Here is a 57,545-nt window from a genome sequence, read left to right as displayed (position 1 = left end):
GAGCGTGTCCGGGAGGGACGACCGGTGCGGGGGCGCCGGCCAGGGCCGCCCCGGCCAGCGTCGCCACGACGGCCCCGACCATGATCCGCAGCCGCGCCCGCCGCCAGGTGCGGGTACGGGCCCGGGCCCGCCCCCCGGGAGGAGGCGCGGACGGCGGGCGGGTCGCGGGCGGAGTCGCCGGCGGGGTCGGGGTCGGCCTCGGGGTCGGGGTCGGCCTCGGGGTCGGTGAGGCTGCGGGTGCGGGCGCGGATGCGAGCGCGGGTGTGGGTGCGGATGCGAGCGCGGGTGTGGGTGCGGATGCGGGCGCAGGCGCGGGAGTGGGCGCGGGCGCAGGCTCGGATGCGGACGCGGACGCGGGCGTGGACGCGGGCGTGGGCTCCGGGCGTGGTGCGTGTGTGCTCATGGCGCGAGTGAAGAACCGCCCGCCCCGCGCGGCCACCGCTGAGGCCGTCGCCTCAGCCGTCCGTGCCCAGGATCAACCCGGACGTGGGAACCCCCGTCCCCGCCGTGACCAAGGTCCGCTCCGCCCCGGGTATCTGGTTCACGGAGGTCCCGCGCAGCTGTCGTACCCCCTCCGCTATGCCGTTCATGCCGTGCAGATAGGCCTCGCCGAGCTGTCCCCCGTGGGTGTTCAGCGGGAGTGCGTCCGCCGCGACGAAGTCGGCCGCCTCCCCCGGACCGCAGAAGCCGAACTCCTCCAACTGCATGAGCACGAACGGGGTGAAGTGGTCGTAGAGGATGCCCACGTCGATCTCGCTCGGTGCGAGGCCGGAGGTCCGCCAGAGCTGCCGGGCCACCACCCCCATCTCCGGAAGTCCCGTCAGCTCGTCCCGGTAGAAGCTGGTCATCGCCTCCTGCTTCCGGCCGGCGCCCTGCGCCGCCGCCAGGATCACGGCCGGCGGACGCCGCAGGTCGCGGGCGCGCTCGACGGAGGTGACGACGATCGCCTGGCCGCCGTCGGTCTCCTGGCAGCAGTCGAGGAGCCGGAGCGGTTCGACGATCCAGCGCGAGGCGGCGTGGTCGGCGAGGGTGATCGGCTTCCCGTGGAAGTACGCGGCGGGGTTGCGGGCGGCGTGGCGCCGGTCGGTGACGGCGACATGGCCGAAGGCGTCGGGGGTCAGCCCGTAGGTGTGCAGATACCGCTGGGCGATCATCGCGACCCAGGAGGCCGGGGTGAGCAGCCCGAAGGGCAGCTGCCAGCCGAGCGCCACTCCCTCGGCGGAGGGCTCGCGCTGCTGGACTCCGGAGCCGAAGCGCCGCCCCGAGCGCTCGTTGAACGCCCGGTAGCAGACGACGACCTCCGCGACCCCGGTGGCGACGGCGAGCGCGGCCTGCTGCACGGTGGCGCAGGCTGCCCCGCCGCCGTAGTGCACGCGGGAGAAGAAGGACAGCTCGCCGATGCCGGACGCCTGGGCGACGGTGATCTCGGGGTTGGTGTCCATGGTGAAGGTGACCATGCCGTCGACGTCGGCGGGGGCGAGCCCGGCGTCGTCGAGGGCCGCGCGCACCGCCTCGACGGCGAGCGACAGCTCGCTGCGGCCCGAGTCCTTGGAGAACTCCGTGGCCCCGATGCCCACCACGGCCGCCCGGCCGCCGAGGCCGTCCCGGGTGCGGAGGCTCATCGCGGCACCTCCACGGTGACCGACCCCGTGACGTGGTGCCCGAGCCCGTTCGCACCGACGACCCGGACGTGGGCGGTGTCCCCGTCGACCTCGGTGACGGTGCCGGTCAGCACCATGGTGTCGCCGGGGTGGTTGGGGGCGCCGAGCCGGATGGCGACCCTGCGGAGGACGGCGCGGGGACCGAAGTGGTCGGTGATGTACCGGCCGACGAGACCGTTGGTCGTGAGGATGTTCATGAAGATGTCCGGGGAGCCCTTCTCCCTGGCCAGTTCGGCGTCGTGGTGCACGTCCTGGTAGTCGCGGGAGGCGACGGCCCCGGCGACGATCAGGGTGCGGGTGATCGGGATCGTCAGCGGCGGCAGCTCGTCCCCGGGCTTGACGAAGGTCTCCGTGCCGGGCTTCATGACAGGTCTCCTTCAGCGAGAAGGTCGCCGAGTTCGGCGAGGAGTTCGGTACCGCAGCCGAGATGGGCGTCGAGCTGTCTGCCCCACAGGAAGTGCCGGTGCACGGGGTGGTCGAGGTCCGCGCCCATGCCGCCGTGCAGATGCTGACCGGCGTGCACGACCCGCTTCCCCGCCTCGGAGGCCCACCAGGCGGCGGTCAGGGCCGCCCCGCGGGTGTCCAGGTCCTCGTCGTGGCGCCAGGCGGCCTCGTAGGCGGTGACCCGGATGGTCTCGGTGTCCATATGGGCGTCGGCGGCCCGCAGTTGCACGGCCTGGTGGGTGGAGAGCGGGCGGCCGAACTGCTCCCGTACGGAGGTGTACTCCACGGCCCTGGCGAGCGACCCGGCGCAGACCCCGGCCTGCAACCCGGCGAAGCCGACCCGGGCGGCGGCGAGCACGTCGGCGTAGGCGGCGCTCTCCCCGAGCCGCTCCCCGGCGGCCCCGTCGAGGACGAGCCGGCCGGCGGACCAGGGTGCGGTGAGCTCGACGGGATCGACGCGGGCCGCGTCCTCGGTGCGGACCAGCCAGAGGGCGCGGTCCTCGTCGGGGACGAGGACATGGGTGGCGTCCCTGAGCCACGGCACCCAGTCCACGGCCCCGCTGAGCCGCCCCTCCCGCGAGATGATCGCGCCGGAGGCCGGGAAGGCCCCCGTCACCACCGTCGTACCGTCGCGGAGGCCGGGCAGCAGCCGGGCGCGCTGCTCGTCCGTACCGTGCCGGGCGACGGCGAGGATCCCGTACACACAGGTCGCGGCGAACGGCACCTGGGCCGTCACACGTCCCTGCTCCTCCAGGAGGAGGACCAGGCCGAGCAGGCCGGTCTCCTCGACGGAGCCGGGCAGCCCGGCGGCGCAGAGGGCCTTCCAGAGCTCGGCGTCGCTGCCGGTGCCGGCCGCCCTGAGCCGCTCGTGGGTGGCGAGGTCGGCGAAGATCCGGGCGGCCAGCTCGCGGGCCGCCTCCTGCTCCTCGGTGGGGGTGAAGTCCATGTCAGTCCTCCCCTCCCGCGCGGAAGACGGGAAGCTCCAGCTCCTCGTCGACGCGCAGGAACTCCAGCCGCACCGGCATCCCGATCCGCACCTTGTCGTACGGCACCCCCACCACGTTGCTGATCATCCGTACGCCCTCGGCGAGTTCGACGAGACCGACCGCGTACGGCGGGTCGAAGGCCGGGAAGGACGGGTGGTGCATCACCACGTACGAGTAGACCGTCCCGGCGCCGCTCGCCTCGACCGTGTCCCACTCCGGCGAGCCGCAGTCGGCGCACCCCGGCAGCCAGGGGAGACGGAGGGCGGCGCAGCCGCCGCAGCGCTGGATGAGCAGCCGGTGCGCGGCCACGCCCTCCCAGAACCCGGCGTTGTCCCGGTTGACCACGGGCCGGGGCCGCCGGGCCTTCGGCTGCCTTCCCTCCGGTTGCTTTCCCTCGGCCTGCCTTCCCTCCGGCTGCCTTCCCTCGGCCTGCTTTCCCTCCAGCTGGCTTCCCTCCGGCTGCCTTCCCTCGGCCTGCCTTCCCTCCGACTGGCTTCCCTCCGGCTGCTTCGCCTCGGTCCCGGCGGGAGGCTCCGGCCTCCGCGGTCGCGCGGCGGGCGCGTACTTGAGGATGCGGAAGCGGTGGGTGCCGGCCAGCTGACCGCCGGCGCGGACGTCGGTCCGGGTGGTGACGAAGTGCCCCGACCCGAGCTTGGTGGTCTTGAGGGCCGACACGGACTCGATGACGGTGTCGAAGGTGATCTCGTCGCCGGGCCGCAGCGGTCGCAGGTACTCCTGCTCGCAGTCGGTCGCGACCACCGACGTGTATCCGGCCCCGTCGAGGAGGGCGAACAGCTCCTCGTGGGCGGAGGAGCGGTCCGTGTGCCCCGAGAGACCGCCCATCGTCCAGGCCTGGAGCATCGTGGGCGGAGCGACGGCGTCGGGCCCCCGGTAGGCGGGATGGCCGTCCCCCATGGCCTCGCACCAGTGCCGGATCATGGGCAGGTTGACCGGATCCTTGCCGGCGCCGGCCGTCGCGGCGGACCGCCCCGCGAACCCCGTGAGCCGCTCGTACAGCCCGTCCGGCGACGGGTCCGGCCCGTCCTGGCTTCGTGTGCGGGTCATCGTCGGCCCCTCCCCTTCATGCCGAGCCGCATCCTCGCGACGATCTCGCGCTGCACCTCGCTCACCCCTCCCCCGAAGGTGTTGATCTGCGCGGCCCGGTTCATGCGCTCCAGCTCACCGCCGTCGAACTCCCCCGGCGATCCCGCTCGCACCGTCCCCGACCCACCCGCGATCTCCTGACATATTCGATACACCTCCACCGCCGATTCGGTTCCCACGAACTTCACGCCGCTCGCGTCCCCGGGGGCCAGCCGGCCGGCCCCCACATCTCCCACCAAACGCCAGTTCAGCAGGCGTGTCGCGGCCAGTCGGGCATGGGCTTCGGCAGCTCGGATCCGAACCCACGGCTCGTCAATGCGACGCCTACCCGTCACCGGATCGGGGGTACGGGCCCGGTCGAGCACGGCGGCGAAGAAGTCCTCGGCCTGCATGCCGATCGCGGCGAGCGCGACCCGCTCGTGGTTGAGCTGGTTGGTGATGAGCCCCCAGCCCCCGTGCTCGGGCCCGACGAGGTTCCCGGCGGGGACCCGTATCCCGTCGTAGTACGTGGCCGTGGTCGTCAGCCCGCCCACGGTCGCGATCGGGGTCCAGGAGAAGCCGGGGGAGTCGGTGGGGACGAGGACGATCGAGATGCCCTTGTGCGGGGGCGCGTCGGGATCGGTGCGGCAGGCGAGCCAGATCCAGTCGGCGTTCTGGGCGTTGGAGGTGAAGATCTTCTGGCCGTCGATCAGCCAGGACTCGCCGTCGCGGACCGCGCGCGTCCGGAGGGAGGCGAGGTCCGTGCCGGCCTCGGGCTCGCTGTACCCGATGGCGAAGACGGTCTCGCCGCGCAGGATCCGGGGCAGGAAGAAGGCCTTCTGTTCCTCGGTCCCGTAGGTCATGAGGGTGGGGCCGACGGTGTTGAGCGTGACCATCGACACGGGGGCGCCCGCGCGGTACGCCTCGTCGAAGAAGACGAACTGCTCGTCGGGACCGCGGCCCCGACCGCCGTACTCCTCGGGCCAGCCGAGACCGAGGAGCCCGTCGGCGCCGATCCGGCGGAGCAGCCGGCGCTGGGCGGCGATGTCGGTGGCGGGGGGCGGACCTTCGGGCATCAGGTCCCGGAAGTACGCGCGGAGTTCGGCGCGCAGCCGTAGCTGCCGCTCGGTCGGGGCGAGGTGCACGGCGACGGCCTCCCGTGGGACGACTGAGGTCTCTGACTGTCCGTCAGATTCAGGACCTCTGTCAAGGTCGACGACCGACCGCGCGGGCCCGTGGACACACGCAGACGGCCCGCACGCCGGTACCGAAGTACCGCCGCACAGGCCGTCGTTCACACCGCGGTCACGCCCCCCGTCGGGCCGGCTGCCGTGCCGAGCCGGTCACCACCACGGGTGGAAGTTGACCACCGCGTTGTTCTGGGCGATGTGAGTGAAGGCGGAGCCGTTCACGCTGGCCGTGTTGTTCTGATTGGAGGCACCGGAACCGGTCGCCACCTGCTGCGTCGTGGTCGAGTTGCCGAAGTTGTCCCCACCCACGCCGCTGCCGATGATCGTGGCGACGCTCGTGTTCGATCCGTCGTCCGCGAACCCACCGTTGTCGGCCTGGGCCACCCCGGTGAAGAGCGCGGCGGCGAGGGGCAGGGCGGCGGCGGCGGCGAGGATGCGGGCGGTACGGATGCTTGCCATGTCTGTTCCTCCGGGAACTGAAATCTGGTGCTGTGCACGGAACTGCTCTGAAGTGCTCTGAAGTACGGCCAGGTCCAAGGCAGTTGGCCGACCGCCCCGGTCGTTTGTGCTCGACGTCGCGAATCCAGAGTTGCCCACCGAATCCCCGGCGAACCATCCCGGAGCGCCCGATTCCCCCGCAAGCGTGAGGACAAGCAGATAAACCCGGCGGTCTCGATCAAAGGCCCAGCTCAACCAGGGGAAAGGCATTCAGGACACCGGCAGCCCGTGCACCACAAGGGAGGAAGCGTTCCGGCAGATTTTCCGCCAATCTCCCCTCCGGAAGATCACGACGGCGCGTCCCCTGCACACAGAAACCGAACGGACGGACGGACGGAGAAAGTTCGACCTAAGGAACACTCGACCCAAGGAACGCTCGGCCTACCGAACGCTCGACCGAGGAACGCTCGACCTGAGGAACGCTCGGTCTGAGGAACGCTCGGCCTAAGGAACGTCCCGCTCCCCCACGGCCGCCTCGAAGGCCGCATAGGCCGGGGCGTCGAAGAGGACGAAGCGGACTTCCTCCACGTCGGTGGGGGCGGCTCGCACCGTCCGCACGGCGATCCTGGCGCCGTCGTCGATCGGCCAGCCGTAGATCCCGGTGGAGATGGCGGGGAACGCCACCGTACGGTCACCCAACTCGTCCGCGATCCGCAGGGATTCGCGGTAGCAGGAGGCCAGCAGCTCCGAACGGTCCTCGTCGCGCGACCAGACCGGTCCGACCGTGTGGATCACGTGCCGGGCCGGCAACCGCCCCGCCGTGGTCGCCACGGCCTGCCCGGTGGCCAGCCCCTTGCCGTAGTGCGAGCGGCGCAGGTCCTGGCAGGCGGCGAGGATCTCGGGGCCGCCCTTGCGGTGAATGGCGCCGTCGACCCCGCCGCCGCCCAGCAGCGAGGAGTTCGCGGCATTCACGATCGCGTCGGCGGCCTCGGCGGTGATGTCCCCCTGCACGAGCACGATCCGCACCACGACAACACTCCTTCGTCCGGTCCTCCACCCTCCGATGCCCCATGAAACCCGAGGAACCCACCCCGCCACATCCCGAAAAGGGCGCCCCGGATGCGAATCCGGGGCGCCCTGACGGTCGCTTCGCGCCTCGCGCTACTGCTGCGGCGGGGGCTGGGGCGGAGAGTCCGGCTGCTGACCCGTGCCTCCCAGTTGCTCCTTGAGCTTCTCCTGGGCGGTGTCGACCTGACTGCTGTACTTGCTCTGCGTCTTCCCGTCGACGTAGTCGCCGGCCTTGTCCACGCCCTTGGAGGCCTGATCCTCGTGGCCCTTCAGCATTCCCTTGAGCTTGTCGAACACAGACATCCTGGCCCTCCTAGCCACTGTTCCAGCCCCTCCAGCATCACGGCACCACCCGGGTCCCGCATCCGCAGAGGCACCCGGAAGGGCCCACATGCACGCCGGAAGGCCCCGGCCCACGGAGATCCCCCCGCCCCCACACACGACGAAGGGGCGCCCCGGCATCCGGAGCACCCCTTCCGACCAGCGCGTTCGCCGATCCACTGCGGTGGGTGTGGGATTTGAACCCACGGTGACATCGCTGCCACGACGGTTTTCAAGACCGTTCCCTTAGGCCGCTCGGGCAACCCACCCCGCGCCGGCGGTGTGTCCACGTGCGGCGCGGGGGACAGCCTAGCCGGTCAGCTGTCGCCGGTGCGTTCGCCGAGGGTGACCGTGGCCGTGGAGGTCTTGCCGTCGCGCTCGTAGGTGATCTTGACCTGGTCGCCCGGCTTGTGGGTCCAGATCTCACTGATCAGGGAGGGGCCGCTGTCGATCTGGTGGTCGCCGAAGCCCGTGATCACGTCACCGGCCTTCAGGCCCGCCTTCGCCGCCGGGCCGTTGGGGGTCACCGAGGGGGTGCCGCCCGAGCCCTGGGAGGCGATCGTCGCGCCCTCGCCCTGCTCCTGCATGTTCACCGTCGCGCCGATCACCGGGTACACCGGCTTGCCCGTCCTGATCAGCTGCTGGGCCACGTTCTTCGCCTGGTTCACGGGGATCGCGAAGCCCAGGCCGATCGAGCCCGCCTGGGACTGGCCGAAGCCGCTACCGGTGGACTGGATGGCCGAGTTGATGCCGATGACCGCGCCGCTCGCGTCGAGCAGCGGACCGCCCGAGTTGCCCGGGTTGATCGACGCGTCCGTCTGCAGCGCGCTCATGTACGAGTTGCTGCCGCCTGAACCGTCGCCCGACGCGACCGGTCGGTTCTTGGCGCTGATGATCCCCGTCGTCACCGTGTTCGACAGACCGAAGGGCGCGCCGATCGCGATCGTCGAGTCGCCGACCGCCACCTTGTCGGAGTCGCCGAGCGGCAGCGGCTTCAGCCCCTTCGGCGCGTTCGTGAGCTTCAGTACGGCCACGTCGTAGCCCTCGGCCCGGCCGACGACCTCCGCGTCGTACGACTTGCCGTCCGGGAACGTCACGGAGAGCGTGCCGCCCTCCGCCGCCGACGCCACCACGTGGTTGTTGGTGACGATGTGGCCCTCCTGGTCGTACACGAAGCCCGTGCCCGTGCCGCCCTCGCCCTGCGAACCGCCCGACTTCGCCTGGATGGTGACCACGCTCGGCAGCGCCTTCGCGGCGACCGCCGCGACCGTCCCGGGCTCGCGCTTGAAGGAGGCCGGGGCCTCGCCCGAGGAGACCGTCGTGGAGCTGACGCCCTCGTCGCCGCGTTGGGCGGCCCAGTAGCCGATGCCACCGCCGATGCCGCCGGCGACGAGCGCCGCCACCAGGACCGCCGCCACCAGGCCGCCGGCCCGCCCCCGCGGCGCCGCAGGGGCGGGGGGCGCGGGCGGGAGCGGGGCACCCCAGGCCGGCACGGTCGGCGGGGGCGGCGGCCAGCCGGCTCCTGCGGCGACCGGGGTGGGGGTGGTCGCGGTCGGTTCCGGCGCGGGGGCGGGTGCCGGGGTCGAGGCCGGGGCCGGGGTCGCTTCCGGAGCCGGGGTCTGCGCGACCGTCGGGGCGTCCGACCGGGCGTCCGACCGGGCGTCCGTCGGCGCGGGAGCCGGCGTCGACGCCGAGGAAGTCGTCGGAGGCGCCGGAGTCGTCGGAGGCGCCGGAGTCGTCGGAGTCGTCGGAGGGGTGGACGGAGTGGACGGGGCAGCCGGGTGGTCCGCCGGTACCGCCGTGCCCTCGTTCTCGGTGCTCACAGCTCGCTCTCCTCGTTGACTGCGCGGGGTGGGGTGGTGGTACCTACTGGTCGCCTACGGGGTCCAGGGTTCTGCACCAGCTTTTCCCACAGGACGTCAGGCCGCTGTAAGGCGGAGCTGTGCGTTCACCCCCCTACCTTTATATACGGACAGAACGGACACCCTTCCGGTGTGCCCGCTCCGCCCTGCCAATGGCACCATGACGCCGTGACTCACGCACGGCAGCACCCGAACCGCGTCCCCCTCCAGGTCGTCGCCCACCGTGGAGCCTCCGAGGACGCACCGGAACACACTCTGGCCGCCTATGTGAAGGCCATCGAGGACGGCGCCGACGCCCTGGAGTGCGACGTCAGGCTCACCGCCGACGGCCATCTCGTCTGCGTCCACGACCGCCGCGTCGACCGCACCTCGAACGGCCGCGGCGCCGTCTCCGCCCTGGAACTCGCCGATCTCACCGCCCTCGACTTCGGCACCTGGAAGGGCCGCGACGACTCCGGTGAGAGCCCCGACTGGGGCGACCCCGGGTACACCTCCGTCCTCACCCTGGAGCGGCTCTTGGAGCTGGTCTCCGACGCCGGGCGCAGGGTCGAGCTGGCCATCGAGACCAAGCACCCCACCCGCTGGGCGGGCCAGGTCGAGGAGCGGCTGCTCCAGCTCCTCAAGCGTTTCGGCCTGGACGCGCCCGCGTCCGCCGCCGAATCCCCCGTACGCGTCATGAGCTTCTCGGCCCGCTCCCTGCAGCGGATCGCCGCCGCGTCGCCGACCCTCCCCACCGTCTCCCTCGCCCAGTTCGTCTCGCCCCGGCTGCGCGACGGACGGCTCCCCGCGGGCGCGCGCATCGCCGGGCCGTCGATCCGGATCGTCCGCCACCACCCGGCCGTGATCCTGCGGCTCCAGAAGGCCGGGCACCAGGTCCATGTCTGGACCGTGGACGAGGCCGAGGACGTCGAGCTCTGCGAGCGCCTCGGCGTGGACGCGATCATCACCAACCGCCCCAAGCAGGTGCTCGCCCAGCTGCGCCGCGACTGAGCGCTTCCGGCGACGCGTTTCTCGCGTTTCCCCCTTTCTCGCCTCCCCAGCCTCCCCTCCAGCACCCTCTTTCCCTTGCGCCACAAGGCTTCACAGGGCTTACAGGGTGTGCACCGGCGCGTTTCACGCGTACGCGATCGTCACGAGTGCCTCATCGCACACGGACTGGCCGGTTTCCGGTCCAGGCCATTGGGGCATCCACACGGTGGCGTGGGGCAAAGGAGGTCTCGGGGGTGGCGTTGGTGGTGGCACAGGAGGTGCCCACGTCGTCGAGCATGGCCGTACCCCATGGCCCTGCGGGCGTGGGTGAGGCGAGACACCGGATGCGGGACGAGCTGTACCGCAGCGGGGTGTCCGAATCGGTCGTCGACGACGCGGTGCTGATCCTTTCCGAGTTGCTCAGCAACGCCTGCCGGTACGGCAGGCCGCTGGGGCACGCGGATCGGGGCGACGGGGATGTACGGGCGGCCTGGAGGGTGGACCCGGCGGGCGGCCTCAGAGTCGAGGTCACGGACGGAGGCGGCCCGACGCGGCCCGTTCCGGCGACGCCGTCGGTCACCGCACGGGGCGGCCGCGGGCTGAACATCATCAGCGCGCTGGCCCAGGACTGGGGTGTACGGGACAGCGCGACCGGCGAGGTCACGGTCTGGGTGGTGGTGACCGAGGGACACCGCCGCGAGGACTTCGCGTCCCGCGTCGGCGGCGGCTCCCGCTTCGAGATCCTGGACGCGTACGACGACCTGGATTGACGTCGTACGACGACTGGATCGACGCCGCACGAGGATTACGACCGCGGCCGCGGATCCCGACGCCGCACGAGGTTCCCGACCGCGCACGGGGATCCCGGCGGCGCACGGGGATCCCGGCGGCGCACCGCGATCGGCGGCCGCGTCTCACACGGCGATCCCGCCCCCGCACGGCGCATCGTGGCCGCGTCTCACACGGCGACCCCGACCCCGCACGGCGCATCGTGGCCGCGCCCCCACCCAGGGGCAGCGGCCCGCCTGAAGGGCGTCGGTGCGCGGTACGGCTAGGCTCGCGCCCGGAACAAGCACCGCACCGCCGCGATCGGGAGAAAGCCACACCATGGCCAAGAAGCGCCCCCAGACGAAGGCCGGCAAGACCGGTCAGGCACAGGTCACGAACGGGGAGATCCCGGTCGTCGGGGCGCGCGAGCCGTGCCCGTGCGGTTCGGGCCGCCGCTACAAGGCGTGTCACGGCCGGGCCGCCGCGCACGCCGTGACCGAGCTCGTCCAGCGCCCCTTCGAGGGCCTGGCCGGCGAGTGCGACTGGGTCGCGCTGCGCGAGCTGGTGCCCGCCGCCACCGTGCCGCTCACCCTCAAGGGCGGGCTCCCGGAGGGCGTGCCCTCCGTGACGCTCGCGACCGTGCTGCCGATGGCGTGGCCGGCGCTCCGCCGCGACGACGGCTCCGTCCTGCTCGCCCTGCAGAACGACTCCACCTCCGGCGACCTCGCCCGCGACCTCGCCGACACCCTCCAGCGCGCCCTGGAGACCGAGCCGGGCACCCCGGTCCCGCCGCGCCGCGTCCCGGCCGAGGGCCCGCGTCTGCAGGATCTGCTGGACGCGGACGCCACGTTCGCCCCGGAGGTCCACTCGGGCTTCGAGTTCTGGATCCCGCAGTCCGCGGACGGCGCCGACCCGGAGGTCGCCGCCTCCCTGGAGCGGGCCAACGCGGCCGCGATCCCGACCGTGAAGCTGGCGAGCGTCGACTCGGCGTACTGGTGCGAGACCCCGGACAAGAACCACCTGCGCTGGGTCATGCCGTACCCGGAGGAGAAGCTGCTCGACGCGCTCGCCCGCCTCCAGGCCGCCGGCGGTACCTCCATCGGCGCGGACACCCGCCTCGTCGGTTCGTTCCGCGCGCACGGACTGATGGTGCCGGTCTGGGACCTGCCGACCTCGATGACCGCAGAGGAGTGCGAGAAGCCGGCCGCCGAGTTCGCCGAGCGGCTGACCGAGGCGCTCGCCTCGGACGCTCCGCTCACCGCGGAGGAGCGGCGCGCGCGTGGCGGCCTCACGAACCGTCAGGTAACTCTCAGCTGATACCCCGCGTGGTATCGGTGACTGACAGACCGACCAGTCGGTGACTTCTGCCACAACCCGGTCTGCGGACGGGTAAATCCCTGTCCGAATAACCGAGATCGAATTTGCGAACAGCAGATCTCTTGTTACCGTTCTGGAAGCCCGGTCGCTGGTGCATCCCCCGTCGCCAGCGATCGGGCCTTTCCATGTCCGCCTCCGGCAGGTCCGGGGCGTCGACGCTCAACTTCCTTCGCTGTCCGCCGTGTTGCTGCCCGCCCGCAGCAGCAGCGGGGTGTTGTCCCCCTCGCCGGTGCCCGCGAATTCCGCTACCGCCGTATAGGCCGTGGCCACCCCGCGGCCCCGCTCCCTGGGTGTTTCACAGGTTCCCGGTTCGTCCTGCGCGGCGACCGGGCAGCGGACCTGTACGGTCCGCCCGCCGGGTGCCATGAGGGTCAGAAACGCGTCGAGATTCTGGCCGGTCGCGTTCCGGTAGTACGTACGGCCCCAGGTGTCGGGACCCTCCGCCAGGACGCAGGTCTGCGCCTCGACCCCCTCGGGAGAGGCGAGTTCCGGCCCACAGTTCGTGACCCGCTCCGGGGACGCCTGAGCGGCGGGGTCGTTACGGGGAGTGACGGGGGCGCCGGGAGAGACGCGGGTGGCCGGGTCGGCCTCAGAGGCAGCCGGGTCGGCCTCAGAGGCGGCCGGGTCGGCGGCGGGCTCTGTACGGGGGCCGAGGCCGAGCCCCTTCAGCAGCTCCCCGGGCTTCGCGTCGGCGGCATCGGCCGCCCCCGCCGGCCGTGCGGACCCACCCGCGACGGGCTCGCCCGTCGGCCCCGCCATCGCGACCAGCGGCAGCAGTACGGCGACCGTGACGGCGGCGCCCAGTCCGACCACGCGGAGGTTCACCGGACCCATGCGCCCCACCTGCTCCTGCTCGGCTGGAGATCTTGAACGGTGGGGTGAACATAGCGGCGGCCGACGGGCGCGCGGTCGGCCGCGCGCCCGTTTCCCGTACAAGTCGGGCCAGGCCACACCCGTTCGGGTGAAGGACGTCCCGCCGCGCCGGTGCCGCCGCTGGTGCCAGTGCGGCCACCGGTGGTGGTGCGGCCACGGCCCCCGGTGCCAGTGCCAGTGCGGCCACCGGTGCCGGTTGCCGCCTTCTCAGTACGTCAGTCGGCTCCCGCCGCCCGGTGTGGTCGTGCTCGCCTCCACCAGGGCGTCGACCACCGCCTCCACGTCCGGCAGCCAAGGCCGGGCCGAGCCCGCGAGCGGGGACCGCTCCCAGCGGACCTGTCCGGTCCCGGCGACCGAGGGCGGCAGGAGGAGATAGCCGCCCTCTCCATGGAAGCGCAGCGAGCTGGGGACGCTGTCCTTCGCGTACAGCAGCTCGCCGAGCCGTTCGAGGCTGTACGGAGCCACGAGGATCGACCATCGCGTCGGGGTCGCGACCACCGGGCCGAGCCGCATGCCCGTGGCGTCGAGCGCGGCGAGCGCCCGCGCTCCCGCGACCGCGGGGAGGCTGACCGCGCAGGGCGCGCCGCCGCCCGTGGCGAGCACCACCGGGGCGTCCGGGCGCCGGGTCCACCACCAGCGGATCATCCGCTCGTCGGTGGTGGCCGCGAGCAGTCCGGGGTCGTAGGGGTGTGCGCCGGGGACCACGCACTCGGGGTCGGGGCAGGAGCACGCGGCTCCCGCGGACGTGCGGGTCGTCGCTCTCAGGCCCGCTCCCGGCAGGACGGGCCAGTCCCATTCGACGGCGAAGGTGACCGCCGCGTCGAGCCGGGCGGTCCTCGCCTTGCGCCGGAACCGGAGCCTGCGTCGCCTTCCGAGGATCTCGCGCATGAGCGCTCGTTCCTTTCCGTTGAACGCCGAATCCACATCACACTATGTGCAGGACACTTCACCGTGCGTATCAGCGCGTACCGGGTCGGCGGGATGGCGGCCCCTGTCGGAGCGGGGCCGGCCGTGCCGGAACCAGGTGGAACCACGTGGAAACCAGATGGAGCGGGTGAGTACCAGGTGGAGCCAGGTCAGAACGAGGTGGAGCCAGGTCAGCACCAGAGGCGGGTCAGAACACGTTCCCCGCCATTCGGTGACGGGCTGCGGCCTGCGGCATGTAAGACGCCGGGGTTCCGCGTCGCGTTCCGGGGCAGCTCCAACTGCCCCTGCCTGTCACCGATTACGTACCCAGCACGCTCGGAATGACGCGCTTTCAAACGACGCCAGTCGACCGCAAAAGGTGCACACCGAGGACAATTTTCGGCCAACTTCGCCAGGACTTCAACCCTCTCGCGCGACCTCACGGACACCACAAGTCCCGTGGGGACAATGCTGGACATCGTTCCTCTTGTGCGTGTACATGTGGATGCATCGAGCGGCTCAGAATGACATGGGGGTTTGCGATGCTATGGCGTCAAACGCACCGGTCGGAAAGCCGACTGACATGAGCGCCCCACGCATGCCGAAAGTGGCCGGAATCGATTCCACGGTTCCCGGGCCCCCGCACACTACGGCGCCCCTCCCCGGGGTCCCCGCGGCGGCAGCACCCTCCGATCCGGTCTCCCCACCGGGAGCGCTGATCCAGGACCGGCTCGCCACCTGGGTCTCCGACCTCACCACCCTCCACGAACTCACCGAGCGCCTCATCAGGACCGCCTCCCTCGACGAGGCCCTTCGCGAGGTCCTCGGCGCCGGCGCCGCCCTCGTCGGGGCCCGCCGCGGAATGGCCGTCCTCGAACCGGCCGACGGGCTCGGCCCGGCCTCCACCATCGGCCTCGGTCTCGCCCACTCGGACCTCGGCACGATCGAGACCGTCCCGCGCGGCACCAGCAGCTACGGCCGCCTCCTCGACGGCCTCCCCGATCCGGTCCACCCCGAGCGGGTCCCCGATCCGATCGCCATCCGCGACGTCCGCACCGAGGAAGGCCTCGACCCGCGCCACCGCGAGGTCGCCGCCCGCCTCGGCTACGCCGCCAGCTACGCCCTCCCCCTCGCCACCGAGGAGGCCGGCCGGCTCGGCGCCGCCGTCTGGCTCTACGACGAGCCCGCGGAGCCCACCGACCGTCAGCGCCACCTCATCGGGCTCTACGGCCGCTTCGCCACCGAGCACCTCGCCCGCCTCCTCCAGGTCGAACGCGCCCGCGTGCAGGTCGCCACCATCGCCGAGGAGCTGCTCCCCAGCCGTCTCCCCCGCGTCCCCGGCGTCCAGCTCGCCGCCCGCCACCGCACCGGCCCCCGGGGCGGCGGCGACTGGTACGACGCGCTGCCGCTGCCCGAGGGCGCCCTCGGCCTCGCCGTCGGCTCGGTCTCCGGCACCGGACCGAGCGCGCTCGCGGCCATGGGACGGCTGCGCGCCTCCCTGCGCGCGTACGCGGTGATGGAGGGCGAGGACCCCGTCGCCGTCCTCTCCGACCTGGAGCTCCTGCTCCGGCTGACCGAACCGGCCCGCTCGGCGACCGCGCTCTTCGCGTACGCCGAGCCGGCGCGGCGCCGGATCGTCCTCGCCGGGGCGGGGCACGCGCCGCCGCTGGTCATCGGGGAGCGGCGCACCGAGTTCGTCGAGACCTCGCTCTCGGCCCCGCTCGGGATGCTGTCCTGCTGGGAGGCGCCGAGCGTGGAGCTGTCCCCGGAGCCCGGAGAAACGGTGCTTCTCTACACCGACGGGCTGCTTCGCCGTACCGGCGACGCGATGGACCGGGCGTTCGCGCGGCTCCACGCGGCGGCGTCCAGCGTGCCGAAGGCGGACCGGGGCGACCCGGGCGCCGTCGCCGACCACGTCCTGCGGACCATGCTGCCCGAGGGTCTCGACACCGCCGTGGACGGGGAGGACGTGGTCCTGCTCGCCGCCCGCTTCGACTGAACGGCGCCGGGCGGCCGCCCGCGTGGGTCGTGGGTGCACATAAGCGGAGCGTGACATTCCGGTAATGGGTCTTCCGGCCCTGGGCCCCCTTCCGTACGACCGTACGATGGTGGGGGTTCAGTGTCGTACCAAGAGGAGGCAGACCCGTGGCCGAGGAGCTCACGCCGGAGACCCCGGAAGAGACTGAGGAACAGGCGATCAAGCAGCGGAAGAACGGCCTGTACCCGGGCGTCTCCGACGAGCTGGCCGAGAACATGAAGTCCGGCTGGGCCGACACCGAGCTGCGCGGCCTGGAGCCGGTCGCCCAGGCCGGCAAGACCGCCGAGCGCCGCGCGGCGCTCTCCGCCCGCTTCCCGGGCGAGCGCCTGGTGATCCCGGCCGGCAAGCTGAAGACCCGGTCGAACGACACCGAGTACGCCTTCCGCGCCTCCACCGAGTACGCGTACCTCACCGGCGACCAGACGCAGGACGGCGTCCTCGTCCTGGAGCCGGTGAAGAGCGGTCACGAGGCGACGATCTACCTGCTGCCGCGCTCCGACCGCGAGAACGGCGAGTTCTGGCTCGACGGCCAGGGCGAGCTGTGGGTCGGCCGCCGCCACTCCCTCACCGAGGCCGAGCAGCTCCTCGGCGTCCCCGCGAAGGACGTCCGCGAGCTGGCCGAGGCGCTGCGCGAGGCCACCGGCCCCGTCCGCAACGTCCGCGGCCACGACGCCGGCATCGAGGCCGCGCTGACCGACAAGGTCACCGCCGAGCGCGACGAGGAACTCCGCGTCTACCTCTCCGAGGCCCGCCTCATCAAGGACTCCTTCGAGATCGCCGAGCTGGAGAAGGCCTGCGCCTCCACCGCCCGCGGCTTCGAGGACGTCGTCAAGGTCCTCGACAAGGCCGAGGCCACCAGCGAGCGCTACATCGAGGGAACCTTCTTCCTCCGTGCCCGCGTCGAGGGCAACGACATCGGCTACGGCTCCATCTGCGCCGCCGGCCCGCACGCCACCACCCTGCACTGGGTGCGCAACGACGGCGACGTCCGCTCCGGCGACCTGCTGCTGCTCGACGCCGGCGTGGAGACCACCGAGCTCTACACCGCGGACATCACCCGCACCCTGCCGATCAACGGCCGGTACACCGAGCTCCAGCGCAAGATCTACGACGCCGTGTACGAGGCGCAGGAGGCCGGCATCGCCGCGGTGAAGCCCGGCGCCGCCTACCGTGACTTCCACGACGCCGCCCAGCGCGTCCTCGCCGAGAAGCTCGTCGAGTGGGGCCTCGTCGAGGGCCCGGTCGAGCGCGTCCTGGAGCTCGGCCTCCAGCGCCGCTGGACCCTGCACGGCACCGGTCACATGCTCGGCATGGACGTCCACGACTGCGCCGCCGCGCGCACCGAGGCCTACGTCGACACGACCCTCGCGCCGGGCATGTGCCTGACCGTCGAGCCGGGTCTGTACTTCCAGGCCGACGACCTGACCGTGCCGGAGGAGTACCGCGGCATCGGCGTCCGGATCGAGGACGACATCCTCGTCACCGAGGACGGCAACCGGAACCTCTCGGACGCGCTGCCGCGCCACGCCGACGAGGTCGAGGCGTGGATGGCCGCGCTGAAGGGCTGACCTCCGCGTACGTTGGAACCGAAGGGCCCTCGCCGACCGACCGGCGGGGGCCCTTCCCCGTGCTCACGCCATGAGCAGGGAAGGGCTGTCCTTCCACTTCAGGATCTTGTCGAAGCTGACCACCGCGCCACCCCGGCCCGACCGGTTGCCGAACTGCACATGGTCCGCGAGCTCCTCGATGAGGCGCAGCCCCCGGCCGTGCTCGGCGTCCGACGGCGCGGCGGGCAGCTCGGCGCCGGGGAAACCGGGGCCCGAGTCCGCCACCTCGATACGGCAGGTCTCGCCGTCCAGGTACGCCGTCACCCGATAGGCCCTGCCGGCCGCACCCGACTCGTCGGAGCCGTCGCCGCCGTGCTCGACCGCGTTCGCGCACGCCTCGGTCAGCGCGACCGACAGCTCGTACGACACGTCGGGATCGACACCCGCCGTCTCCATCGTGCCCAGCAGAAGCCTTCGCGCGAGGGGCACGCTCGCGGCTTCGCGCCGCAGATGGAGTGACCACCAGATGCTCATGCTCCAGCCTCCCGGCAGCGGCTCGACATACCGATACCTATTGCCGGACAGAAGCCTTCGTAAGCGCACGGACGCGTCAAGAGCGCTCGATCGGCGGATGCACCGGGCTCGCGCGCCGGTGTATGTCACCTCGAAGACCCCCAAGAGCCCCAAGAACGACCTTCTGGACCTGCCTCATACCGGTGGGGCCCGTGGTGCGATGATGGGCCCGCCATGAATGCCCCCGCGCTCGCTCCACGGCTGCTGAGGGCCGCGGTGTTCACCGCGGTCTGCGTCGTGCTGTCCGCGCTCGGGCACGCCATCGCCGCCTGTGCGGGCATCGCCCTGTGGACGCTGCTCGCCGGATTCCTCGGCGTCTTCGGCATCACCGTCCTCTTCACCGGGCGGGAACGCTCGCTCGGCTTCGTCGTCGGCGCCCTCGCCGGCGGACAGCTCGGGCTGCACGCCCTCTTCGGCCTCGGTCAGCGCCAGCTCGGCCTGAGCTCCCAGGCCGACGACGCCCTCGTACGGATGGCGGCACGGCTCGTCTGCGGCGCGGGGACCTCGTCCCTCACCTCCGCCGACGCCTCCAGGGTCATCCGCGACGCCGGGCTCGACCCCGCCACCGCGCAGTCCGGTGCCCACGCCCACCTCGGACACACGGCCGCCGCGGCGACCGCGCCCGCCGGTGAGCTGCTGCCCGGCCTGCCCATGCTCCTCGGCCATCTGCTGGCCGCGGTGGCCACGGGCTGGCTGCTGCGCCGCGGCGACCGGGCCCTCGGCCGTCTCGTCGAACTCTCCGAGCAGGGGGCGACGGAGCTCGCCGAGTGCGCCCTCGTCCGCTCGCTGCGAGCAGCCCTCCGGCTCGTACGGGCGCTGCTCAACGGCCTCGCGGCGGTACCCGGCACGGGGCCGCGGCGGACGGTCCGTACGGCCTTCGACTCCTCGCCTCCGCCGGTGGCCGAGGCACTCCTGCACACGGTGATCAGGCGCGGCCCGCCGGCCGCCGACTGCGTTCTCGCAGCCTGACACGGACCGCTCACAGGGAGCGGGGCCGTGCTCGTCCGCACGCCGGTCCGGGGTCAGTCCCCCGGCGCGCCGGACTCCCTCGCCTTCCTCCGAGCTGGAGTGTCTTCTGCCATGACCGTTTCCCGTGTCTCCTCCCGTGTCTCCGCCACCCGGGTCGCCCTCGCCGGTGGCATCGCCCTCTCCTCCGTCGTGCTGCTGTCCGGCACGGCGTTCGCGCACGTGAGCGTGCAGCCGCAGGGCGAGGCCGCCAAGGGCGGCTACGCGACCGTCAACATCAAGGTCCCGAACGAGCGCGACAACGCCTCCACCGTGAAGCTCGAGGTCAACTTCCCGCTCGACCACCCGCTGGCCTCCGTCATGCCGCAGCCCATCCCCGGCTGGAAGGCCGAGGTGACCAAGAGCAAGCTCAGCAAGCCGCTGACGCTGCACGGCAAGACGATCAACGAGGCCGTCTCCAAGGTGACGTGGACCGCCGACGGTTCGAAGATCGGACCCGGCCAGTTCCAGCAGTTCCCGCTCTCCCTCGGCCAGCTGCCCGAGGACGCCGACCAGCTGGTCCTCAAGGCGATCCAGACGTACGACAACAAGGAGGTCGTGCGCTGGATCGAGGAGCAGAAGGAAGGCGCGGAGGAGCCGCAGAACCCCGCCCCCGTCCTGAAGCTCTCCGCCGCCTCCGCCGACCACCACGGCGGCGCCGCCGCCCCGTCCGCCTCGGCCTCCACCGCGACGGACGAGAAGGCCGGGCACGACGAGAAGGCCGGCCACGACGGCAAGGCCGACGCGAAGAAGGAGACGGCCGCCGCCGACTCCTCCGACACCACGGCCCGGATCCTCGGCGTCATCGGCATCCTCGTCGGCATCGCCGGCGTCGCGTTCGGTGTCCTCGCCGGCCGCCGCCGCTCGGCCTGACGGCCGCACTCCTCCAGAGAATCCGGAAAGAAGCGGAAAGAACCAGCATGTCCGCAGAGAAGACACCCTCTCCGAAGCCCGCTGACGGCCCCGGCCGTCCCGGGCGCCGCACCCCGCTGATCGTCGCCGCGGTCGCGATCGTCGCCGCCATCGGCATCACCGCGGCCGTCGGCCTCGGCGGCAACGACGACAAGCCCTCGGCCAACGGCTCGGTCGCCGTGGTCTCCGGCGGCGACGACTCCACCAAGGCCGCGACCGTCCTCGACCGGCCGTTCACCAAGCCCGGGCTCGTCCTCACCGACACCAAGGGCCAGAAGTACGACCTGCGGGAGCGGACCAAGGGCAAGCCGACGCTCATCTACTTCGGCTACACGCACTGCCCCGACGTCTGCCCCATGACGATGAGCAACATCGCCATCGCCAAGAAGCAGCTCCCCAAGGCCGACCAGGACAAGCTCCAGGTCGTCTTCGTCACCACCGACCCCGAGCGGGACACCCCGGCCGAGCTCGCCAAGTGGCTGCCCGCCGCGGGCGACTCCTCCTTCACCGGTCTCACCGGCTCGTTCTCCACCATCCAGGCGGGGGCGCGGCAGATCGGCATCGGCATCGACCCGCCGAAGAAGGAGAACGGCAAGGTCGTCTCCATGCACGGAGCACAGGTGATCGCCTTCTCGCCGACGACCGACCAGGGCTACGTCCTGTACGGCGAGGACACGAGCGTCGACGACTACGCCAAGGATCTGCCGAAGCTCATCAAGGGGGAGAACCCGTGAACCGCCGCACCACCACCCTGTCCGCCTCCGTGGCGCTCGCCGCCGCGCTCGCACTGACCGGGTGTTCGTCCTCGTCCGAAGGGTCCGCGGACGGGAAGCCCGACCTGCAGGTCAGCGGCGCGTTCATGCCGCAGCCGGTGATGGACATGGCCGGCGGCTTCCTCACCATCAAGAACGACGGCGGCACCGCGGACAAGCTCACCTCGGTCACCAGCGCCATCTCCGACGACGTCACGATCCACGAGACGAAGAACCAGAAGATGCAGCAGGTGAAGTCCTTCGACATCCCCGCGAACGGGGAGCTGAAGCTCGCCCGCGGTGGCAACCACATCATGTTCATGGAGCTGAAGAAGAAGCCCAAGCAGGGCGAGAAGGTCAGCATCGAGCTCCACTTCGAGAAGTCCGACCCGATCAAGGTCGATCTTCCCGTCGAAGCCGCCAACCACAACCCGCAGCAGCACTGAGCGCGTTGACGGAGTTCTCACAGAACTGACGGAGTGAACCGGAAGATGACAACCACCGCCCCGCGCCTCGGTACCGCCCTGGCCCGGCTGCTGATCCTCGCGGCCGCGCTGCTCGGCACGCTGCTCGCCGGTGCCGCCCCCGCGTCCGCGCACGCGGCACTGACCGGAAGCGATCCGAAGGACGGGGCGGTGGTCGCCACCGCTCCCAAGGAGGTCAACCTCACCTTCTCCGAACAGGTCGCCATGAGCGCCGACTCGATCCGGGTCCTCGACCCGGCGGGCCGGCGGGCCGACACCGGCGAGATACTCAACCTCTGCAGCGGCTCGATCGTCCGCTACGGGGTGGCCCTCCGGGCCGGACTGCCGGACGGCACGTACACCGTGGCCTGGCAGACCGTCTCGGCCGACAGCCACCCCATCTCCGGCGCCTTCACCTTCTCCATCGGCGCCCCCTCCACGACATCCGTCGCCCTGCCCGACCGGACGGCCGGCGGCGGTCTCGTCGGCACCCTCTACGGCATCGCGCGCTATGTCTCGTACGCCGGGTTCGCCGTCCTCGTCGGCGGCGGCGCCTTCGTCCTGGCCTGCTGGCCGCGCGGCGCGAGCGTCCGCCCCGTCCAGCAGACCGTGGTCAGGGGCTGGCTGACCCTCACCGGCGCCACCCTCGTCATGCTGCTCCTGCGCAACCCGTACACCGGCTCCGGTGAACTCTCCGACGCCTTCGACCTGGCGGGTCTGAAGGCGGTCCTGGAGACGAAGACCGGTGCCGCGCTCACGTCCCGGCTGCTGCTGCTCGGCGCGGCCGCGCTCTTCGTGGCCGTCCTCTTCGGTGCCTACGCCCGGCGGACCGACCCGAAGGAGAAGAAGGACCTCGCCTTCGGGCTCGGCGTCGGCGGCACCGTCGTCGCCGCGGGCATCGCCGGTACCTGGGCGCTGGCCGAACACGCCTCGACCGGTATCCAGCCCGGGATCGCCATGCCCGTCGACATCCTGCACCTGCTGGCAGTCGCCGCCTGGCTCGGCGGTCTCACCGTGCTGCTCGTCTCCCTCTACAAGGCGCCGTCCGTCGACCGCTCGGCGATCGAGCGCTTCTCCAAGGTGGCCTTCGGCTCCGTGGCCGTCCTCGCGGCCACCGGGCTCTACCAGTCCTGGCGCCAGGTCGGCTCCTGGTCCGCGCTGACCGGGACCCGCTACGGGCAGCTGCTGCTCGTCAAGATCGGGCTGATGTGCGTCCTCATCGGCATCGCCTGGATATCGCGCCGGTGGACCCAGCGCCTCGCCGACCCGAAGCCGGCCGAGGAAAGGGAGCAGACCGAGACCGAGGACCGGGAAACCGAAGAGGCCGAGGAAGCCGAAGGGGCCCGGGAAACTGAAGAGGCCCAGGGAACCGAAGAGGCCCGGGAAACCGAAGAGGCCCAGGGAACCGAAGAGGCCGACAAGGCTGAAGGCGCCGGCGAGGCCGACTCGGAAGCGGCGGACTCGACCGGGGCCACAAGGACCGCCGGGACCACCGAGGCTGCCGGGTCCGCCGAGACCGCCGATCCCGAGCGGGCCGCTCAGCTCGCCCGCCAGCGGGCCGCTGTCGCCACCGCGCGGCGCAAGCGGGAGCGGGACGCCGACCCCGAGCGGGCCGGTCTGCGCCGCTCGGTCCTGACCGAGGCCGCCGTCGCCGTCGTGCTCCTCGCCGTCACCACCGTCCTCACCTCGACCGAGCCCGGCCGCACCGAGGAGGAAGCGGGGCGGGGCGGCACCGCCGCCTCCGGCCCGGCCGCCGTGCCCGACCGGCCCGTCGACATCCGGCTGCCCTTCGACACCGGCGGCGTCGAGGGCAAGGGCGTCGTCCGGCTCAGCCTCGACCCGGGCCGCACCGGCGCCAACGCGCTCCACATCTTCGTCGAACGGCCCAACGGCAAGCCGCTGGACGTGCCCGAGATCAAGGTCGCCCTCACCCTGGAGGCGAAGGACGTCGGCCCGCTGCCCGTCGCCCCGGACCGGATCCAGACCGGGCACTGGAGCGCGAGCGGCGTCCAGATCCCGATGCCCGGCGAGTGGCGGATCCAGGTCACCGTCCGGACGTCCGAGATCGACCAGACCACCATCGAGAAGAACGTGAAGATCGGCTGATCCTTGACCGAGAACAACACCCTTGAGATCTCCCGGCGCCGGCTGCTCGGCACCGTCGGCGCAGCGGGCGCGGCCGGACTCGTCATCGGCGCGGCAGGCGGCGTCGGCGTCACCACGGCCGGGTCGGACGGCGGCACCACCGACGGGGCCGGAACCGACGGCACCCCGCTGCTGACCACGGTCGGTTCGACCGAGGTGATGTTTCACGGGAAACATCAGGCCGGTATCACCACGCCCCTCCAGTCCCGCGGTCATCTGGTCGCCTTCGACCTCGCCCCGGGCGCCGGTCGCAAGGAGTCGATGGCCCTGCTGCGCCGCTGGTCGGTGACGGCGAGGGCGCTGATGTCGGGCAAGGCCCCGGCCGGGGACACCGGGGTGGCGCTCGACGCGGGCCCCTCCTCCCTCACGGTCACCTTCGGCTTCGGCCGTACGTTCTTCGACCGGACCGGGCTCACCGCACGCCGCCCCTCCGCGCTCGACCCGCTGCCCGCCTTCTCCGCCGACGCCCTGGACGCGCGGCGCTCGGAGGGCGATCTGTGGGTGCAGATCGGCGCCGACGACGCGCTCGTCGCCTTCCACGCGCTGCGCGCCCTCCAGAAGGACGCGGGCGACGCGGCCCGGGTGCGCTGGCAGATGAACGGCTTCAACCGCTCGGCCGGTGCCACCGCGAAGCCGATGACGGCCCGCAACCTGATGGGCCAGATCGACGGCACGGGCAACCCGAAGGTGACCGATCCCGACTTCGACCGGCGGATCTTCGTCCCGGCGGGCACCGGAGGTGCGACGGAGTGGATGGCCGGCGGCTCGTACGCGGTGGTGCGCCGGATCCGGATGCTGCTCGACGACTGGGAGAAGCTGCCGCTCGACCGGCAGGAGAAGGTGATCGGGCGACGGAAGTCCGACGGGGCCCCGCTCACCGGCGGCAGCGAGACCACCGAGCTGGACCTGAACAAGCGCGGTCCGGACGGGACGACGGTCATCCCGGACAACGCCCACTCCCGTATCTCCGCCCCCGAACAGAACGGCGGGGCGGCGATGCTGCGCAGGCCGTGGTCCTTCCACGACGGGATCGCTCCCGACGGGACGCCGGACGCCGGTCTCCTCTTCGTCTGCTGGCAGGCCGACCCGCTGCGGGGCTTCGTGCCCGTGCAGCGCAAGCTCGACCGGGGCGACGCGCTGTCCGCGTTCATCCGGCACGAGGCGAGCGGCCTCTTCGCGGTCCCGGGCGGTCCCGCCGAGGGCGAGTACGTGGGACAGCGGCTCCTGGAGTCCTGACCTGCCGGGTCGGCCGCCGGCGGGCACGCGCGTCCCGCCGGGCGGGCGGCCCACGGCTCCGGGGCCCATTAGGGTGACGGTATGTCCGCCACCCGGTACACGTATCTCGGCCCCGAGGGCACCTTCACGGAGGCCGCGCTGCGTACGCTGCCCGAGGCCGCGACGAGGGAACTCGTCCCCATGGTCTCGGTCCCGGCCGCGCTCGACGCCGTACGGAACGGGGAGGCCGCCGCCGCTCTCGTACCGATCGAGAACTCGGTCGAGGGCGGGGTGACCGCGACCCTCGACGAGCTGGCCTCCGGCGAGCCGCTGATGATCTACCGCGAGGTGCTCCTGCCGATCGCCTTCGCGCTGCTGGTGCGGCCGGGGACCAAGCTGTCGGACATCAAGACCGTGACGGGCCACCCGGTGGCCCAGCCGCAGGTGCGGAACTGGCTGCGGACGCATCTGCCCGAGGCACTGTGGGAGTCGGCCGCGTCCAACGCGGACGGGGCCCGGCTGGTGCAGGAGGGCCGCTTCGACGCCGCTTTCGCGGGCGAGTTCGCGGCGGTGACGTACGGCCTCGAGGCGCTGGTCACCGAGATCCACGACGCGGAGAACGCCGAGACCCGGTTCGTCCTGGTGGGCAGGCCGGCCCGGCCGGCGGCGCCGACCGGCGCGGACAAGACCTCGGTGGTGCTGTGGCTGGGTGACGATCATCCGGGTGCCCTCCTCGAACTGCTCCAGGAATTCGCGGTGCGCGGGGTGAACCTGATGCTGATCCAGTCCCGGCCCACGGGGGCGGGGATCGGGAACTACTGCTTCGCCGTGGATGCCGAGGGCCATATCTCGGACCGGCGGGTGGGCGAGGCGCTGATGGGGCTCAAGCGGATCTGCCCCAAGGTGCGCTTCCTCGGCTCGTACCCGAGGGCGGGCGTCGCGGTCGAGGACGTGGCGGTGCTGCGGCGCGGCACCTCGGACGGGGAGTTCATGGCGGCCTCCGACTGGCTGGCGAGGGCCCAGGACGGTCGGGCCTGACCCGATGGTGACTGAACGCTCCCGGCGGCGGGAGCGTTCGTCCACAGGTGCGAACCACTAGTCCTACCTGCGTATTTTCAGTTACCCACAGCGGTTATCCACAGCCCCCGGGCTCAACCTGGGGACAAGTCGACAGCGCGCCCCGACAAGGTCGACAAATCGCCCTAGCCATTCCCCGATACCTCCGGGCTGTCCACAGTGCGGGGAAGAAGCCCTCGTCAGCACGGTTCGCTCGACCAACTCTTTGGAGCGAGCAATTCCCACCCAAATGAGTGCCTCAATGGCGTTTGATCACGGAATTCCCAGGGTCGGGGCGGGAAATCCACGCGATCTTCTTCGTAGTCCACAGATCTTCCGCACAGCCTGTGGATAACTAAATGCAGAGCCCGGCCCCCGGCATTCTCACAGGTGCCAATTCGGGCATAACGTCACGCGTGACAACACGCGTGACGTTATCCGGTGGGGGCGGGCGAACGCGCACCGGTAGCCTGGTGGGGTGATTGACCTTCGCCAGCTCCGTGAGGACCCCGACCGTGTTCGCGCCTCCCAGCGCGCCCGTGGAGAGGACGTCGCGCTCGTCGACGCCCTGCTCTCCGCCGATGAGCGGCGCAGGTCGTCCGGCGTCCGCTTCGACGAGCTCCGATCCAAGCAGAGGGCGCTCGGCAAGCTGATCCCCAGGGCCACCCCGGAGGAGCGCGCCGAGCTCCTCCAGAAGGCCGAACAGCTCAAGACCGACGTCAAGGCCGCCGAGGCCGAGCAGAACGAGGCCGACGACACGGCCAAGCAGCTGCTGCTCCAGCTCGGGAACATCGTCCACACCGACGTCCCGGTCGGCGGCGAGGAGGACTTCGTCGTCCTCGAGACGCACGGCACCATCCGCGACTTCGCGGCCGAGGGCTTCGAGCCCAAGGACCACCTGGAGCTCGGCGAGGCGCTCGGCGCCATCGACGTCGAGCGCGGTGCCAAGGTCTCCGGCTCGCGCTTCTACTACCTGACCGGCGTGGGCGCCCTCCTGGAGCTCGCCCTGGTCAACGCGGCGATCGCGCAGGCCACCGAGGCCGGCTTCATCCCCATGCTGACCCCGGCGCTCGTCCGTCCGCGCGCCATGGAGGGCACCGGCTTCCTCGGCCAGGCCGCGGAGAACGTGTACCACCTGGAGAAGGACGACTACTACCTCGTCGGCACGTCCGAGGTGCCCCTCGCGGCGTACCACATGGACGAGATCATCGACGCGGACAAGCTGCCCCTGCGGTACGCGGGCTTCTCGCCCTGCTTCCGCCGCGAGGCCGGCACGTACGGCAAGGACACCCGGGGCATCTTCCGCGTCCACCAGTTCGACAAGGTCGAGATGTTCTCGTACGTCGCGCCGGAGGACGCCGAGGCCGAGCACAAGCGGCTCCTGGAGTGGGAGAAGCAGTGGCTGACCGCTCTGGAGCTGCCGTTCCAGGTCATCGACGTCGCCACCGGCGACCTCGGGTCCTCCGCCTCCCGCAAGTTCGACTGCGAGGCGTGGATCCCGACCCAGGGCAAGTACCGCGAGCTGACCTCGGCCTCGAACTGCGACAGCTTCCAGGCCCGTCGTCTCTCCGTCCGCATGCGCGACGAGCAGGGCGGCAAGAAGACCGTGCAGCCGCTGGCCACCCTGAACGGCACGCTGTGCGCCGTACCGCGCACGATCGTGGCGATCCTGGAGAACCACCAGCTGCCCGACGGTTCCGTGCGCGTCCCGGAGATGCTGCGGCCCTACCTCGGTGGCCGTGAGGTCCTGGAGCCGATCGCCAAGTGAGCCCCTTCCCCTACCGCCTGGTCGCGACGGATCTCGACGGCACGCTGCTGCGCGCCGACGAGTCCGTCTCGGCCCGCACGCGGGACGCGCTCGCCGCCGTCACGGAGGCGGGCGCCGCGCACATCGTCGTCACCGGCCGGGCGGTGCCCTGGACCCGGCACATCCTGGACGACCTCGGCTACGAGGGGATCGCGGTGTGCGGGCAGGGCGCGCAGGTCTACCACGCGGGTGAGCACCGGCTGCTCACCTCGCTGACCCTGGACCGGCAGCTCGCGGGGCTCGCCCTCTCGAAGATAGAGGCGGAGGTCGGCCCGCTGGCGCTGGCCGCGAGCCGTGACGGCCTGGAGGGCGAGGTCCTGATGGGCCCCGGCTACCGGGCGCACCCGGGGCCGCTGCCGTACGTGCCGTACGAGGACCCGGCGGAGCTGTGGGCCGCGCCGCTGACCAAGCTCTACCTCCAGCACCCGACGCTGTCGGACGACGAACTGACCGGCGCCGCCCGTGCGACGGTCGGCGGTCTCGTGGACGTCGTCATGGCGGGGCCCGGTGTGGTGGAGATCCTGCCGCTCGGCCTGAGCAAGGCGACCGGTCTCTCGCTGGCGGCGCGCCGGCTGGGGGTGAAGGCGGCGGAGACGATCGCCTTCGGCGACATGCCCAACGACATCCCGATGTTCGGCTGGGCGGCCCACGGCGTGGCCATGGGCAACGCGCACGACGAACTGCGCGCGGTGGCGGACGAGGTCACCGCCTCGAACGAGGAGGACGGCATCGCCGTCGTCCTGGAGCGCCTGCTGTCGGTCTGACCGGCCGCGGGGAGAAGAAAAGGGGCGGCCCGCGTGGACCAGGTCCACGCGCTCGAAGCGGCCGCCCCCTCTTTTCGGGGGAACCCCCGTGTCCCCCGTACAACTAGTGTGCGCCGGACCCCTGTTCGGGGGCGACTGGTTTTCCGCGGGTGAGCGGGTAGCAGGCGAGGCCGATGGCCAGGGAGATCGCGTGCCCGAGGTCGGTGTACGTGCGGTCGGTGAGCAGCGGTACGACGACGAAGGCCACCGTTCCCGCGAGGTAGAGCCAGCGCCAGGGGCGGGCGAGCCGGTACGTGAGGATGCCCGCCGAGGCGGCGAGACCGTAGCTGACCCCGATGTCGACGACATGCGCCATGCTGCGCGGCAGGTCGTGGAGGCGGATGGCCACGAGGACGACCTGCTGGCTGATCAGAGTGGCCGCGATATGGGCCGTGGCGACGACGAAGAGCCATTTCGCGGTACCGAGCCACCGCTCCACGGGCGCGTGGATCAGCTCGAACAGCGCTGCGTACAGCAGCAGGTCGGCCGGGTCCTCGATCCAGAACGCGCTGCCGAGCAGGGCCCGCAGCGGATGGTGGGACAGCTGGTGGAGATTGCTGCTGTTGCGGTGCAGCAGATAGCTCTCGATGCCCTGGGGGGACAGCGCGATGACGAGGCTGGTGATCGCGATGACCGCGAGCCAGAGATGCGTACCGGGTGACGAACGCACCCACGACCTGATCGGTCGGGACGGTTCGCCACCCGGGAGGGTCTCGGGAGGCACGTGTCCGTGCCTATCACCCCGGACCGGCGGAAACCTCAGAAATTGATCATGTGTCCGGCAATGCCGTGGATCGCTTCCTTCACGGCCTCGCCCAGCGTCGGGTGCGCGTGGACGTTCCGCGCGACCTCGTGGACGGTGAGGTCCCACTGCTGCGCCAGGGTCAGCTCGGGGAGCAGCTCGGTGACGTCGGGGCCGATCAGGTGGGCGCCGATGATCTCGCCGTGCGTCCCGTCAGCGATGATCTTGACGAAGCCGGTGGCGTCGCCGAGACCGTGGGCCTTGCCGTTCGCCACGAAGGGGAACTTGGCGACCTTGACGTCGTAGCCCTTCTCGCGGGCCTGCGCCTCGGTCCAGCCGAAGCTGGCGATCTGCGGCTGGCAGTAGGTCGCGCGCGGGATCATCGGGTAGTCGAGCTCCATGGTCTCCGCGTCCCCGATGGTCTCGGCGGCGATGACACCCATGGCCTCGGCGGTGTGCGCGAGCATCAGCTTCGCGGTGACGTCACCGATGGCGTAGATGTGCGGCACGGAGGTGCGGCAGCGGCCGTCGACGTCGATCGCACCGCGCTCGGTGAGGGCGACGCCGGTGGCCTCCAGGCCGTAGCCGGTGACGTTCGGGGCGAAGCCGATGGCCTGGAGGACCTTGTCGGCTTCCAGGACCTTCTGGACGCCGTCCTTGCCGGTGACGGTGACGCGGACCTGCGGGCCGGACTCGTCGATGGCCTCGACGCGGGTCGAGGTGAGGACGTCGATGCCGAGCTTGCGGTACTGCTTCGCCAGCTCCTTGGAGACCTCTTCGTCCTCCAGCGGCGCGATCCGGTCGAGGAACTCGACGATCGTGACCTTGGTGCCGTAGTTGTTGAGGACGTACGCGAACTCGATGCCGATCGCGCCGGCGCCGGCGATGATGATCGACTGCGGGGCGTCCTCGGCGAGGATCTGCTCCTCGTACGACACGACGCGCTCGCTGCGGGCGGTGCCCGGGAGCAGTCGCGGGGTGGCGCCGGTGGCGATGATGCAGTTGTCGAACTGGATCGTCTCCGAGGTGCCGTCGGACGTGGCGACCTGGAGGGTGTTCGCGTCGAGGAAGGTTCCCCGGCCGCTGAACTCGGTGATCCCGTTCTTCTTCATGAGGAAGTGGACGCCCTTGACGCGGCCGTCCGCGACCGAGCGGCTGCGGCGGAACGCCTCGGAGTAGTCGAAGGAGACGGTGCCGTCCACCTTGATGCCGAAGGTCTTGGCCTCGTGGTTGAAGATGTGGGCCAGTTCCGCGTTGCGCAGCAGTGCCTTGGTGGGGATGCAGCCGACGTTCAGGCAGACACCGCCCCAGTACTTCTCCTCGACGACCGCGACCCGCTTGCCCAGCTGGGCGGCGCGGATGGCGGCGACGTAGCCGCCGGGGCCAGCTCCGAGTACGACGACGTCGAAGCGGTCTGACATGACTGACTCCCGAGGGTGGTGAGGGTGTTCGGTCCACGTACGGGCCCACAGTAGTCCGGTGTCCCGCCCACGGTCAGTTGTAGGATGACCGGGCAACCGGGCAAATGGAGAGGTCGGAACGGCATGGCACTCAGGACGACGGGACGGACCTCGCTGGTGGACTCCGTGGTGGACCAGCTGCGGACGCAGCTCGCGGACGGCGAGTGGGCGGTCGGCGACCGCATCCCGACCGAGCACGAGCTGGCCCAGCAGCTCGGTGTGGGCCGCAACACCGTCCGCGAGGCGGTCAGGGTCCTGGTCCACGCGGGCCTGCTCGAATCCCGTCAGGGCAACGGCACCTTCGTCAGGTCGACCGCCGACCCGGCGGCCGTGCTGCGCGGGGTACGGCACGCGGGCGCGGCCGACGTCCTCGAACTCCGGGTCGCCCTGGAGGCCGAGGCGGCGCGGCTCGCGGCGGCCCGGCGGGACACCCACGACCTGCTGCGGCTCCGGGCCGCCCTCACCACGCTGCGCGAGGAGGGCGACCGGAACGCGGACGCCGACCTCGCCTTCCACCTCGCGGTCGTCGGCGCCACCCACAACGCGGCCTTCGTCGAGGTGTACCGCTTCTTCTCCGCCCAGGTGCACGAGGTGCTCGTGGAGGCCCTCGGCGACCGGGAGATGCCGCCGGTCGACATCGACGCCCACGAGGCCCTGGTCACGGCGATCGAGGCGGGCGACCCGGAGGCGGCGGAGCGCCAGGCCCGCGAACTGCTCCGGGTCCCGATGGAGACGGTCACGGCACTGACGGAGACCTCCCGATGAGCGCGGAGACCCGGACGGCGGGTTCCGCCGCGCCCTCGCCCGTACCGCCGCCTGTGCTCGTCGACGCGGAGGCCGGGGTCGCGGCGTCGGCCGCCGGGGCGGCGGCACGGCGGGCGCTGCTCGCGCATCCGGCGCTGCTCCTGGCCGGGATCGTGCTGGCCTCGCTGAACATGCGGGCCGCGCTCGCGAGCGTGGCGCCGCTGGTGGGCGAGATATCCGGGGCCTTCGGGCTCTCCTCGACGGCGAGTTCGCTCGTGACCTCGGTGCCGGTGCTGTTCCTCGGCGTGGGCGCGCTGGTCGCGCCCTGGCTGGGGCGCCGCTTCGGCGCCGAACGCGTGCTGCTCGCGGCCCTGCTGCTGCTCGCCGTCGGCATCCTCGCGCGCGTGCTGCCCTCCGTGTACGCGCTGTACGGCGGCGGCATCCTCGTCGGCACCGCGATCGCCCTGCTCAACGTGCTGATGCCGGGCCTGATCAAGCGTGACTTCCCGGACCGGGCCGCGGCGATGACCTCGGTCTACACGGGCGCGATGATCGCCGGTGCGACGGTCGCGGCGGCGGCCGCGGTGCCGCTGGAGAAGGCGCTCGGCGGTGGCTGGGAGGGCTCGCTCGCCTTCTGGTCCCTGCTCGCCGTGGTCGCCGCGGTCGCCTGGCTGCCCCAGGTGCTGATCGCCCGGGGCCGCACGGGTCACGAGGTACGGGCCGTCCCGGCCGCCGGCGCCCGCCCGGTGAGCGTCTGGCGCTCGGCGCTCGCCTGGCAGGTCACGCTCTTCATGGGCCTGCAGTCGCTGTGGTCGTACGTGCTGATCGCCTGGATGCCGACGATCTTCACCGACCACGGGATGAGCCGCTCCACGGCCGGTGTCGTCTTCGCCTTCAACAACCTCATCCAGGTCGCGGGCGCCTTCGTGGTGCCGCTGCTCGCCGGCCGGATGCGGAGCCAGCGTCCACTGATCGTGCTGGTCACCACGCTGGTCGCGGCCGGTTACGCCGGTCTGATGGTGGCGCCGGTGGAGGGGGCCTGGCTCTGGTCGGCGGTGCTCGGGGTCGGCCAGGGCGGGGCGGTCGGTCTCGCCCTCACCCTGATCGTGCTGCGCTCCGGGGACGCGGTGACCGCGGCCCGGCTGTCCGGGATGGCCCAGACGGTCGGCTATCTGCTCGCCGCGGCGGGCCCGCTCGCGGCCGGCGCCCTGCACCAGGCCACCGGCTCCTGGACGCTGCCGATCTGTGTGGTCCTCGGCGTCTGCGCGGCGGCCCTCACCGTGGGGCTCTTCGCCGCCCGGGACCGGACGGTGTGAGGGGAGGGGGGTTGCGGTGCGGCTCCGGGGTGGGGCTCCCGGGGTGGGGCGCCCGGCCTCGGAGCCGTACCGCTTCCGTTTCCGCTTCTACTCCTCGCCCGCCAGCTTGAGCGTGCGGAGCTTGAAGCCGGCGAACCAGGTCGCCACGATCGTGACCGCGGAGAGGAGAACGACCGCCGTGGTGAGGCTGACCTCCGAGGTGATCAGGCCGTCGCCGGTGACCTTCTCGGCGAGGGCGAGCGCCCACTGCTGGACGCTCAGGGTGCGCGCCCCCTCGATCAGGGAGCCGAACAGGGCCTCCCACACCAGGGCGTAGACCAGGCCGATGACCACCGCGTGGCGGCTGATCGTGCCGAGCAGCAGGAACAGCGCGCTGTAGGCGATGGAGGCCACGAGCGCCGCCACCGTGTACGCCACGGCCACCTGCTGGCCGTTGCCGTTGAGGATGAAGCCGGCGATGAACGTCGGTACCGCCGAGAAGACCATCGTCACCGCGATCGCGACGATCAGCTTCGTGAAGATGATCGAGGGCCGCTTCACCGGCTTGGACAGCAGATAGACGATCGAGCCGTCGTCGATCTCGGGTCCGATCGCTCCCGTACCGGCGATCACGCCGATCAGCGGGACCATCGTGGCCAGCGCGAAGCCGCCGAGGACGTCGGCCGCGACCTGGTCGTCCGCACCGTTGAAGGCGCGCACCGCCGCGGCGATGAGCAGCAGCATGCCGGGCAGCAGGAAGAGGATCAGGGCCCGGCGGCGGCCGAGGAGGGCCCGGTAGGTGAGCCGGGCGACTGTGGGGTTGTACATCGGTCAGGCTCCTTTCAGGCCGCGACGAGGTATGAGAAGACCGATTCGAGGGACTCGTCCGAGGGCGAGACCGTCAGCAGACGGATCCCCCCCTCGCGCGCGACCTTCGGCAGCAGCTCGGTGAACCGCCCGAAGTCCACCGCCTGAATGCGCAGTCCGCCGTCCACCTGGTCGACCTCGATGCCTGCCGTGGACGGGTCGGCGATCAGCGCCGCGGCGAGTGCCCGGTCGTCGCTGGAGCGGACCAGGTAGCGGTGCGGCCGGTCCGTCATCAGCCGGCGGATCTTGCGGAAGTCGCCGGAGGCCGCGTGGCGCCCGGCCACGATCACCTCGATGTGGGAGGCGAGCTGCTCGACCTCCTCCAGGATGTGCGAGGAGAACAGCACCGTGCGGCCGTCCGCGCCCATCTGCCGCAGCAGGTCCATCAGCTGCATGCGCTGGCGCGGGTCCATGCCGTTGAACGGCTCGTCCAGCAGCAGCACCGACGGGTTGTGCACGAGGGCCGAGGCCATCTTCACGCGCTGCCGCATGCCCTTGCTGTACGTGGAGATCTTGCGGTCCTGCGCGTACTCCATCTCGACCGTGGCCAGGGCCTGCTGGGCCTCCTTGGCGCCGAGACCCTGCAGTTCCGCGTTCGCCACGACGAATTCGCGGCCGGTGAGGAAGTCGTACATCGCCTCCCGCTCGGGCACGACGCCGATCTCTCGGTAGACCGACTCGTTCCCCCAGATCGTCTGCCCGTCGAGGGTGACGCTGCCGGTGGAGGGGTCGAGGAAGCCGCCCATCATGTTGATCAGGGTGGACTTGCCCGCGCCGTTCGGCCCGAGGAGGCCGGTGACACCCGGGCCCACGGTCATCGTGACGTCGTTCACGGCCACGACGTTTCCGAACCAGCGGGAGACGTGGTCGATGGAGAGAATGCTCATGGGCGCAGCCCATTCCTTGGAGGGGTGGTGGCGGGCGACGGGAGGGCGGTCACAGCCCGACCTTTCGGTAGCGGCGCATCAGGATGCCGTACGAGCCGGCGACGAGCGCGAGGACGACCAGCAGGTAGACCGCGCCGACACCGGCGCCCGGTCCCTCGCCTCCGGGGAAGGAGGAGGGCGCGCCGAGGAAGGCGGTCTGCACGCCGTCGATGAGCGTGATCGGCGAGAACAGGCCGAGCCAGGAGATGGCGCCGAGGTTGTCCGTGCCGTACGCGATGCCCTGGAGCGTGGAGACCGCTCCGTACGAGATCGTCAGCACGCCGATCACGGCGGCGACACCGAAGCCGCGGCGCGGGGTGAGCGCCGCCATGACCAGTCCGACGCCGCCGAACAGCAGCGAGAGCAGGGTCACGGAGACCAGTCCCTGGCCGAACATCTGCGTCTGCGTGCCGAAGTCCATCTTGGCAAGCAGGGAGCCGATCCAGAGGATCAGGAGGGGGACCGCGGTCAGCAGGAAGAGCGCCGAGGCCATCGCGCCGAACTTGGCGAGCACGTAGTCCGCGCGCTCGATCGGCCGGGAGAAGTACAGCGACACGCTCCGGAACCGGAGGTCGCGGGAGACCGACTGCGGCGCCTGGGAGGCCAGGTAGATGCCGATGACGACCTGCAGGAAGATCGCGTACTGCGTGTACTCGATCGACAGCTTGGACTGCTTGGTGACGACCGCCACCGCGACGATGATCAGCGCGGGTACGCACATCACGCCGAAGAGCAGCATCGGCAGCACCTTGGACTTGGCGCTGCGGCCCAGGCCGTACGCGCCGCGCAGGGACTGCGAGAACAGCGACCTGCGCGCGTACGCCCGGCCGAGACGCGGCCCGTCGTAGGAGCGGTAGCCGATGTTGTGGATGCGGGTCGTGTCGGGAGCGGCCTGGGAGGGCTGCGGGATCTGGGTGCTCATCGGGCCGGCACCTCCTCGTGCTGGGGCGCCTCGGGGCGGAAGACCTCGGCGATGTGGTGGCGGCGCTGCTCCATGCGGACGAGACCGAGGCCGAGGTCGGCGACGGTGTCCCGCACGAGGTCGTACGTCTCCTCGCCCGCGGCCTCCAGGAGGAGGATGTGGCCGGCGCCGGGCAGACCCTCCTCCACGCCCTCGTGGAGCGTGACGCCCGCGGCGGTGAGGGCGGCACGGAGGGCCGCCGTCCCGTCGGTGTGAAGGTCGGAGTCGGTGACCTCGACGGCGAGCGTCGTCGTCGTCCGGGTGAAGTCGCTGGTGGAGCTGGAGCGGAGGAGCCGGCCGCCGTCGATGACGACGACGTGGTCGCAGGTGCGCTCCAGCTCCCCGAGGAGGTGCGAGGTGACGAGGACGGAGATGCCGAAGTCGGTCCAGACCCGGCGGATCAGTCCCAGCATCTCGTCCCGGCCGACCGGGTCCAGACCGTTCGTCGGCTCGTCCAGGAGGACCAGCTTCGGGTCGTGGACCAGGGCCTGGGCGAGCTTCACGCGCTGCTTCATGCCGGTCGAGTAGCCGCCCATCGGGCGGTACCGCTCCTCGTACAGACCGACGTGCCGCAGGGTGTCCGCGGTCCGCTCGCGGGCGGCGGTCGCGGGCAACCCGGACATCCGCGCCATGTGGACGACGAACTCGGTGGCCGAGACGTCCGGCGGGAGGCAGTCGTGCTCGGGCATGTAGCCCACGCGCTCACGGATCTCGGCGCCGTGCGTCTGCACGTCCATGCCGAGGACGTGGGCGGTGCCCTCCGTGGCGGGGGAGAGTCCGAGCAGGATTTTGATCATGGTGGACTTGCCGGCTCCGTTGGCACCCACGAGTCCGGTCACACCGGGTCCGATGTCCAGGGAGAGCCGGTCAAGAGCGGTCACCCGGGGGAACCGCTTGCTGAGGCTTTCGGTCGCGATCACAGTCACGCCTTCGACGGTAGTGGCCTGCGCCACAGCGGTCGTCAGCCCAACGGCTCGATCCTTGTCCGACCAGAGGAGTACAAGCCAGTAGGGGAGCTCGCGACGAAAGTCTTTTTCCACAGGCCGGCGGCGGCTCGCGGCGCGACGGGACGACCGCTTTTCCACAGGGCGTCGTCCGACCCCTTGACGCAGCCGCCGAGCATTGTCACATTCATCGGTGTCAAGTTACGGACGCGTAGCGCAGTCGGGCGCTCACACGGGACGGCGGGTGGCATGGCCTCAGCGATGACAGGCGAACTCTCCGCGGAGCTGCGGGGGTTCAGGGAAGTACAGCGGCTCTCCTACGAGTGCGCGGAGGCCGTCGCGGCTCAGCTCAAGCCGGGGGTGACCGAGCGCGAGGCCGCGCGGATGCAGCGCGAGTGGCTGTACGAGCGGGGGGTGCGGGACTGGTTCCACCGGCCGTTCGCCTGGTTCGGGGACCGCACCGCCTTCGTCGACTTCAAGATCCCGCTGCAGTTCTTCCCGACGAACCGGCGCCTCGAGGCGGGGATGCCGTTCATCCTCGACATGGCCCCGGTGTTCAAGGGGTACACGGCCGACATCGGCTACAGCGGCTGCCTGGGGCTCGACCCCCTGCACGACAAGCTGCTGGCCGATCTCCAGGACCACCGCGAGCTGATCCTGCGCGAGGTGCGCGAGCGCCGCACGCTCCGCGAGATCTACCAGGACGTGGACCGGCTCATGGTCCGCCAGGGGTACGCGAACCGGCACCGGGCCTATCCCTTCGGCGTCATCGCCCACAAGATCGACCGGGTGAAGGAGCGCCGCTGGTCGCCGACCGTCTTCGGCTTCGGCACCCAGGCGCTCAAGGGCCTCGCGAGCGACGCCCTGCACGGGCACCGGGACGGTTGGTCGCCGCTCTGGTCGCCGTACACGTTCTCCGACCACCCGCCGCAGCCCGGCCTGTGGGCGGTCGAGCCGCATCTCGGATTCCGGGGGACGGGCGCGAAGTTCGAGGAGATCCTGGTCGTCACCGACTCCCGGGACCCCGAGCAGAGCGCGTTCTGGCTGGACGACGATCTGCCGCACGTGCGGCGCTGGAACGAGGGGGCGGTCTGATGGCGGGGCTCAACGGAGCGCGGGAGCGCTGGGTCCGTACGGGCGGGATCGAGCTGTGTGTCGCCGAACTCGGCGAGGAGGGCCGGCCCACCGTGCTGCTCGTGCACGGCTACCCGGACTCCAAGGAGGTGTGGACGGAGGTCGCCACCCGGCTCGCCGAGGACTTCCACGTCGTCCTCTACGACATCCGCGGCCACGGCCGCTCGACCGCGCCGGCACCGCTGCGCGGCGGCTTCACCCTGGAGAAGCTGACGGACGACTTCCTCGCGGTCGCCGACGCCGTCAGCCCCGACCGGCCGGTCCACCTCGTCGGCCACGACTGGGGCTCGGTGCAGTCCTGGGAGTTCGTGACCGTCCCCCGCACCGAGGGCAGGATCGCCTCCTTCACCTCCATGTCGGGGCCCTCCCTCGACCACTTCGGGCACTGGATCAAGCGGCGGATGACCCGGCCCACCCCGCGCCGGGTCGGCCAACTCCTCGGCCAGGGAGCCAAGTCCTGGTACGTGTACATGCTGCACACGCCCGTGCTGCCGGAGCTCGCCTGGCGCGGCCCGCTCGGCAAGCGCTGGCCGAAGATCCTGGAGCGCATCGAGAAGGTCCCCGCCGGTGACTACCCGACGCCCTCGCTGCCGAGCGACGCGGCGCACGGAGCCTGGCTCTACCGGGACAACGTCCGGGCCCGCCTCGGCAGGCCGCGCCCCGACGCGTACGCGCACGCGCCCGTGCAGCTGATCACGCCGACCGGCGACGCCTTCCTCTCCGAGCGGCTCTACGACGACCTCGGCGACTGGGTGCCGGACCTGACCCGGCGCACGCTGCCGGCGAAGCACTGGGTGCCGCGCACCCGGCCCGACCAGCTGTCCGCCTGGATCGGCGCATTCGTCCGGACGCACGAGGAGCCGGCGACCAGGGCACCCGAGCCGGTCGCGGCGACGGTGGCGAAGAGCGGGGTGAAGCCGGCCTACGCGGAGCGGTTCGGCGGCCAGCTGGTCCTGGTGACCGGGGCGGCCAGCGGCATCGGACGGGCCACCGCCTTCGCGTTCGCGGAGGCCGGCGCCCGGGTCGTCGCCGTCGACCGGGACACCGAGGGCGCGGTCCGCACGGCCGAGATGGCCCGGCTGATCGGCGCCCCGGAGGCCTGGGGCGAGACCGTCGACGTCGCCGACGAACAGGCGATGGAGAAGCTCGCCGCCAAGGTGGCGAGTGAGTACGGAACCGTCGACGTCCTCGTCAACAACGCGGGGATCGGGCTCACCGGCTCCTTCTTCGACACGACCAGCGAGGAGTGGAGGCGGGTCCTCGACGTCAATCTGTGGGGCGTGATCCACGGATCCCGGGTCTTCGGCGCACAGATGACGGCGCGCGGCCAGGGCGGCCACATCGTCAACACCGCGTCCGCCGCGGCGTTCCAGCCCTCCCGCGCCCTGCCCGCGTACAGCACGTCGAAGGCTGCGGTGCTGATGCTCAGCGAGTGCCTGCGCGCCGAGCTGGCCGACCAGGGCATCGGGGTGTCCGCGATATGCCCCGGCATCGTCAACACCAACATCACGGCGACCGCGCGGTTCGCGGGAGTCACCGACGAGGCGGAGGAGAAGCGGCGCCAGCGGAAGGCCTCCCGGCTGTACGGCCTGCGGAACTTCCCCCCGGAGAAGGTCGCGGACGCGATCCTGGGGGCGGTCCTGCACAACCGTGCGGTCGTCCCGGTGACACCCGAGGCACGGGGCGCGCACTTCCTGTCCCGGCTCAGCCCGGGGACGCTGCGGGCCTTCGCGCGGTGGCAGCCGCCGGCCTAGGCCTGTCCCGCGGCCCCGGCCTGATCGGCAAGACACCCCCTAGGTCGGGCCGGAGCGGCGGTCGTACGATCGGTCCCCTGCAGGAGGGCCCCGCGGCGGCGGGGTGGAGAGAGCGGTCGGTGGGAGCGGGTTTGTCCGAGCAGTCAGCACAGCCGGAGTACCGGATCGAGGATCTCGCCCATCACAGCGGGGCCACGGTCCGGACGATCCGCGCCTACCAGGACCGAGGGCTGCTGCCCCGCCCGGAGCGGCGGGGCAGGTCGAACGTGTACGGGGACGCGCACCTCGCACGACTCCGGCAGATCGCCGACCTCCTCGACCGGGGCTACACCCTGGCCTCGATCAAGGAGCTCCTGGAGGCCTGGGACACCGGGCGGGGACTCGGCGGGGTCCTCGGTCTGGTCGCGGAGGTGCACGGCCCGTGGACGGACGAGGAGGCGGACCGGATCTCCCGTGCGGAGCTCGATGCCCGCTTCGGCGGCACGCCGGACGAGGCGGCCATTCTGGAGGCCGTCGAACTCGGCGTACTGGAGCGACTCCCGGACCGGGAGACGGAGGAGTACCTCGTACCGAGCCCCCAGGAGCTCGCCGTGGCCGCCGAGTTGTACGCGGCGGGGGTACCGCTCGCGGCAATCACAGGACACCTGAGGGAACTTCGGGACCAGGTGGAGCACATAGCGTCCCGTTTCCTGGAGTTCACGACCGAGCACGTCTTCGCGCGCTATCTGGAGCACCGGCCGCCCACGGACGCGGACGCGAACGAGGCGGCGACGATGGTCCGGCGCCTTCGGCCGCTGGCCCAGCAGACGGTGGACGCCGAACTGGCACGGGCGATGCGCCTGTTGGCCACCCGGCACCTGCAGCTCCATCTGTCGCCGCACGCGCCTCCGGCGAAGGACGACGAGCCGCGGCCGGTGGCGCTACCGGCCGGGACGGTGCGGGCCGTTCAGGGTCTGGTGGGCCCGGAAGGGGTCGCGGCCTTCGTCGCGGCCGCCGCCGAACGAGAGGTCCACAAACGGACATTGGACACTCTCGCCTCAAGTCACCTCATTGGTGGTGAATTCACCCAATCCACTTGAAATCCAAAGCGTGTTGTCCACAGAATCGCCAACTGGCCTGTGGATAACTCACTTTGGCTGTGGATCAAACCTGTGTACCAAAATCAATGGCCCGGCGATCCGGGCTCCGCCATCCTGACGGAATGACCCGACAACAGCCCCGACCACAACCGCCGGACGAACGCCGTACGGTGAGGATCTCGAAGTACCTCTCCAAGCATCTGCGCCACCAGCCCGAGCGCATCGGCCTCGTCCTCGATCCCCAGGGCTGGACGGAGATCGACGCGCTGCTCGCGGCACTCGCCCGGAACGACTTCCCGATCACCCGCGCGGAACTCGACCACGTCGTCGCGACCAACGACAAGAAGCGCTTCGCCGTCGAGGGCACCCGCATCCGCGCCAGCCAGGGCCACACCGTCGAGGTGGACCTCGACCTGCCGCCCGCGGAACCGCCCGCGTACCTCTACCACGGTACGGTCGCCGCGGTGCTTCCCGCGATCCGGGCGGAGGGGCTGCGTCCCATGGCCCGCCACCACGTCCATCTCTCTCCCGACCGGGAGACCGCGACCCGGGTCGGCGCACGCCGCGGCCGGCCGGTCGTGATCGCCGTCGACGCCGGCGCCATGCACCGGGCCGGACACGTCTTCCGCGTCAGCGCCAACGGGGTCTGGCTCGCGGACGCCGTCCCGCCGGAGTTCCTCCGCTTTCCCGGCTGAGACCGGTCTGTGGCGGAGACCGGTCTGCCGGAGACCCGATCTGTTGCCGCGCCGGATCCGCAGCCGAGACGGATCCGCTGCCGAGACGGATCTGCTGCCGAGGCTGCCCGGCCACGGCACGACTGAGGCATGATCGTTCCCATGGCTCACCCGCACCTGCCCAGCACCGAAGCAGCCGTCGTCGCGATCCGCGAACTCGCCCAGGAGTTCAACCTGGAGATGACGGTGACCGACGACATCGGCGCGGACCAGACGTCCCGGCGTACGTCCTCCGGCGCGTTCGCCGTCCTCGACGACGACGGCTCGCTGCCGCACGAGGCCTACGTCGAACTGGGCGGCTCGCCCTCCGTCACCGTCCAGGTCTTCCCCGAGGACGACGCCCGGATCATCGTCGACGGCATCGAGTTCGCGGACGTCCCCCGCGATTCCGTCCCCGCCTTCGTCCGCGCGGTCCACGGCGGCACCGCCCACGTGAAGGGACGTTTCTTCCCACCCGGCTGGTGGCTGGTCGTCCCGCTGCCCGGCGACGAGACGTACAAGGAGCTCGTCCCCGGCTCCTCGCTCACCCCCTGGATGAACCGCAACGTCCGCTGAACCTCCCGCGCGTATCGTGGCAGTCATGCGCTTGAGTACGGTGATCCTCCCCATCCACCGATGGAGCGAGGGGCAGAAGACCTGGCAGCGGGCCGAAGACCTCGGTTTCCACGCCGCTTACACCTACGACCACCTGTCCTGGCGGACCTTCCGGGACGGCCCGTGGTTCGGGGCCCTGCCCACGCTCACGGCGGCGGCCACGGCCACCGAGCGGATCCGGCTCGGCACGCTCGTGACCTCGCCGAACTTCCGCCACCCGGTGACGCTCGCCAAGGAGCTGATGGCGCTCGACGACATCTCCGGCGGACGGATCACCCTCGGCATCGGCGCGGGCGGCAACGGCTTCGACGCCACCGCGCTGGGGCAGGAGCCGTGGACGCCGAAGGAGCGCGCCGACCGTTTCGCCGAGTTCGTGCCGCTGCTCGACCGGCTCCTCACCGAGGACACGGTGACCCGGCGGGGGACCTTCTACTCGGCGGACGAGGCCCGGAACATCCCCGGTTGCGTCCAGCGCCCCCGCCTGCCGTTCGCGGTCGCGGCGACCGGTCCGCGCGGACTGAAGCTGGCGGCCCGGTACGGGCAGGCGTGGGTGACGACGGGTGACCCGAAGATCTTCGAGGAAGGCACCCCGGAGCAGTCGGTGGCGGCGCTGCGCGGCCAGATCGAGAAGCTCGGCAAGGCGTGCGCCGACACCGGTCGCGAGGTGGCCGAGCTCGACAAGGTCCTGCTGACGGGCTTCACCCCGGACCGCGGGCGCCCGCTGGAGTCCGTGGACGCGTTCGTCGACTTCGCGGGGCGCCACCGCGAGCTGGGCTTCACCGAGATCGTGATCCACTGGCCGATCCCGGACTCGGACTTCGCCGCCGACCAGCAGGTTTTCGAGCGGATCGCCACGGAGGCGCTCGCACAGCTGGGCTGACGGCACGACGCCGGCCGCTCGGGCAGCCGAGGCGGGTGTTCGCCCGGTGGATCAGGCGATCCGCCGGGCGTGGCCCCGCCACAGGGCCAGCAGGACGAGGGAGCCGACCGGTTCCGGACTCGCCGCGCAGACGTCGAAGTGGCTGACCCGGCACGTGTCGGACGGCACGGCGGAACCCAGGTTCACCGCGGTTCCGTCCCCCGCGACCCGCCACCGGCTGCCTGCCGGGACGGCGGTGGTGGCCAGCTCCCCGGGCTCGATCATGATCCAGCGGCCCCGCACCGTCCGGTACCAGGTGCCGCGGCCCCCGCACCGCCGGCAGGCGGAGGTGGCCGGCCCCGCCACCCTCGGTACGGAGGATGCGGATCCCCCGGAACGGGGCTCCGGTACGCCGACGGCCGCGCGGGGCACGTCCCGTATCGCCTCCCCGAAGCGGACGTCCCGCACGACACCGCCGCGCACCGCGGACGCCGCGGCGTCCGTGAACGAAGCAGCGTCGACCAGGCCCGCCAGGACGTCCCCCACCAGCACCGGGTCCCGGGTGGGATGCGCCGCACCGGCTCCCTCGCACTGCGGGCAGAGGAGCATGCCGAGACTCGGGACCCACGTCCCGTACGGCGCACCGCAGGAGTCACACTCGTCGTTTCTCCGGCCCGAGCCCATGCCCCGCCCCCTTGAGACGTCATCAGCTCTCAGGGATCTTCCCCGTCAGCCCGAAAACGAACGGACGTTTACGGCCACGTCGGGGCGTAAGCACCCGGCCGCCGGGGAAGGGCCCGCCCGAAAACCGGCCACTCATATGTGCGGCTCCCCGCACGCCCGTGCGCTCGGTGCGGAAGAATGGTGCGGTGACCACTCCCCGTTCCCCGCGCACGCCTGCCCCGACGGTCCAACTGATCGCCACCGACCTCGACGGCACGCTCCTGCGCGACGACAAGTCCCTGTCCGAGCGCACGGTCGCCGCCCTCGCCGCCGCCGAGCAGGCCGGGATCGAGGTCTTCTTCGTCACCGGCCGCCCGGCCCGCTGGATGGATGTCGTCAGCGACCACGTCCACGGCCACGGCCTCGCGATCTGCGCCAACGGCGCCGCCGTCGTCGACCTCCACGCCGGAGGCACCTTCATCGAGGTGCGCCCACTGGAGCGGCCGGCCGCCATGGACGTCGTCGTGGCCCTGCGCGCCGCCGCGCCCGGAACCTCCTTCGCGGTCGAGCTGACCACCGGCATCCACTACGAGCCGCACTACCCGCCGTTCCACCTCGACCCCGGCGCGACCGTCGCCACCGCCGAGAAGCTCCTCTTCGAGGAGGCGCCCGGCGCCGCGGCCCCCGTCCTGAAGCTGCTCGCCAAGCACCCGGACCTCGACCCCGACGTCTTCCTCGCGGTGGCCAGGGAGGCCGCCGGAGACCGGGCGTCGTTCACCCGCTCGGGACCCTCCGCCCTGATCGAGATCAGCGGCCTCGGTGTCTCCAAGGCGTCCACCCTGGCCCGGTGCTGCGCCGAGCGGGGGATCACGGCCGACGAGGTCGCGGCCTTCGGCGACATGCCCAACGACATCGAGATGCTGAGCTGGGCGGGCCGTTCGTACGCGATGGGCGAGTCCCACCCCGATGTGATCGCCGCCGCCTCTGGGCGCACCGTCGGCAACAACGAGGACGGGGTGGCCGTGGTCGTCGAACAGCTGGTGGCCGAGGCACTGCGCGCGGCCGGAACCACGGCACCGCAGGGCTGAGCCTCAGGCCACAGGCTTCAAGCCACCGGCCAAAGCCACCGGTCTAAGGCTTCAGCCACACGCCTCAGGCTTCAGGTCTCAGGCCACAAGCCTGAGACCTCGGGTCTACAGCGGCGCCTCCCACACCACCGTCGTCCCGCCGCCGTCCTCCCCGATGCCCGGCCCGCACCAGCTCGCGCCGCCCAGCGACTCGGCGCGGCGCGCCAGGTTGCGCAGGCCGCTGCGGCGCCCGCCCGCGGGGATGCCGATGCCGTCGTCGGCGACTTCGAGCCGTACCCCGGCGGAGCCGTCGGGCAGGGTGACGCCGGCGTCGACCACCACCTCGATCCGGCTCGCCTCCGCGTGCCGGAAGGCGTTGGACAGCGCCTCGCGCAGGGCGGCGATGAGGTTCTTGCCGGTGAGGTCGCCGACCGTCGCGTCGATCGCGCCGAGAAAGCGGTGCGCGGGCTTGAAGCCCAGCGGCACGGCCGCCATGTTGATCTCCCGCAGGACGCGCGTGCGCAGCCCCGACGGGGCCTCGGCGGGGCCCTGCTGGAGCGCGAAGATCGCCGTACGGATCTCCTGGATGGTCACGTCCAGCTCGTCCACGGCCTTGCCGACGCCCTCGCGGACGGCCGGCACGATCGACCGGCGCTGGGCGCTCTCCAGCATCATGCCGGTGGCGAAGAGCCGCTGGATGACGAGATCGTGCAGGTCCCGGGCGATCCGGTCGCGGTCCTCGTAGACGGCGAGGCGTTCCCGGTCCCGCTGCGCGTCGGCCATCATCAGGGCCAGCGCCGCCTGCGAGGCGAACTGGGTGGCGAGCGTCCGCTCCGTCTCGGTGAACTGGCGCCCGCCCCGCACCCGGGGGGTGGCAAGCGCGCCGAGCACCCGCCCGCCGCTCTGCAGCGGCAGCATCATGCTGGGGCCGTACGGGGAGGTCAGCCGGCTGATCATGCGGGGGTCCGACGAGGCGTCCGCCGCGAAGACCGCCTCGCCCTCCAGGAGCCGCCGCACCACGGCGCTCTCGGGCGGGATCACCACGCCCAGCGACTTCGTGGGCCGGGGCGAGGAGACGGCGACGATCTCCAGGCCGCCGTCCTCGGCGGGCAGCATCACGATCCCCGCGTCGGCGTCGGCGAGGCGGCGGGCCTGCTCCGCGACGACCGTGAGGGCGTCGTCCGCGTCCCCGCCGGAGAGCAACGCGGTGGTGACGGCGACGGAGCCGTCGATCCACCGCTCGCGCTGGCGGGCGGCCTCGTACAGGCGGGCGTTGCCGATGGCGATGCCCGCCTCGGTGGCGAGCACCCGGACCATGTGGACGTCGTAGTCGTTGAACTCGCCGCCGCCGTTCTTCTCCGCGAGGTACAGATTGCCGAAGATCTCGCCCTGGACCCGAATGGGAACACCGAGGAAGGTCCGCATCGGCGGGTGTCCGGGAGGGAAGCCCGCAGAGCGCGGATCGGCGGAGAGGTCGGCGAGGCGGATCGTCTGGGGGTCGCGGATGAGCGCGCCGAGCAGTCCCGCGTGGCCGTCGGGACGGTGCCCGATCCGGTGGGCCACCTCCTCGTCGACGCCGAAGGTGACGAAGTCGGACAGCCCCTTGCCCTCCTCGTCGACGACGCCGATGGCGGCATAGCGGGCGTCGGCGAGTTCGGCGGCGGTCTCGCAGATGCGGTCGAGGGTGGAGTGGAGTTCGAGCCCGGTGCCCACCGAGCGCATGGCTTCCAGGAGCTGTGGCACGCGGGCGGTGAGCTCCGTGGACAGCCCCTGGAGGCTGCGGGTGGCCTGGGTGGCGGCTTCCAGGGGGTCCGAGGCGTCGGACGCTGCGGCGGTCATGGGCTTGAGCCTAGTAAGTCCTATTTGGCGAGAAAAGTCAGCCGGTGCCTACAGTCGTGGCCCCAGGGGCTCCCGGTCGCTCCCGGTGGTCGTCACCGCGCCCGCGCCGACGGCCAGCAGATCGGTCTCCCGCTCCTGTTCCAGCATCCGGCGCAGCGGTCCGTCCGCCTCGGCGAGCTCCGCGTACGGGCCGCGCTGCACGGTCCTGCCCTCGTCCAGGACGAGCACCTCGTCGACCGTGTCGAGTCCGTGCAGCCGGTGGGTGATCAGGACGGTCGTACGGCCTTCGGTGGCCCGGAGCAGATCGTCGGTGAGCGCGTCGGCGGTGGCCAGGTCCAGGTGCTCGGCCGGCTCGTCGAGGACGAGGACGGGGAAGTCGGCGAGCAGCGCGCGGGCGAGCGCCAGGCGCTGCCGCTGACCGCCGGACAGCCGGGAGCCGTGCTCGCCCACGAGCGTGTCGAGCCCCTCCGGGAGTCCGTCCACCCAGTCGAGCAGCCGGGCCCGGCGCAGCGCCTCGCGGAGTTCCTCGTCGCTCGCCCCGGTTCGGGCGAGCCGCAGGTTCTCGCGGACGGAGCTGTCGAAGAGGTGGGCGTCCTGGGCGCAGAGGCCGACGAGCCGCCGCACCGCGTCGCCGTCGAGCTCCTGGGCGGACACCCCGCCGAGCCGGTACGTGCCGGACTCCACGTCCAGGAACCGCAGCAGCACCTGGGCGAGCGTGGTCTTGCCGGAGCCCGAGGCACCGACGACGGCGACCCGGCGTCCGGCCTCCAGGGTGAGCCGGAAGTCGGCCAGCGCCTCCCGGTCCTGCCCGGCGTGCCGGGCGGAGAGCCCGGACAGCTCCAGCGGGAACGGGCTCGCCGGGGGAGTCGCGGGCCGGCCGGGCTCGTGTACGGGGACGGGGGCGTCGAGCACCTCGAAGACCCGCTCGGCACTGTGCTTGACGCGCTGCCGGTACTGGACGGCGAGCGGCAGCCCGGTGACGGCCTCGAAGGCGGCGAGCGGCGTGAGGACGACCACGGCGAGGGCCACGCCGTCGAGCCGCCCGTCCGCCACGGCCCGGACGCCGACGACCGCGGCAGCCGCGACCGTCAGGCCGCAGACCAGGGCGGAGAGTCCGGCGCCGAGCGCGGCGGCCGCGGCCTGCCGGGAGGCGATACCGGTGAGGGTCCGGTCGGCGGCCCGCGTCCGTTCGAGCCGGTCGCGCAGGGCGCCGGCCACGGTCAGCTCGGCGCAGCCGCGCAGCAGATCCGCCACGGCGGTCGCCAGGGCGCCGCGCGCGGGGGCGAGCCGCCGTTCGGCACGGCGGGCGAGCGCACCGCTGACCGCCGGCACGAGGACACCCGCGACGAGCAGGCCCACGGCGAGGACGGCACCGGCCTCGGGCAGCAGCCAGGCGGTGAACCCGGCGGACGCGACGCCCACGACGAGCGCGGCGCCCGCCGGGAGCAGCCAGCGGAGCCAGTAGTCCTGGAGCGCGTCGACGTCCTGGACGAGCCGGGAGAGCAGGTCCCCGCGGCGGGTGCGGCGCAGCCCGGCGGGCGCGATCCGCTCCAGGCGGCGGTAGACGGAGACCCGAAGCTCGGCGAGCATCCGGAGGACGGCGTCGTGCGAGACGAGCCGCTCGGCGTACCGGAAGACGGCCCGCCCGATGCCGAACGCGCGCGTGGCGGTGACGGCCACCATCAGATAGAGCACGGGCGGCTGTTCGGAGGCACGCGAGATGAGCCATCCGGACACGGCCATGAGCCCCACGGCGGACCCGAGCGCCAGACTCCCCAGCAGCAGAGCGAGCCCCATCCGCCCCTTGAGCTCGCCGGCCATGCTCCGAACCCGTGTGAGAACGGCCGCCGGACCCGAGGTGGGCGTGTGTTCCGCCTCGGACGGAACCGCTGGGCGCGGCCCCACAGCGGCGCTGCCCTCCGGCTCCGCACCCGCACCACCGGCGCCCGCGCCTTCCGCACCACCGGCACCGGCACCCTCGCCCGACGGTGCCGCGCCGACCCGCACCACCCGATCCGCCACCGCGAGCAACGCCGGCCGATGCGCCACCAACAGCACCGTCCGCCCCGCCGCCAGCCGCCGCACCGCGTCGACTACCCCCGCCTCCGTCTCCCCGTCCAGCGCCGCCGTCGGCTCGTCGAGCAGCAGCACCGGCCGGTCGGCGAGGAATCCCCGCGCCAGCGCGAGCCGCTGCCGCTGGCCCGCCGAGAGTCCGGCCCCGTCCTCACCGAGCGCGGAGTCGAGCCCCTGCGGCAGGTCCGAGACGAACCCGTCCGCCCCTGCGTCCCGCAGGGCCTCCCGTACGGCCTCGTCCGAGGCGTCCGGGCGGGCGAGCCGTACGTTCTCGGCGATCGTCCCCGCGAAGAGGTACGGCCGCTGCGGCACCCAGGCGATCCGCGACCGCCAGGCCTCCAGGTCCAGCGAGGCGAGCGGCTCGCCCCCGACCCGTACGGAACCGCCCTCCTCCGGCACGGCGAACCCGAGGACGACATCGAGCAGCGTCGACTTCCCGGCCCCGCTCGGCCCGACCAGGGCCACCGTCTCCCCGGGCTCGACCGTCAGGGACAGCGCGTCCAGCGAGGGCTCGGCACGCCCGGCGTGACGTACCGTCACGCCCTCAAGATCCAGCCGTACGGACTCCGGGGCCGCGCCTCCGCCCCCGTCCCGTACCGGCTCCTCCAGGACGTCGAAGATCTCCTCCGCCGCCGCGAGCCCCTCCGCCGCCGCGTGGAACTGCGCGCCGACCTGCCGCAGCGGCAGATAGGCCTCGGGCGCCAGGATCAGGATGACGAGACCGGTGTACAGGTCGAGCTCGCCGTGCACGAGGCGCATGCCGATGGTCACGGCGACGAGAGCGACCGACAGGGTCGCCAGGAGTTCCAGGGCGAAGGAGGAGAGGAAGGCGATCCGCAGCGTACGCATGGTCGCCCGGCGGTACTCCGAGGTGATCGCGCGGATCGACTCGGCCTGGGCCTTCGCCCGGCCGAAGATCTTGAGGGTGGGAAGCCCGGCCACCACGTCCAGGAAGTGCCCGGAGAGCCGGGAGAGCAGCTTCCACTGCCGATCCATCCGGGCCTGGGTGTACCAGCCGATGAGGATCATGAAGACCGGGATGAGCGGCAGGGTGACGACGATGATCGCCGCCGAGACCCAGTCCTCGGTGACGATCCGGGCCAGTACGGCCACGGGCACGACGACCGCGAGCCCGAGCTGGGGCAGATAGCGGGCGAAGTAGTCGTCGAGGGCGTCCACACCGCGCGTGGCGAGGGCGATCAGCGAGCCGGCCTTCTGGCCGCTGAGCCAGCCCGGCCCGAGCGCGGCCGCACGGTCGAGAAGCCGGCCGCGGAGTTCGGACTTGACCGCCGCGCTCGCCCGGTGGGCGGCGAGCTCGGTCAGCCAGGAGACCAGCCCCCGTGCCGCCGCGATGCCCGCGAGCAGCAACAGGGGGGTGGTCAGGGCGGAAACCGACTGGCCCTTCTGGAAGGACCCCACCACGATCTCGGCGATGAGCATCGCCTGGGCGATGACCAGCGCGGCCCCGACGAGGCCGAGCATGACCACCGCGATCAGGAAGACACGGGTGGCCCTGGCGTACCGGAGCAGGCGCGGATCGATCGGTTTCACGTGAAACATGCTCCCTGGAAAGGGCCGGCTAGTGGGACCCGGCGATGTGCTGCGTACCGATCCGCTTGCGGAACACCCAGTAGGTCCAGCTCTGGTAGAGCAGCACCAGCGGGGTCGCGATCGCCGCGCACCAGGTCATGATCTTGAGCGTGTAGGGGCTCGACGACGCGTTCGTCACGGTAAGGCTCCACTCCGGGTTGAGCGAAGACGGCATGACGTCCGGGAAGAGCGCGAGGAAGAGCATCGCCACGGCTGCGGTGATGGTGACGCCCGAGAGCGCGAACGACCAGCCCTCGCGCCCCACCTTGATCGCGGCGATCGCCCCGACCAGAGCCACCACGGCGATCAGCATCGCCGCGAGGCTCCAGCTGTCCCCGGTGTCGATCTGGGTCCAGATCAGGAAGCCGACCGCGGCCACCGCCGTGACCAGGCCCAGCTTGAGCGCGAGCGCCCGTGCCCGGATCCGGATGTCGCCGACCGTCTTGAGCGAGACGAAGACCGTGCCGTGGAAGGTGAAGAGCGTCAGCGTGACCAGGCCGCCGAGGAGCGCGTACGGGTTGAGCAGATCCCAGAAGCTCCCGACGAACTCCATGTTCTCGTCGATCTTCACGCCCCGGACGATGTTGCCGAAGGCCACACCCCAGAGGAACGCGGGGATCAGCGACGTCCAGAAGATGGCCTGCTCCCAGTTGCGCTGCCAGTCCTCCTCGGGCCGCTTCGCCCGGTACTCGAAGGCGACGCCCCGGATGATCAGGCAGACCAGGATGATCAGCAGGGGCAGGTAGAAGCCGGAGAACAGCGTCGCGTACCACTCGGGGAACGCGGCGAAGGTCGCACCGCCGGCGGTGAGCAGCCACACCTCGTTGCCGTCCCAGACGGGCCCGATGGTGTTGATGAGGACCCGCTTCTCGGGCCGGTCGCGGGCGAGCAGCTTGGTGAGGATCCCGACCCCGAAGTCGAAGCCCTCGAGGAAGAAGTAGCCGATCCAGAGGACGGCGATGAGTACGAACCAGACGTCGTGGAGTTCCATGCCTCGATCTCCTGAGCCTCAGTACGAGAAGGCCATGGGGCGGTCGGGGTCACGAGAGTCCCCGCCGATCTTGGTGGGCGGGTTGAGGTCGTCCTCGGTGAGCTCCGGGGGGCCGGCCTTGATGTACTTCACGAGGAGCTTGACCTCGATCACGGCGAGCACGGCGTAGAGCGCGGTGAAGACGATCATCGAAGTGAGCACCTCACCCGTGGTGGTACCGGGGGAGACCGCGTCCCGGGTGCGCAGCACGCCGTAGACGACCCAGGGCTGACGGCCCATCTCGGTGAAGATCCAGCCCCAGGAGTTGGCGATCAGCGGGAACGCCATGGTCCAGAGGGCGACGATCCAGTACCACGTGCCCAGGCGGGGGCTGAGCGCCTTCCGCTTGAACAGGACCAGGTTCGGCACTTCGTCCTCACCGGTCCGCAGCCCCGGTGCCAGCATGAACTTCTTGCGGGTCAGCCAGAGACCGAGCATGCCGATGGCCAGCGAGGCCATACCGAAGCCGATCATCCAGCGGAAGCCCCAGTACGCGACGGGGATGTTGGGCCGGTAGTCGCCGGGGCCGAACTTCTCCTGCTCGGCCTTGTTGATGTCGTTGATGCCCGGGACGTACGAGGTGAAGTCGTCGTTCGCCAGGAACGACAGCAGGCCCGGGATCTCTATGGCCACCTTGTTGTGACCCTTGTCGACATCGCCGTACGCGAAGATCGAGAACGGCGCGGGCGCTTCACCGTCCCAGAGCGCCTCGGCGGCGGCCATCTTCATGGGCTGCTGCTTGAACATGACCTTGCCGAGCAGGTCACCGCTGATGGCGGTGCCGAGGCCGGCGATGATCAGGGTGATCAGGCCGAGCCGCAGCGAGGTCCGCATCACCGGGATGTGCTTCTTGCGGGCCAGGTGGAAGGCGGAGATGCCGACCATGAACGCGCCACCGACCAGGAAGGCCGCCGTCATGGTGTGGAAGAACTGAGTGAGGGCGGTGTTCTGGGTGAGCACGTGCCAGAAGTCGGTGAGCTCGGCCCGGCCGCGCTCCTCGTTGATCCGGTAGCCCACCGGGTGCTGCATCCAGGAGTTCGCCGCGAGGATGAAGTACGCGGAGAGGATCGTGCCGATCGACACCATCCAGATGCAGGCGAGGTGGATCCGCTTGGGGAGCTTGTCCCAGCCGAAGATCCACAGACCGATGAAGGTCGACTCGAAGAAGAAGGCGATGAGCGCCTCGAAGGCGAGCGGCGCACCGAAGATGTCACCGACGAAGCGCGAGTAGTCGGACCAGTTCATGCCGAACTGGAACTCCTGCACGATGCCGGTGACGACACCCATGGCGATGTTGATCAGGAAGAGCTTGCCCCAGAACTTCGTCGCCCTGAGGTACTTCTCGTTCTCCGACCGGACCCATGCGGTCTGGAGACCTGCGGTGAGGGCGGCGAGGGAGATCGTCAGGGGGACGAAGAGGAAGTGGTAGACGGTGGTGATGCCGAACTGCCAGCGCGCCAGGGTCTCTGGCGCCAGAGCGAGGTCCACGTCGTTTTCTCCTTACATCGCCGTGGTCACATCGGCAGTTTGCCCGGCTAATCCCACTAATTACGGGATGAACCAGGACACGCTTGTGAACGCGTTCACATTCACAAGCATTATTGCTCATACGAAATCCGTACCTTCAGTCGGGGTCCCCCCACCGAAGGTCACCTCTTCCCAGGACCTTCAACATATTGTTGAATCCGGGGCATGACCCTTCGGATACGCATCGTCTGGCCGGCCGGACACACCACGGCCACCCTTGAGGAAACCCCCACGAGCGCGGCGCTCGTGGGGGCTCTCCCGATCTCCTCCACCGCCCGGACCTGGGGCGAGGAGGTCTACTTCGACACTCCGGTCGCCGCCTCCGTCGAGGACGGGGCGCGGCAGGTCGTCGACGCCGGCACGGTGGCCTTCTGGACGGAGGGCGACGCGCTCGCCCTCCCCTACGGCCCCACCCCGGTCTCGCGGGGCGAGGAGTGCCGGCTCGCGAGCCCCTGCAACGTCCTGGGCGCGCTCGACGGCGACCCCCGGATCCTGGCCACCGTCCGGGACGGCGACCCGATCCGGGTGGAGCTCGTCAGCGGCTGACCGACGTCCATGGCCGGTCGGCGTCGGTGCGGTCGGCGTCGGCGCAATCGGCGTCAGTGCCTGCCGGCTTCAGTGGCAGGTCGGCGTCACCGGCCGGTTCAACGTCACCGGCCGGTCGGTGTCAGCGCGCGCTCAGCCCTCCTTGCGGAAGCCCTCCGCCGCCTTCAGGAACAGGTCGTTCGCCTCGGTCTCGCCGATCGTGACGCGCACGCCCTCGCCGGCGAACGGCCGCACCATCACCCCGTGCCGCTCGCACTCCGCCGCGAAGTCCAGGGTCCGCTCGCCGAGCCGCAGCCAGACGAAGTTCGCCTGGGTGTCCGCCACGGTCCAGCCCTGCCCCACGAGACCCGCGTGAACCCGCTCGCGCTCGGCCACCAAGGAGCCGACCCGCCCGAGCAGTTCGTCCTCGGCCCGCAGCGAGGCCACCGCCGCGTCCTGCGCCAGCTGGCTCACGCCGAACGGCACGGCCGTCTTGCGCAGCGCCGCCGCCACCGGCTCGTGGGCGACCGCGAAGCCGACCCGGAGCCCCGCCAAGCCGTACGCCTTGGAGAAGGTCCGCAGCACGGCGACGTTCGGCCGGTCGCGGTAGAGCTCGATGCCGTCCGGGATGTCGGTGTCGCGGACGAACTCGCGGTACGCCTCGTCGATCACGACCAGGACGTCGGAGGGCACCCGGTCGAGGAAGCGCTCCAGCTCGGCCCGGCGCACCGCGGTGCCCGTGGGGTTGTTGGGGTTGCAGACGAAGATCAGCCGGGTCCTGTCGGTGATCGCCGCGGCCATCGCGTCGAGGTCGTGCACCTCGCCCTCGGTCAGCGGCACCTGCACCGAGGTGGCTCCGCTGATCTGCGTGATGATCGGGTACGCCTCGAAGGAGCGCCAGGCGTAGATGACCTCGTCGCCGGGGCCGGAGGTGGCCTGGAGGAGCGACTGGGCGACGCCGACCGAGCCGGTGCCGGTGGCCAGGTGCGAGACGGGCACGCCGAAACGGTCCGCCAGCTCCTCGGTCAGACCCGTGCAGGCCATGTCCGGGTAGCGATTGAAGTTCGCGGCGGCGGCCAGCGTGGTCTCCATAACCCCCGGCAGCGGCGGATACGGGTTCTCGTTGGAGGACAGCTTGAAGGCCACGGGCCCACCCGAGGCCGCCGGCCTGCCCGGCTTGTAGGTGGGGACGCCGTCCAGCTCGGCGCGCAGCTTCGGGCCCGTGCTCGTCCCGCTGGTCCCGCTGGTCTCGCTCACTCTGTGGCCTCCTCGACCGTCCGTACCGCCAATACTCCTCACCTTAAGAGGATTCCCCTCCGCTGCGAATGGGCTGTGGACAACAGGAGGGACACGCTGTGGACACGACCACCGGGAACGGCCCCCGCGCGACCCGGAAGCGACCCCCGGCGCGACGTCCCGGCGACCCGGGCGCGCCCCGCGGTAGGCGCCCAAGCCGCCCCGGGCGCGACGTCCGAGCGACCCCGGCTCGCCCCCCGGTACGGCGCCCGAGCGACCCCGGCGCGATCTCCGGCGCGCCACCCGGGCGACCCGGCGGCCGGCCCCGGCACGCCACCCGCCACGCCACCCTCAACGGGCCCCCCGGAGCAGCACCGGGAGCCGCCCGCGAGCCGCCCCCGCCGCGGCCCCGAACCGGGGGGAGCGCGCGTCCGGGTGGCGCGCGCCGGTGGCGGGCGCCGTGGCGCGCATCCCCCGTAGAGGTGAGTTGAGACCTCTTCGAGACCTCGCCCCCACGCCAGGCCGACGCCGTTCGACAACCACTGGTCCCATGGCGAAGGCCCTAACTACCTTGGATTCATTGCCCATTGGTACCTTTCGGCCATGCAGAAACGTGCCTGTCAACGCCTGCATATGCGACCGGCCCAACCGCCCCTCATCGCCCTACTATCGGCTCGCCATGACAGCAGCAGGGAAGCACCAGGTGAGCCGGGCACAGACCCGGGGAAGCCGGCAGGGCCGGGCAGGCATCCGGGACGTGGCCGCCGCCGCCGGGGTCTCCATCACGACTGTCTCCGACGCGCTCAACGGCAAGGGCCGACTCCCCGACGCCACCCGCCGTCACGTGCGCGAGGTCGCCGACAGGCTGGGCTACCGCCCGTCCGCGGCGGCCCGCACGCTCCGCACCGGGAAGTCGGGACTCATCGGCCTGACCGTGACCACGTACGGGGATGAACCTTTCACCTTCACCGAATTCGCGTACTTCGCGGAGATGGCCAGAGCAGCCACATCGGCGGCGCTCGCGCGGGGCTACGCCCTGGTCATCCTCCCCGCCACCTCCCGCCATGACGTCTGGTCGAACGTCGCACTCGACGGGACCGTCGTCATCGACCCCTCCGACCACGACCCGGTCGTCACCGAACTGGTCCGGCAGGGCCTGCCCGTCGTCTCCGACGGACGCCCCGCCGGCACCCTTCCGGTCACGGCCTGGGTCGACAACGACCACGAAGCCGCCGTCCTCGATCTGCTCGACCACCTCGCCGACGCCGGCGCCCGCCGCATCGGTCTCCTCACCGGAACCACCACCGACACCTACACCCGCCTGTCCACCACCGCGTACCTCAACTGGTGCGAGCGGGTGGGCCAGGACCCCGTCTACGAGGCCTATCCGGCGCACGACCCGTGCGCGGGCGCCGTCGCGGCCGACCGGCTGCTCGCCCGACCGGACCGGCCCGACGCCGTGTACGGCCTCTTCGACCCCAACGGAACCGACCTCCTCGCGGCCGCGCGCCGCTACGGGCTGCGCGTCCCGGACGACCTGCTGCTGGTCTGCTGCAGCGAGTCGACCGTCTACGCCACCACCGAACCGCCCATCACGACGCTCTCGCTCAAGCCGCGCCGGATCGGCACGGCCGTCGTCCAGCTCCTCATCGACGCCATCGAAGGGATCGACACCGACGGCCCGGTCGAGCAGGTGATACCGACCGAACTCATCGTCCGCACCTCCTCGCAGCGCCGTTCACCGCGCACCACCGTCAGCCCGCCGCGCTCACCCGCGAAGGACTGACACCCCGCCAACCGGCGCCACCGAATCCGCCGTCCCCGCCCCTGCCCGTGGGCCGGGACGGCGAAACCGGCCATCGAACCGGCCTCAACCCTGGACTCGACCTTCTCAATTCGGGCGAAACAACCGGTGAACCCGGAGTGGACCCGGATTCACCACCCCTGGTGCGTCACACAGGAGGAACCTCATTCCTATGATGGGCGCACGACATCGCGGACCACCCCGACCAGGCCGGTCCGCGATGTGCAGGGCATCGCGACGGTGGTGGAGGGGTCCATGACTCAGGGGGCCGGGCAGGAGCCCGTGGTGCGCACGGCGACATTGCGTGACTTCCGCGTACCGCCGTACGCCCGCGTGCCCGTACAGGGCCACGCCACCGATCCGACGACCACGGAACCTCTGCGGGTGCCGCCACCGGCCGAACCCGCTCCCCCGGAGCACACCCCCGTGGCCGCACCCGCGGCACCCGCGGCACCCGTACGCGCGGCCGTACCAGCGGCCTCCGTGCCCCCGGCCACCCCCGCCGTACCCCCGGCCGCCCCCGCCGTCCCGACGCACGCGCCCGTCGCGCCCGCGCCCATGGCCGGTCCGCCTGTGCCCGCGCCCATGGCCGGTCCGCCCGCGCCCGCGCCCGCCGAGCCGACCCTGCATCTGGGACGTCGTACCGCTCCCGCGTACGCCCCCGCCCCGGCTCCGCTCCCCGCCCCGGCCGGCTCCTCCATCGTCTCCGTCGCCACCGGCCACCCCGGGAACGCCTTCCCCGAGGGCGGGATGCCCGAGGGCTACACCCCGACCGAGCGCGACCTCCCGGTCATCAACCGCGGTGACACCGTCCAGGTCCCGGTCGCCACCGAGCCCACCCCCACCGCCGAGCCCGCCCCCGCGAACGGCGAAGGCCCGGGCCCGCTCTACGTCGTCGGCGACGTCCACGGCTATCTCGACGAACTCGTCGAGGCCCTCCGCGCCCAGGGACTCATCGACGCGAACGGCAGCTGGGCCGCCGGCAACGCCCGCCTCTGGTTCCTCGGCGACTTCACCGACCGCGGCCCCGACGGCATCGGCGTCATCGACCTCGTCATGCGCCTCTCCGCCGAGGCCGCCGCCGCCGGCGGCTACTGCAAGGCCCTCATGGGCAACCACGAGCTGCTGCTCATCGGCGCCAAGCGCTTCGGCGACACCCCGGTGAACTCCGGCGCGGGCACCGCCACCTTCCAGGCCGCCTGGCTGCTCAACGGCGGTCAGAAGCACGACATGGACCGGCTCCAGGACGTCCATCTGCAGTGGATGTCCCGGCTCGACGCCGTGGTGCGGGAGGACGACCACCTCCTGCTGCACTCCGACACCACCGCGTACCTCGACTACGGCCAGACCATCGAGGACGTCAACGACACGGTCCACGAGATCCTCAACCGGAACGACGCCGACGAGGTCTGGGACGTCTTCCGCAAGTTCACCAAGCGCTTCGCGTTCCGCGACGAGGGCGGCCCGCAGGCCGTCCAGGAGCTGCTCTCCACCTACGGCGGCTCCCGGATCGTGCACGGCCACAGCCCCATCCCGTACCTCCTCGGCCAGGTCGGCACGGAGGACGGCGAGGGCAATTCGGGCCCGCTCGTCGACGGACCGCACGTGTACGCGGACGGTCTGGCGATCGCCATGGACGGCGGAGTGACCATGGCCGGAAAGCTACTGGTCGTGCAACTCCCCCTGAACGGCTGACGCATAACCCTCCGCATCCGGGGAAGTCGAATTCCGGAAACACCCTGTCAGCGCGTGGCACCACGGCAATACCATCGGGTCCATCCGTAGCAGGCTCTCCTCCGTTTCTGCCCAACCGACCGTTTCCCACGGCTGATCCG

The 57,545-nt window shown here is 71.6% G+C and carries 51 protein-coding genes and 1 tRNA gene (1 of these 52 cut by a window edge); 26 read left to right on the top strand and 26 right to left on the bottom strand.

The genetic code is table 11. The features are described 5' to 3' along the window. The 11 genes from E0F75_RS09525 to E0F75_RS09475 all read right to left on the bottom strand — a co-directional run. A protein-coding gene (locus tag E0F75_RS09525; protein ID WP_229312601.1) for a DUF1906 domain-containing protein crosses the window boundary here: on the bottom strand, positions 1-82 show its 5' portion. 968 nt of this gene lie to the left of the window's left edge; only the first 82 of its 1,050 coding nucleotides appear in the window; the start codon lies at positions 80-82; its stop codon lies beyond the left edge, outside the window. Between the two features lie 373 nt (positions 83-455). Continuing rightward, positions 456-1,622 (bottom strand): lipid-transfer protein, encoded by a 1,167-nt coding sequence (locus E0F75_RS09520; protein WP_187622040.1) that lies wholly within the window; start codon positions 1,620-1,622, stop codon positions 456-458. Further along, complete coding sequence (locus tag E0F75_RS09515) at positions 1,619-2,026, bottom strand: MaoC family dehydratase (RefSeq protein WP_229312600.1); 408 nt, start codon at positions 2,024-2,026, stop codon at positions 1,619-1,621. The genes E0F75_RS09520 and E0F75_RS09515 overlap by 4 nt, the downstream gene beginning before the upstream one ends. Next, the gene (locus tag E0F75_RS09510) at positions 2,023-3,051 is read right to left on the bottom strand and encodes an acyl-CoA dehydrogenase family protein (RefSeq protein WP_187622039.1); all 1,029 of its coding nucleotides are present in this window, start codon (positions 3,049-3,051) and stop codon (positions 2,023-2,025) included. The genes E0F75_RS09515 and E0F75_RS09510 overlap by 4 nt, the downstream gene beginning before the upstream one ends. Before the next feature lies 1 nt (position 3,052). Then, the gene (locus E0F75_RS09505) at positions 3,053-4,156 is read right to left on the bottom strand and encodes an OB-fold domain-containing protein (RefSeq protein WP_187622038.1); all 1,104 of its coding nucleotides are present in this window, start codon (positions 4,154-4,156) and stop codon (positions 3,053-3,055) included. After that, complete coding sequence (locus tag E0F75_RS09500) at positions 4,153-5,319, bottom strand: acyl-CoA dehydrogenase family protein (protein WP_187622037.1); 1,167 nt, start codon at positions 5,317-5,319, stop codon at positions 4,153-4,155. Before E0F75_RS09500 ends, E0F75_RS09505 begins: the two co-directional genes overlap by 4 nt. Before the next feature lie 198 nt (positions 5,320-5,517). Continuing rightward, positions 5,518-5,823 (bottom strand): hypothetical protein, encoded by a 306-nt coding sequence (locus tag E0F75_RS09495; protein WP_150161174.1) that lies wholly within the window; start codon positions 5,821-5,823, stop codon positions 5,518-5,520. 483 nt (positions 5,824-6,306) lie between these two features. Next, positions 6,307-6,831: an O-acetyl-ADP-ribose deacetylase gene (locus E0F75_RS09490; RefSeq protein WP_187622036.1), complete on the bottom strand. Its 525-nt coding sequence runs from the start codon at positions 6,829-6,831 to the stop codon at positions 6,307-6,309. A 132-nt stretch (positions 6,832-6,963) separates the two neighbouring features. Next, positions 6,964-7,173 (bottom strand): antitoxin, encoded by a 210-nt coding sequence (locus E0F75_RS09485; RefSeq protein WP_187622035.1) that lies wholly within the window; start codon positions 7,171-7,173, stop codon positions 6,964-6,966. 200 nt (positions 7,174-7,373) lie between these two features. Next, positions 7,374-7,460, bottom strand: a tRNA-Ser gene (locus E0F75_RS09480). A gap of 48 nt (positions 7,461-7,508) precedes the next feature. Beyond that, on the bottom strand, positions 7,509-9,014 hold the full coding sequence (locus tag E0F75_RS09475; protein ID WP_187622034.1) for a S1C family serine protease: 1,506 nt from the start codon (positions 9,012-9,014) through the stop codon (positions 7,509-7,511). Between the two features lie 207 nt (positions 9,015-9,221). Between E0F75_RS09475 and E0F75_RS09470 the strand changes: the two genes are divergently transcribed. From E0F75_RS09470 to E0F75_RS09460, 3 genes are all read left to right on the top strand, one after another. Then, positions 9,222-10,043, top strand: a complete 822-nt coding sequence (locus tag E0F75_RS09470) for a glycerophosphodiester phosphodiesterase (protein ID WP_187622033.1) — start codon at positions 9,222-9,224, stop codon at positions 10,041-10,043. 146 nt (positions 10,044-10,189) lie between these two features. Continuing rightward, positions 10,190-10,792 (top strand): ATP-binding protein, encoded by a 603-nt coding sequence (locus tag E0F75_RS09465; protein WP_187622032.1) that lies wholly within the window; start codon positions 10,190-10,192, stop codon positions 10,790-10,792. A gap of 337 nt (positions 10,793-11,129) precedes the next feature. Continuing rightward, on the top strand, positions 11,130-12,107 hold the full coding sequence (locus E0F75_RS09460) for a DUF5926 family protein (protein WP_187622031.1): 978 nt from the start codon (positions 11,130-11,132) through the stop codon (positions 12,105-12,107). Positions 12,108-12,326: 219 nt separating this feature from the next. Here E0F75_RS09460 and E0F75_RS09455 read toward each other — a convergent pair whose 3' ends face one another. Both E0F75_RS09455 and E0F75_RS09450 read right to left on the bottom strand, forming a co-directional pair. Continuing rightward, positions 12,327-13,001, bottom strand: coding sequence for a hypothetical protein (locus E0F75_RS09455; RefSeq protein WP_187622030.1), 675 nt, complete (start codon positions 12,999-13,001; stop codon positions 12,327-12,329). A 246-nt stretch (positions 13,002-13,247) separates the two neighbouring features. Then, positions 13,248-13,928, bottom strand: a complete 681-nt coding sequence (locus tag E0F75_RS09450) for a bifunctional DNA primase/polymerase (protein ID WP_187622029.1) — start codon at positions 13,926-13,928, stop codon at positions 13,248-13,250. A 565-nt stretch (positions 13,929-14,493) separates the two neighbouring features. On the opposite strand from E0F75_RS09450, the gene E0F75_RS09445 reads away from it, so the two are divergent. Further along, entirely contained in the window at positions 14,494-15,945 is a 1,452-nt protein-coding gene (locus E0F75_RS09445; RefSeq protein ID WP_187622028.1) for a PP2C family protein-serine/threonine phosphatase, read from the top strand. A gap of 146 nt (positions 15,946-16,091) precedes the next feature. Next, a complete protein-coding gene (locus E0F75_RS09440; protein WP_187622027.1) occupies positions 16,092-17,552 on the top strand; it encodes an aminopeptidase P family protein in 1,461 nt (486 codons plus the stop codon). Between the two features lie 63 nt (positions 17,553-17,615). Here the strand turns inward: E0F75_RS09440 and E0F75_RS09435 are convergent, their stop codons facing one another. Beyond that, entirely contained in the window at positions 17,616-18,065 is a 450-nt protein-coding gene (locus E0F75_RS09435) for an ATP-binding protein (RefSeq protein WP_187622026.1), read from the bottom strand. 213 nt (positions 18,066-18,278) lie between these two features. Between E0F75_RS09435 and E0F75_RS09430 the strand changes: the two genes are divergently transcribed. The 9 genes from E0F75_RS09430 (at position 18,279) to E0F75_RS09390 (ending at position 28,224) form a co-directional block, all read left to right on the top strand. After that, positions 18,279-19,073, top strand: a complete 795-nt coding sequence (locus E0F75_RS09430) for a hypothetical protein (RefSeq protein WP_187622025.1) — start codon at positions 18,279-18,281, stop codon at positions 19,071-19,073. A gap of 111 nt (positions 19,074-19,184) precedes the next feature. Next, the gene (locus tag E0F75_RS09425) at positions 19,185-19,982 is read left to right on the top strand and encodes a YcnI family protein (protein ID WP_187622024.1); all 798 of its coding nucleotides are present in this window, start codon (positions 19,185-19,187) and stop codon (positions 19,980-19,982) included. A gap of 47 nt (positions 19,983-20,029) precedes the next feature. Further along, positions 20,030-20,755 (top strand): SCO family protein, encoded by a 726-nt coding sequence (locus E0F75_RS09420; protein ID WP_187622023.1) that lies wholly within the window; start codon positions 20,030-20,032, stop codon positions 20,753-20,755. Beyond that, positions 20,752-21,219, top strand: coding sequence for a copper chaperone PCu(A)C (locus E0F75_RS09415; RefSeq protein ID WP_187622022.1), 468 nt, complete (start codon positions 20,752-20,754; stop codon positions 21,217-21,219). The genes E0F75_RS09420 and E0F75_RS09415 overlap by 4 nt, the downstream gene beginning before the upstream one ends. Positions 21,220-21,264: 45 nt before the next feature. Then, positions 21,265-23,343 carry a copper resistance CopC/CopD family protein gene (locus tag E0F75_RS09410; protein WP_187622021.1) on the top strand — a complete coding sequence of 693 codons (2,079 nt, stop codon included), beginning with the start codon at positions 21,265-21,267 and terminating at the stop codon, positions 23,341-23,343. A gap of 3 nt (positions 23,344-23,346) precedes the next feature. Beyond that, positions 23,347-24,618: an iron uptake transporter deferrochelatase/peroxidase subunit gene (gene efeB / locus E0F75_RS09405; RefSeq protein WP_187622020.1), complete on the top strand. Its 1,272-nt coding sequence runs from the start codon at positions 23,347-23,349 to the stop codon at positions 24,616-24,618. 81 nt (positions 24,619-24,699) lie between these two features. Beyond that, complete coding sequence (gene pheA, locus E0F75_RS09400; protein WP_187622019.1) at positions 24,700-25,635, top strand: prephenate dehydratase; 936 nt, start codon at positions 24,700-24,702, stop codon at positions 25,633-25,635. A gap of 496 nt (positions 25,636-26,131) precedes the next feature. Next, on the top strand, positions 26,132-27,421 hold the full coding sequence (gene serS / locus E0F75_RS09395) for a serine--tRNA ligase (protein WP_187622018.1): 1,290 nt from the start codon (positions 26,132-26,134) through the stop codon (positions 27,419-27,421). Next, on the top strand, positions 27,418-28,224 hold the full coding sequence (locus E0F75_RS09390) for an HAD family hydrolase (protein WP_187622017.1): 807 nt from the start codon (positions 27,418-27,420) through the stop codon (positions 28,222-28,224). The genes serS and E0F75_RS09390 overlap by 4 nt, the downstream gene beginning before the upstream one ends. A gap of 103 nt (positions 28,225-28,327) precedes the next feature. Here E0F75_RS09390 and E0F75_RS09385 read toward each other — a convergent pair whose 3' ends face one another. Continuing rightward, entirely contained in the window at positions 28,328-28,987 is a 660-nt protein-coding gene (locus E0F75_RS09385) for a rhomboid-like protein (protein ID WP_187622016.1), read from the bottom strand. 35 nt (positions 28,988-29,022) lie between these two features. Further along, positions 29,023-30,426, bottom strand: a complete 1,404-nt coding sequence (lpdA, locus tag E0F75_RS09380) for a dihydrolipoyl dehydrogenase (RefSeq protein WP_187622015.1) — start codon at positions 30,424-30,426, stop codon at positions 29,023-29,025. A gap of 123 nt (positions 30,427-30,549) precedes the next feature. Between lpdA and E0F75_RS09375 the strand changes: the two genes are divergently transcribed. Both E0F75_RS09375 and E0F75_RS09370 read left to right on the top strand, forming a co-directional pair. After that, complete coding sequence (locus E0F75_RS09375; protein WP_187622014.1) at positions 30,550-31,230, top strand: FadR/GntR family transcriptional regulator; 681 nt, start codon at positions 30,550-30,552, stop codon at positions 31,228-31,230. Beyond that, positions 31,227-32,525 (top strand): MFS transporter, encoded by a 1,299-nt coding sequence (locus tag E0F75_RS09370; RefSeq protein ID WP_187622013.1) that lies wholly within the window; start codon positions 31,227-31,229, stop codon positions 32,523-32,525. Before E0F75_RS09375 ends, E0F75_RS09370 begins: the two co-directional genes overlap by 4 nt. Positions 32,526-32,612: 87 nt before the next feature. Here E0F75_RS09370 and E0F75_RS09365 read toward each other — a convergent pair whose 3' ends face one another. From E0F75_RS09365 to E0F75_RS09350, 4 genes are read right to left on the bottom strand one after another with little or no spacing between them, the layout of a single operon-like run. Beyond that, positions 32,613-33,332 carry an ABC transporter permease gene (locus E0F75_RS09365; RefSeq protein WP_030318027.1) on the bottom strand — a complete coding sequence of 240 codons (720 nt, stop codon included), beginning with the start codon at positions 33,330-33,332 and terminating at the stop codon, positions 32,613-32,615. A gap of 14 nt (positions 33,333-33,346) precedes the next feature. Then, complete coding sequence (locus tag E0F75_RS09360) at positions 33,347-34,258, bottom strand: ABC transporter ATP-binding protein (RefSeq protein ID WP_187622012.1); 912 nt, start codon at positions 34,256-34,258, stop codon at positions 33,347-33,349. Positions 34,259-34,307: 49 nt separating this feature from the next. Beyond that, a complete protein-coding gene (locus tag E0F75_RS09355; RefSeq protein WP_187622011.1) occupies positions 34,308-35,219 on the bottom strand; it encodes an ABC transporter permease in 912 nt (303 codons plus the stop codon). Next, positions 35,216-36,178 carry an ABC transporter ATP-binding protein gene (locus E0F75_RS09350; RefSeq protein ID WP_187622175.1) on the bottom strand — a complete coding sequence of 321 codons (963 nt, stop codon included), beginning with the start codon at positions 36,176-36,178 and terminating at the stop codon, positions 35,216-35,218. The genes E0F75_RS09355 and E0F75_RS09350 overlap by 4 nt, the downstream gene beginning before the upstream one ends. 285 nt (positions 36,179-36,463) lie before the next feature. Here E0F75_RS09350 and E0F75_RS09345 point away from each other — a divergent pair, with 285 nt between their 5' ends. The 6 genes from E0F75_RS09345 to E0F75_RS09320 all read left to right on the top strand — a co-directional run bounded on the left by E0F75_RS09345 (position 36,464) and on the right by E0F75_RS09320 (position 42,377). Continuing rightward, the gene (locus E0F75_RS09345; protein ID WP_187622010.1) at positions 36,464-37,297 is read left to right on the top strand and encodes a M24 family metallopeptidase; all 834 of its coding nucleotides are present in this window, start codon (positions 36,464-36,466) and stop codon (positions 37,295-37,297) included. Beyond that, positions 37,297-39,090, top strand: coding sequence for an SDR family oxidoreductase (locus E0F75_RS09340; protein WP_187622009.1), 1,794 nt, complete (start codon positions 37,297-37,299; stop codon positions 39,088-39,090). Before E0F75_RS09345 ends, E0F75_RS09340 begins: the two co-directional genes overlap by 1 nt. A 131-nt stretch (positions 39,091-39,221) precedes the next feature. After that, entirely contained in the window at positions 39,222-40,169 is a 948-nt protein-coding gene (locus E0F75_RS09335) for a MerR family transcriptional regulator (protein WP_187622008.1), read from the top strand. 122 nt (positions 40,170-40,291) lie between these two features. Next, positions 40,292-40,864 carry an RNA 2'-phosphotransferase gene (locus E0F75_RS09330; RefSeq protein WP_187622007.1) on the top strand — a complete coding sequence of 191 codons (573 nt, stop codon included), beginning with the start codon at positions 40,292-40,294 and terminating at the stop codon, positions 40,862-40,864. A gap of 141 nt (positions 40,865-41,005) precedes the next feature. Beyond that, positions 41,006-41,458 carry a hypothetical protein gene (locus E0F75_RS09325; protein ID WP_187622006.1) on the top strand — a complete coding sequence of 151 codons (453 nt, stop codon included), beginning with the start codon at positions 41,006-41,008 and terminating at the stop codon, positions 41,456-41,458. A gap of 25 nt (positions 41,459-41,483) precedes the next feature. Next, positions 41,484-42,377 carry an LLM class flavin-dependent oxidoreductase gene (locus tag E0F75_RS09320; RefSeq protein ID WP_187622005.1) on the top strand — a complete coding sequence of 298 codons (894 nt, stop codon included), beginning with the start codon at positions 41,484-41,486 and terminating at the stop codon, positions 42,375-42,377. Between the two features lie 51 nt (positions 42,378-42,428). Here E0F75_RS09320 and E0F75_RS09315 read toward each other — a convergent pair whose 3' ends face one another. After that, positions 42,429-42,965 (bottom strand): DUF6083 domain-containing protein, encoded by a 537-nt coding sequence (locus E0F75_RS09315; protein ID WP_229312598.1) that lies wholly within the window; start codon positions 42,963-42,965, stop codon positions 42,429-42,431. 260 nt (positions 42,966-43,225) lie between these two features. On the opposite strand from E0F75_RS09315, the gene E0F75_RS09310 reads away from it, so the two are divergent. Further along, positions 43,226-44,107 (top strand): HAD hydrolase family protein, encoded by an 882-nt coding sequence (locus E0F75_RS09310; protein ID WP_187622004.1) that lies wholly within the window; start codon positions 43,226-43,228, stop codon positions 44,105-44,107. A 105-nt stretch (positions 44,108-44,212) separates the two neighbouring features. Here E0F75_RS09310 and E0F75_RS09305 read toward each other — a convergent pair whose 3' ends face one another. From E0F75_RS09305 to E0F75_RS09290, 4 genes are read right to left on the bottom strand one after another with little or no spacing between them, the layout of a single operon-like run. Beyond that, positions 44,213-45,925: a GAF domain-containing sensor histidine kinase gene (locus E0F75_RS09305; protein ID WP_187622003.1), complete on the bottom strand. Its 1,713-nt coding sequence runs from the start codon at positions 45,923-45,925 to the stop codon at positions 44,213-44,215. Between the two features lie 48 nt (positions 45,926-45,973). Continuing rightward, positions 45,974-49,549 (bottom strand): thiol reductant ABC exporter subunit CydD, encoded by a 3,576-nt coding sequence (gene cydD / locus E0F75_RS09300; RefSeq protein ID WP_187622002.1) that lies wholly within the window; start codon positions 49,547-49,549, stop codon positions 45,974-45,976. A 28-nt stretch (positions 49,550-49,577) separates the two neighbouring features. After that, positions 49,578-50,579, bottom strand: coding sequence for a cytochrome d ubiquinol oxidase subunit II (gene cydB, locus E0F75_RS09295; RefSeq protein WP_187622001.1), 1,002 nt, complete (start codon positions 50,577-50,579; stop codon positions 49,578-49,580). 18 nt (positions 50,580-50,597) lie between these two features. Further along, the gene (locus tag E0F75_RS09290) at positions 50,598-52,106 is read right to left on the bottom strand and encodes a cytochrome ubiquinol oxidase subunit I (protein ID WP_187622000.1); all 1,509 of its coding nucleotides are present in this window, start codon (positions 52,104-52,106) and stop codon (positions 50,598-50,600) included. 204 nt (positions 52,107-52,310) lie between these two features. Between E0F75_RS09290 and E0F75_RS09285 the strand changes: the two genes are divergently transcribed. Continuing rightward, the gene (locus E0F75_RS09285) at positions 52,311-52,691 is read left to right on the top strand and encodes a cyclophilin-like fold protein (protein WP_187621999.1); all 381 of its coding nucleotides are present in this window, start codon (positions 52,311-52,313) and stop codon (positions 52,689-52,691) included. A gap of 132 nt (positions 52,692-52,823) precedes the next feature. On the opposite strand, the gene hisC is transcribed toward E0F75_RS09285, so the two are convergent. Beyond that, positions 52,824-53,927 (bottom strand): histidinol-phosphate transaminase, encoded by a 1,104-nt coding sequence (gene hisC / locus E0F75_RS09280; protein WP_187621998.1) that lies wholly within the window; start codon positions 53,925-53,927, stop codon positions 52,824-52,826. Between the two features lie 658 nt (positions 53,928-54,585). Here hisC and E0F75_RS09275 point away from each other — a divergent pair. Together E0F75_RS09275 and E0F75_RS09270 are read left to right on the top strand one after the other, a co-directional pair. After that, a complete protein-coding gene (locus E0F75_RS09275; RefSeq protein WP_041130217.1) occupies positions 54,586-55,692 on the top strand; it encodes a LacI family DNA-binding transcriptional regulator in 1,107 nt (368 codons plus the stop codon). A gap of 273 nt (positions 55,693-55,965) precedes the next feature. Continuing rightward, a complete protein-coding gene (locus E0F75_RS09270; protein ID WP_187621997.1) occupies positions 55,966-57,405 on the top strand; it encodes a metallophosphoesterase in 1,440 nt (479 codons plus the stop codon). The last annotated feature ends 140 nt before the right edge of the window (positions 57,406-57,545 follow it).

The sequence above is a fragment of the Streptomyces sp. CB02980 genome, from assembly GCF_014451325.2.
Classification (GTDB): Bacteria; Actinomycetota; Actinomycetes; order Streptomycetales; family Streptomycetaceae; genus Streptomyces.
This window is presented reverse-complemented; position numbering and strand designations above follow the sequence as displayed.

Bases quoted from the DNA above. Each gene is read 5' to 3' on its own strand.
- E0F75_RS09520 (WP_187622040.1), bottom strand. From the start codon at position 1,622: ATGAGCCTCCGCACCCGGGACGGCCTCGGCGGCCGGGCGGCCGTGGTG.
- E0F75_RS09515 (WP_229312600.1), bottom strand. From the start codon at position 2,026: ATGAAGCCCGGCACGGAGACCTTCGTCAAGCCCGGGGACGAGCTGCCG.
- E0F75_RS09510 (WP_187622039.1), bottom strand. From the start codon at position 3,051: ATGGACTTCACCCCCACCGAGGAGCAGGAGGCGGCCCGCGAGCTGGCC.
- E0F75_RS09505 (WP_187622038.1), bottom strand. From the start codon at position 4,156: ATGACCCGCACACGAAGCCAGGACGGGCCGGACCCGTCGCCGGACGGG.
- E0F75_RS09495 (WP_150161174.1), bottom strand. From the start codon at position 5,823: ATGGCAAGCATCCGTACCGCCCGCATCCTCGCCGCCGCCGCCGCCCTG.
- E0F75_RS09485 (WP_187622035.1), bottom strand. From the start codon at position 7,173: ATGTCTGTGTTCGACAAGCTCAAGGGAATGCTGAAGGGCCACGAGGAT.
- E0F75_RS09460 (WP_187622031.1), top strand. From the start codon at position 11,130: ATGGCCAAGAAGCGCCCCCAGACGAAGGCCGGCAAGACCGGTCAGGCA.
- E0F75_RS09455 (WP_187622030.1), bottom strand. From the start codon at position 13,001: ATGGGTCCGGTGAACCTCCGCGTGGTCGGACTGGGCGCCGCCGTCACG.
- E0F75_RS09450 (WP_187622029.1), bottom strand. From the start codon at position 13,928: ATGCGCGAGATCCTCGGAAGGCGACGCAGGCTCCGGTTCCGGCGCAAG.
- E0F75_RS09445 (WP_187622028.1), top strand. From the start codon at position 14,494: ATGGCGTCAAACGCACCGGTCGGAAAGCCGACTGACATGAGCGCCCCA.
- E0F75_RS09435 (WP_187622026.1), bottom strand. From the start codon at position 18,065: ATGAGCATCTGGTGGTCACTCCATCTGCGGCGCGAAGCCGCGAGCGTG.
- E0F75_RS09430 (WP_187622025.1), top strand. From the start codon at position 18,279: ATGAATGCCCCCGCGCTCGCTCCACGGCTGCTGAGGGCCGCGGTGTTC.
- E0F75_RS09425 (WP_187622024.1), top strand. From the start codon at position 19,185: ATGACCGTTTCCCGTGTCTCCTCCCGTGTCTCCGCCACCCGGGTCGCC.
- E0F75_RS09420 (WP_187622023.1), top strand. From the start codon at position 20,030: ATGTCCGCAGAGAAGACACCCTCTCCGAAGCCCGCTGACGGCCCCGGC.
- E0F75_RS09410 (WP_187622021.1), top strand. From the start codon at position 21,265: ATGACAACCACCGCCCCGCGCCTCGGTACCGCCCTGGCCCGGCTGCTG.
- pheA (WP_187622019.1), top strand. From the start codon at position 24,700: ATGTCCGCCACCCGGTACACGTATCTCGGCCCCGAGGGCACCTTCACG.
- lpdA (WP_187622015.1), bottom strand. From the start codon at position 30,426: ATGTCAGACCGCTTCGACGTCGTCGTACTCGGAGCTGGCCCCGGCGGC.
- E0F75_RS09375 (WP_187622014.1), top strand. From the start codon at position 30,550: ATGGCACTCAGGACGACGGGACGGACCTCGCTGGTGGACTCCGTGGTG.
- E0F75_RS09370 (WP_187622013.1), top strand. From the start codon at position 31,227: ATGAGCGCGGAGACCCGGACGGCGGGTTCCGCCGCGCCCTCGCCCGTA.
- E0F75_RS09365 (WP_030318027.1), bottom strand. From the start codon at position 33,332: ATGTACAACCCCACAGTCGCCCGGCTCACCTACCGGGCCCTCCTCGGC.
- E0F75_RS09360 (WP_187622012.1), bottom strand. From the start codon at position 34,258: ATGAGCATTCTCTCCATCGACCACGTCTCCCGCTGGTTCGGAAACGTC.
- E0F75_RS09355 (WP_187622011.1), bottom strand. From the start codon at position 35,219: ATGAGCACCCAGATCCCGCAGCCCTCCCAGGCCGCTCCCGACACGACC.
- E0F75_RS09345 (WP_187622010.1), top strand. From the start codon at position 36,464: ATGACAGGCGAACTCTCCGCGGAGCTGCGGGGGTTCAGGGAAGTACAG.
- E0F75_RS09340 (WP_187622009.1), top strand. From the start codon at position 37,297: ATGGCGGGGCTCAACGGAGCGCGGGAGCGCTGGGTCCGTACGGGCGGG.
- E0F75_RS09330 (WP_187622007.1), top strand. From the start codon at position 40,292: ATGACCCGACAACAGCCCCGACCACAACCGCCGGACGAACGCCGTACG.
- E0F75_RS09325 (WP_187622006.1), top strand. From the start codon at position 41,006: ATGGCTCACCCGCACCTGCCCAGCACCGAAGCAGCCGTCGTCGCGATC.
- E0F75_RS09320 (WP_187622005.1), top strand. From the start codon at position 41,484: ATGCGCTTGAGTACGGTGATCCTCCCCATCCACCGATGGAGCGAGGGG.
- E0F75_RS09315 (WP_229312598.1), bottom strand. From the start codon at position 42,965: ATGCTCCTCTGCCCGCAGTGCGAGGGAGCCGGTGCGGCGCATCCCACC.
- E0F75_RS09305 (WP_187622003.1), bottom strand. From the start codon at position 45,925: ATGACCGCCGCAGCGTCCGACGCCTCGGACCCCCTGGAAGCCGCCACC.
- cydB (WP_187622001.1), bottom strand. From the start codon at position 50,579: ATGGAACTCCACGACGTCTGGTTCGTACTCATCGCCGTCCTCTGGATC.
- E0F75_RS09285 (WP_187621999.1), top strand. From the start codon at position 52,311: ATGACCCTTCGGATACGCATCGTCTGGCCGGCCGGACACACCACGGCC.
- E0F75_RS09275 (WP_041130217.1), top strand. From the start codon at position 54,586: ATGACAGCAGCAGGGAAGCACCAGGTGAGCCGGGCACAGACCCGGGGA.
- E0F75_RS09270 (WP_187621997.1), top strand. From the start codon at position 55,966: ATGACTCAGGGGGCCGGGCAGGAGCCCGTGGTGCGCACGGCGACATTG.